Annotated in this window: 56 protein-coding genes, 1 tRNA gene and 3 pseudogenes (1 of these 60 only partly in view); 38 read left to right on the top strand and 22 right to left on the bottom strand. The window is 62.3% G+C overall.

All coding sequences use genetic code 11. The features are described 5' to 3' along the window. The 7 genes in view from AC1D2L_RS00300 to AC1D2L_RS00270 are tightly spaced (at most 15 nt apart) and all read left to right on the top strand, a layout consistent with a single transcriptional unit that may run on beyond the window. On the top strand, positions 1–1,331 hold the 3' portion of the coding sequence (locus AC1D2L_RS00300) for a xanthine dehydrogenase family protein molybdopterin-binding subunit (RefSeq protein WP_476843821.1). Its footprint begins 436 nt before the window's first position; the window shows 1,331 of its 1,767 coding nt (coding positions 437–1,767); its start codon lies off the left edge, out of view; its stop codon occupies positions 1,329–1,331. Position 1,332: 1 nt separating this feature from the next. Beyond that, complete coding sequence (locus tag AC1D2L_RS00295) at positions 1,333–2,376, top strand: xanthine dehydrogenase family protein molybdopterin-binding subunit (RefSeq protein WP_476843820.1); 1,044 nt, start codon at positions 1,333–1,335, stop codon at positions 2,374–2,376. A 4-nt stretch (positions 2,377–2,380) separates the two neighbouring features. Continuing rightward, entirely contained in the window at positions 2,381–3,265 is an 885-nt protein-coding gene (locus AC1D2L_RS00290; protein WP_476843819.1) for an AAA family ATPase, read from the top strand. Continuing rightward, the gene (locus tag AC1D2L_RS00285; protein ID WP_476843818.1) at positions 3,262–4,374 is read left to right on the top strand and encodes a vWA domain-containing protein; all 1,113 of its coding nucleotides are present in this window, start codon (positions 3,262–3,264) and stop codon (positions 4,372–4,374) included. The genes AC1D2L_RS00290 and AC1D2L_RS00285 overlap by 4 nt, the downstream gene beginning before the upstream one ends. Beyond that, positions 4,371–5,255, top strand: a complete 885-nt coding sequence (locus tag AC1D2L_RS00280; RefSeq protein ID WP_476843817.1) for an amidohydrolase family protein — start codon at positions 4,371–4,373, stop codon at positions 5,253–5,255. Before AC1D2L_RS00285 ends, AC1D2L_RS00280 begins: the two co-directional genes overlap by 4 nt. A 15-nt stretch (positions 5,256–5,270) precedes the next feature. Continuing rightward, positions 5,271–6,119, top strand: coding sequence for an MBL fold metallo-hydrolase (locus AC1D2L_RS00275; RefSeq protein ID WP_476843816.1), 849 nt, complete (start codon positions 5,271–5,273; stop codon positions 6,117–6,119). Next, positions 6,116–7,714 carry an isochorismatase family protein gene (locus AC1D2L_RS00270; protein ID WP_476843815.1) on the top strand — a complete coding sequence of 533 codons (1,599 nt, stop codon included), beginning with the start codon at positions 6,116–6,118 and terminating at the stop codon, positions 7,712–7,714. The genes AC1D2L_RS00275 and AC1D2L_RS00270 overlap by 4 nt, the downstream gene beginning before the upstream one ends. A 299-nt stretch (positions 7,715–8,013) precedes the next feature. Here the strand turns inward: AC1D2L_RS00270 and AC1D2L_RS00265 are convergent, their stop codons facing one another. Both AC1D2L_RS00265 and AC1D2L_RS00260 read right to left on the bottom strand, forming a co-directional pair. Beyond that, entirely contained in the window at positions 8,014–8,715 is a 702-nt protein-coding gene (locus AC1D2L_RS00265) for a carbonic anhydrase (RefSeq protein ID WP_476844637.1), read from the bottom strand. A gap of 387 nt (positions 8,716–9,102) precedes the next feature. After that, positions 9,103–9,176: transfer RNA gene (locus tag AC1D2L_RS00260), tRNA-Gln, on the bottom strand. Between the two features lie 438 nt (positions 9,177–9,614). Here AC1D2L_RS00260 and AC1D2L_RS00255 point away from each other — a divergent pair. The 5 genes from AC1D2L_RS00255 (at position 9,615) to AC1D2L_RS00235 (ending at position 16,284) form a co-directional block, all read left to right on the top strand. Further along, complete coding sequence (locus AC1D2L_RS00255) at positions 9,615–11,357, top strand: ABC transporter ATP-binding protein (protein WP_476843814.1); 1,743 nt, start codon at positions 9,615–9,617, stop codon at positions 11,355–11,357. Positions 11,358–11,516: 159 nt separating this feature from the next. Continuing rightward, on the top strand, positions 11,517–12,734 hold the full coding sequence (locus AC1D2L_RS00250; protein ID WP_476844636.1) for an ABC transporter substrate-binding protein: 1,218 nt from the start codon (positions 11,517–11,519) through the stop codon (positions 12,732–12,734). 156 nt (positions 12,735–12,890) lie between these two features. Further along, complete coding sequence (locus tag AC1D2L_RS00245) at positions 12,891–14,771, top strand: ABC transporter permease (protein ID WP_476843813.1); 1,881 nt, start codon at positions 12,891–12,893, stop codon at positions 14,769–14,771. After that, on the top strand, positions 14,768–15,571 hold the full coding sequence (locus AC1D2L_RS00240) for an ABC transporter ATP-binding protein (protein ID WP_476843812.1): 804 nt from the start codon (positions 14,768–14,770) through the stop codon (positions 15,569–15,571). Before AC1D2L_RS00245 ends, AC1D2L_RS00240 begins: the two co-directional genes overlap by 4 nt. Further along, positions 15,571–16,284, top strand: coding sequence for an ABC transporter ATP-binding protein (locus AC1D2L_RS00235; RefSeq protein WP_476843811.1), 714 nt, complete (start codon positions 15,571–15,573; stop codon positions 16,282–16,284). The genes AC1D2L_RS00240 and AC1D2L_RS00235 overlap by 1 nt, the downstream gene beginning before the upstream one ends. Positions 16,285–16,467: 183 nt before the next feature. Here the strand turns inward: AC1D2L_RS00235 and AC1D2L_RS00230 are convergent, their stop codons facing one another. From AC1D2L_RS00230 to AC1D2L_RS00205, 6 genes are all read right to left on the bottom strand, one after another. Further along, a complete protein-coding gene (locus AC1D2L_RS00230) occupies positions 16,468–17,889 on the bottom strand; it encodes a M20 family metallopeptidase (protein ID WP_476843810.1) in 1,422 nt (473 codons plus the stop codon). A 113-nt stretch (positions 17,890–18,002) separates the two neighbouring features. Continuing rightward, positions 18,003–18,392 carry a Cu(I)-responsive transcriptional regulator gene (gene cueR / locus AC1D2L_RS00225; protein ID WP_476843809.1) on the bottom strand — a complete coding sequence of 130 codons (390 nt, stop codon included), beginning with the start codon at positions 18,390–18,392 and terminating at the stop codon, positions 18,003–18,005. Further along, positions 18,389–20,890 carry a heavy metal translocating P-type ATPase gene (locus AC1D2L_RS00220; protein ID WP_476843808.1) on the bottom strand — a complete coding sequence of 834 codons (2,502 nt, stop codon included), beginning with the start codon at positions 20,888–20,890 and terminating at the stop codon, positions 18,389–18,391. Before AC1D2L_RS00220 ends, cueR begins: the two co-directional genes overlap by 4 nt. A gap of 269 nt (positions 20,891–21,159) precedes the next feature. After that, complete coding sequence (locus AC1D2L_RS00215) at positions 21,160–21,684, bottom strand: cupin domain-containing protein (protein WP_476844635.1); 525 nt, start codon at positions 21,682–21,684, stop codon at positions 21,160–21,162. Between the two features lie 8 nt (positions 21,685–21,692). Continuing rightward, on the bottom strand, positions 21,693–22,550 hold the full coding sequence (gene sseA / locus AC1D2L_RS00210; RefSeq protein ID WP_476843807.1) for a 3-mercaptopyruvate sulfurtransferase: 858 nt from the start codon (positions 22,548–22,550) through the stop codon (positions 21,693–21,695). Between the two features lie 50 nt (positions 22,551–22,600). Further along, a complete protein-coding gene (locus tag AC1D2L_RS00205) occupies positions 22,601–23,317 on the bottom strand; it encodes an alanyl-tRNA editing protein (protein WP_476843806.1) in 717 nt (238 codons plus the stop codon). 181 nt (positions 23,318–23,498) lie between these two features. Here AC1D2L_RS00205 and AC1D2L_RS00200 point away from each other — a divergent pair, with 181 nt between their 5' ends. From AC1D2L_RS00200 to AC1D2L_RS00190, 3 genes are all read left to right on the top strand, one after another. After that, a complete protein-coding gene (locus AC1D2L_RS00200) occupies positions 23,499–24,314 on the top strand; it encodes an SDR family NAD(P)-dependent oxidoreductase (protein WP_476843805.1) in 816 nt (271 codons plus the stop codon). 71 nt (positions 24,315–24,385) lie between these two features. Further along, a complete protein-coding gene (locus AC1D2L_RS00195; protein ID WP_476843804.1) occupies positions 24,386–24,643 on the top strand; it encodes a hypothetical protein in 258 nt (85 codons plus the stop codon). Positions 24,644–24,686: 43 nt separating this feature from the next. After that, entirely contained in the window at positions 24,687–26,141 is a 1,455-nt protein-coding gene (locus tag AC1D2L_RS00190; protein ID WP_476843803.1) for a cryptochrome/photolyase family protein, read from the top strand. A 22-nt stretch (positions 26,142–26,163) separates the two neighbouring features. Here the strand turns inward: AC1D2L_RS00190 and AC1D2L_RS00185 are convergent, their stop codons facing one another. From AC1D2L_RS00185 to AC1D2L_RS00170, 4 genes are read right to left on the bottom strand one after another with little or no spacing between them, the layout of a single operon-like run. Then, the gene (locus tag AC1D2L_RS00185; protein WP_476843802.1) at positions 26,164–26,412 is read right to left on the bottom strand and encodes a DUF6894 family protein; all 249 of its coding nucleotides are present in this window, start codon (positions 26,410–26,412) and stop codon (positions 26,164–26,166) included. A 41-nt stretch (positions 26,413–26,453) separates the two neighbouring features. Then, the gene (locus AC1D2L_RS00180) at positions 26,454–26,699 is read right to left on the bottom strand and encodes a BrnA antitoxin family protein (protein WP_476843801.1); all 246 of its coding nucleotides are present in this window, start codon (positions 26,697–26,699) and stop codon (positions 26,454–26,456) included. Then, positions 26,696–27,127, bottom strand: coding sequence for a helix-turn-helix domain-containing protein (locus AC1D2L_RS00175; protein WP_476843800.1), 432 nt, complete (start codon positions 27,125–27,127; stop codon positions 26,696–26,698). Before AC1D2L_RS00175 ends, AC1D2L_RS00180 begins: the two co-directional genes overlap by 4 nt. A 54-nt stretch (positions 27,128–27,181) precedes the next feature. Then, positions 27,182–27,394, bottom strand: coding sequence for a hypothetical protein (locus AC1D2L_RS00170; RefSeq protein ID WP_476843799.1), 213 nt, complete (start codon positions 27,392–27,394; stop codon positions 27,182–27,184). A gap of 283 nt (positions 27,395–27,677) precedes the next feature. Between AC1D2L_RS00170 and AC1D2L_RS00165 the strand changes: the two genes are divergently transcribed. The 5 genes from AC1D2L_RS00165 (at position 27,678) to AC1D2L_RS00145 (ending at position 31,417) form a co-directional block, all read left to right on the top strand. Further along, complete coding sequence (locus tag AC1D2L_RS00165) at positions 27,678–28,856, top strand: tyrosine-type recombinase/integrase (protein ID WP_476843798.1); 1,179 nt, start codon at positions 27,678–27,680, stop codon at positions 28,854–28,856. 153 nt (positions 28,857–29,009) lie between these two features. Then, positions 29,010–29,228, top strand: coding sequence for a helix-turn-helix transcriptional regulator (locus tag AC1D2L_RS00160; RefSeq protein WP_476843797.1), 219 nt, complete (start codon positions 29,010–29,012; stop codon positions 29,226–29,228). Next, complete coding sequence (locus AC1D2L_RS00155; RefSeq protein WP_476843796.1) at positions 29,225–29,440, top strand: hypothetical protein; 216 nt, start codon at positions 29,225–29,227, stop codon at positions 29,438–29,440. Before AC1D2L_RS00160 ends, AC1D2L_RS00155 begins: the two co-directional genes overlap by 4 nt. 118 nt (positions 29,441–29,558) lie before the next feature. Beyond that, positions 29,559–29,792: a hypothetical protein gene (locus tag AC1D2L_RS00150; protein ID WP_476843795.1), complete on the top strand. Its 234-nt coding sequence runs from the start codon at positions 29,559–29,561 to the stop codon at positions 29,790–29,792. Positions 29,793–30,007: 215 nt separating this feature from the next. Next, positions 30,008–31,417: a DUF3987 domain-containing protein gene (locus tag AC1D2L_RS00145; RefSeq protein WP_476843794.1), complete on the top strand. Its 1,410-nt coding sequence runs from the start codon at positions 30,008–30,010 to the stop codon at positions 31,415–31,417. 454 nt (positions 31,418–31,871) lie between these two features. Here AC1D2L_RS00145 and AC1D2L_RS00140 read toward each other — a convergent pair whose 3' ends face one another. Next, positions 31,872–32,744 (bottom strand): hypothetical protein, encoded by an 873-nt coding sequence (locus AC1D2L_RS00140; RefSeq protein WP_476843793.1) that lies wholly within the window; start codon positions 32,742–32,744, stop codon positions 31,872–31,874. 428 nt (positions 32,745–33,172) lie between these two features. Between AC1D2L_RS00140 and AC1D2L_RS00135 the strand changes: the two genes are divergently transcribed. From AC1D2L_RS00135 to AC1D2L_RS00115, 5 genes are read left to right on the top strand one after another with little or no spacing between them, the layout of a single operon-like run. Further along, positions 33,173–33,601, top strand: a complete 429-nt coding sequence (locus AC1D2L_RS00135) for a helix-turn-helix domain-containing protein (RefSeq protein ID WP_476843792.1) — start codon at positions 33,173–33,175, stop codon at positions 33,599–33,601. Continuing rightward, on the top strand, positions 33,601–34,986 hold the full coding sequence (locus tag AC1D2L_RS00130) for a phage portal protein (RefSeq protein ID WP_476843791.1): 1,386 nt from the start codon (positions 33,601–33,603) through the stop codon (positions 34,984–34,986). Before AC1D2L_RS00135 ends, AC1D2L_RS00130 begins: the two co-directional genes overlap by 1 nt. Positions 34,987–35,000: 14 nt before the next feature. Further along, the gene (locus AC1D2L_RS00125) at positions 35,001–36,779 is read left to right on the top strand and encodes a prohead protease/major capsid protein fusion protein (protein WP_476843790.1); all 1,779 of its coding nucleotides are present in this window, start codon (positions 35,001–35,003) and stop codon (positions 36,777–36,779) included. Then, the gene (locus AC1D2L_RS00120) at positions 36,779–36,988 is read left to right on the top strand and encodes a phage head-tail joining protein (RefSeq protein ID WP_476843789.1); all 210 of its coding nucleotides are present in this window, start codon (positions 36,779–36,781) and stop codon (positions 36,986–36,988) included. Before AC1D2L_RS00125 ends, AC1D2L_RS00120 begins: the two co-directional genes overlap by 1 nt. After that, positions 36,989–37,315, top strand: coding sequence for a DUF2190 family protein (locus tag AC1D2L_RS00115; protein WP_476843788.1), 327 nt, complete (start codon positions 36,989–36,991; stop codon positions 37,313–37,315). A gap of 102 nt (positions 37,316–37,417) precedes the next feature. Here the strand turns inward: AC1D2L_RS00115 and AC1D2L_RS00110 are convergent, their stop codons facing one another. From AC1D2L_RS00110 to AC1D2L_RS00100, 3 genes are read right to left on the bottom strand one after another with little or no spacing between them, the layout of a single operon-like run. Continuing rightward, positions 37,418–38,023: a hypothetical protein gene (locus AC1D2L_RS00110; protein ID WP_476843787.1), complete on the bottom strand. Its 606-nt coding sequence runs from the start codon at positions 38,021–38,023 to the stop codon at positions 37,418–37,420. Beyond that, positions 38,010–38,579 carry a papain-like cysteine protease family protein gene (locus AC1D2L_RS00105; RefSeq protein WP_476843786.1) on the bottom strand — a complete coding sequence of 190 codons (570 nt, stop codon included), beginning with the start codon at positions 38,577–38,579 and terminating at the stop codon, positions 38,010–38,012. The genes AC1D2L_RS00110 and AC1D2L_RS00105 overlap by 14 nt, the downstream gene beginning before the upstream one ends. Before the next feature lie 18 nt (positions 38,580–38,597). Then, positions 38,598–38,924, bottom strand: coding sequence for a hypothetical protein (locus AC1D2L_RS00100; RefSeq protein WP_476843785.1), 327 nt, complete (start codon positions 38,922–38,924; stop codon positions 38,598–38,600). A gap of 192 nt (positions 38,925–39,116) precedes the next feature. On the opposite strand from AC1D2L_RS00100, the gene AC1D2L_RS00095 reads away from it, so the two are divergent. The 5 genes from AC1D2L_RS00095 (at position 39,117) to AC1D2L_RS00075 (ending at position 43,406) form a co-directional block, all read left to right on the top strand. Continuing rightward, positions 39,117–39,410, top strand: a complete 294-nt coding sequence (locus tag AC1D2L_RS00095; RefSeq protein ID WP_476843784.1) for a hypothetical protein — start codon at positions 39,117–39,119, stop codon at positions 39,408–39,410. 16 nt (positions 39,411–39,426) lie between these two features. Then, a complete protein-coding gene (locus tag AC1D2L_RS00090; RefSeq protein WP_476843783.1) occupies positions 39,427–39,672 on the top strand; it encodes a hypothetical protein in 246 nt (81 codons plus the stop codon). Positions 39,673–40,184: 512 nt separating this feature from the next. Further along, entirely contained in the window at positions 40,185–40,712 is a 528-nt protein-coding gene (locus AC1D2L_RS00085; protein WP_476843782.1) for a hypothetical protein, read from the top strand. Further along, positions 40,618–42,381: a phage terminase large subunit family protein gene (locus tag AC1D2L_RS00080; RefSeq protein ID WP_476843781.1), complete on the top strand. Its 1,764-nt coding sequence runs from the start codon at positions 40,618–40,620 to the stop codon at positions 42,379–42,381. Before AC1D2L_RS00085 ends, AC1D2L_RS00080 begins: the two co-directional genes overlap by 95 nt. A gap of 53 nt (positions 42,382–42,434) precedes the next feature. Then, a complete protein-coding gene (locus tag AC1D2L_RS00075) occupies positions 42,435–43,406 on the top strand; it encodes a DUF2971 domain-containing protein (RefSeq protein ID WP_476843780.1) in 972 nt (323 codons plus the stop codon). Positions 43,407–43,496: 90 nt separating this feature from the next. Here AC1D2L_RS00075 and AC1D2L_RS00070 read toward each other — a convergent pair whose 3' ends face one another. Further along, the gene (locus AC1D2L_RS00070) at positions 43,497–43,688 is read right to left on the bottom strand and encodes a hypothetical protein (protein ID WP_476843779.1); all 192 of its coding nucleotides are present in this window, start codon (positions 43,686–43,688) and stop codon (positions 43,497–43,499) included. A 305-nt stretch (positions 43,689–43,993) separates the two neighbouring features. After that, positions 43,994–44,455 (bottom strand): hypothetical protein, encoded by a 462-nt coding sequence (locus AC1D2L_RS00065; protein ID WP_476843778.1) that lies wholly within the window; start codon positions 44,453–44,455, stop codon positions 43,994–43,996. Between the two features lie 501 nt (positions 44,456–44,956). On the opposite strand from AC1D2L_RS00065, the gene AC1D2L_RS00060 reads away from it, so the two are divergent. The 8 genes and pseudogenes from AC1D2L_RS00060 to AC1D2L_RS00025 form a co-directional block, all read left to right on the top strand. Next, positions 44,957–45,124 (top strand): hypothetical protein, encoded by a 168-nt coding sequence (locus tag AC1D2L_RS00060; protein ID WP_476843777.1) that lies wholly within the window; start codon positions 44,957–44,959, stop codon positions 45,122–45,124. A gap of 45 nt (positions 45,125–45,169) precedes the next feature. Beyond that, complete coding sequence (locus AC1D2L_RS00055) at positions 45,170–45,487, top strand: hypothetical protein (protein ID WP_476843776.1); 318 nt, start codon at positions 45,170–45,172, stop codon at positions 45,485–45,487. A gap of 598 nt (positions 45,488–46,085) precedes the next feature. Next, the gene (locus AC1D2L_RS00050; protein WP_476843775.1) at positions 46,086–47,345 is read left to right on the top strand and encodes a tyrosine-type recombinase/integrase; all 1,260 of its coding nucleotides are present in this window, start codon (positions 46,086–46,088) and stop codon (positions 47,343–47,345) included. After that, positions 47,342–47,935, top strand: a complete 594-nt coding sequence (locus AC1D2L_RS00045; protein WP_476843774.1) for a hypothetical protein — start codon at positions 47,342–47,344, stop codon at positions 47,933–47,935. The genes AC1D2L_RS00050 and AC1D2L_RS00045 overlap by 4 nt, the downstream gene beginning before the upstream one ends. Before the next feature lie 114 nt (positions 47,936–48,049). Then, positions 48,050–48,241, top strand: a complete 192-nt coding sequence (locus AC1D2L_RS00040; RefSeq protein WP_476843773.1) for a helix-turn-helix transcriptional regulator — start codon at positions 48,050–48,052, stop codon at positions 48,239–48,241. 11 nt (positions 48,242–48,252) lie between these two features. Further along, on the top strand, positions 48,253–50,679 hold the full coding sequence (locus AC1D2L_RS00035) for an AAA family ATPase (protein ID WP_476843772.1): 2,427 nt from the start codon (positions 48,253–48,255) through the stop codon (positions 50,677–50,679). Positions 50,680–51,368: 689 nt separating this feature from the next. Further along, positions 51,369–51,623, top strand: coding sequence for a hypothetical protein (locus AC1D2L_RS00030; RefSeq protein WP_476843771.1), 255 nt, complete (start codon positions 51,369–51,371; stop codon positions 51,621–51,623). A gap of 367 nt (positions 51,624–51,990) precedes the next feature. After that, positions 51,991–52,446, top strand: a pseudogene (locus tag AC1D2L_RS00025) (integrase core domain-containing protein); the annotation flags it as partial. 87 nt (positions 52,447–52,533) lie between these two features. Here AC1D2L_RS00025 and AC1D2L_RS00020 read toward each other — a convergent pair. From AC1D2L_RS00020 to AC1D2L_RS00005, 4 genes and pseudogenes are all read right to left on the bottom strand, one after another. Continuing rightward, positions 52,534–52,797: a hypothetical protein gene (locus AC1D2L_RS00020; protein WP_476843770.1), complete on the bottom strand. Its 264-nt coding sequence runs from the start codon at positions 52,795–52,797 to the stop codon at positions 52,534–52,536. A 331-nt stretch (positions 52,798–53,128) separates the two neighbouring features. Then, positions 53,129–53,349: pseudogene (locus AC1D2L_RS00015) on the bottom strand (hypothetical protein). Between the two features lie 158 nt (positions 53,350–53,507). Continuing rightward, complete coding sequence (gene aspT / locus AC1D2L_RS00010) at positions 53,508–55,205, bottom strand: aspartate-alanine antiporter (RefSeq protein ID WP_476844634.1); 1,698 nt, start codon at positions 55,203–55,205, stop codon at positions 53,508–53,510. A gap of 124 nt (positions 55,206–55,329) precedes the next feature. Beyond that, a pseudogene (locus tag AC1D2L_RS00005) lies at positions 55,330–55,767 on the bottom strand (aspartate 4-decarboxylase); the annotation flags it as partial.

Genomic DNA, 55,767 nt, shown 5'->3' with positions numbered 1-55,767 from the left:
CGGTGTTCGACGTCGAGGAGGCCCTGAAGCCGGGCGCTCCCGTCGTGAACGACACCTATCCCGGGAACTACTTCGAATATCACGAGCGCTTCGACCACCAGAAGCTGCGCTTCGGCGATGCCGACCGGGCCCTATCCGGCGCCGACATCGTGATGGAGCATCGCTACCAGATGTCGCCTATCGAGCATGCGCCGACGGAAACGAATGGCACCATCGCCGCGCCCGAGCAGAATGGCCGTTACGTCGTCCACTCCTGCGCGCAGGGCCTGTTCTTCTCGCTCGGCACCACGGCCAAGATCGTCGACGTCGAATCCAACCGCCTGCATTTCATAGGCGGCACGGTCGGCGGCGGCTTTGGCGGCAAGGTCGACTCGCTGACGGAGCCGCTGGCGGTGCTGGGCGCGATGCTGACCGGCCGGCCTGTCCGCTTCGTGCTCGATCGCGAGGAGGAGATGCTTTATGGCTCGCCGCGCGGCGCCGAGCGGATCTACGTCAAGGACGGGCTGATGCGCGACGGGCGCATCGTCGCCCGCTACATCCGCAGCTATTTCGATGCCGGCGCCTATACGCGGCTGTCGAGCTATGCTGCGATCAAGTGCACGGCGCATGTGCCGGGTCCGTACTGGATCCCCAATGTCGCCTCGGACATCTACGTCGCCTACACCAATCGCTGCCCCTCGACCGCCATGCGCGGCTTTGGCGTCACCGCCGTGGATTTCGCGCTCGAGGTCCAGATGGATCGGCTGGCCGAGGCCGCGAACATGGACCCGATGGAGTTCCGGATCCTCAACGCCTATCGCGACGGGGACATGAAGCCGCATCGGCGCGCCGCCAAGAACACGGCGCTGATCGAATGCGTGCAGGTGGCCGCCGAGAAGGCGAACTGGCCACTGACCGACCAGGCGAAGCGCCAGTCCTCGCTGACGGGCGGAGCAGGCGAGCGCGGCCAGATCCCCGCGACGCCGGTCGACGGCAAGGGCCAGATCGGGCGGCCGGAAACCCGCTCAGGCACCCCGACGCAGACCCTGCCTGCCGGAACGACACGCATCGCCCTCAGCAAGCAGCCGGTAATGGACGGCTCGCGCGATGGGCACGCGGTGCCGACGCAGGTGCCGCGCTATGAGCCGGCGCGTTCGGCTACGCAGCCGCCCATGGCGCCGCCGTCCTATGCGCCGCCTCCGCCAGTCCCTGCCTACGCTCCTACGCCGCCCGCTTACCAGCAAGCGCCCGCCTACCAGCCTGCGCCTCCGGTACCTCCGCCCGCGGCACCGGCTCAAACGCAGCATGGCGCGGTGCGGTTCTCATCCGTCTTCGGCACGAGGAGGCGCTGACATGGCGCGTCACGAGGGCAGGGGCATGGCCTCCGTCAACTACCCCATCGGCATGAATCTCGGCGGCGATCCGAGCCAGGCCCTGATCCATTCGAACCCGGACGGCAAGTTCACCGTTGCGCTTTCGGCCATCGATCTCGGGCAGGGCATGAAGCAGGTTTCGCGGCAGATTGCGGCCGAGACGCTGGGCGTGCCGATCGAGGATGTCTTCGTCGACACCGCCGACAGCGACACCGGCCCGCACGACATGGGCTCCTTCGCCTCGCGCGGCACGCACCGCATGGGCAACGCCATCATCGTCGCGGCGAGGGAGGCGCGCGGCGTGCTGCTGGAAGCGGCGGCCGAGGAACTCGAGGTCAACGCCGCCGACCTTGTCACCGACGGGCGCGGCAACATCCATGTCCGTGGCGCGCCCGCGAAGACGATCACGGTCAAGGCGACCGCGCAGGCGGCGCAGTTCAAGCAGGGCAAGACGATCGCCGGACGCGGCATCTTCCTGATCCCGCTTTCGGGCGTCGATGCCGAGACCGGCGAGATGAACCCCAACACCGCCTTCGCCCATGCCTGCCTCGTCGCGGATGTCGCTGTCGATGACGAGACCGGCGAGGTCGAGGTGCTGCGCATGACCAGCGCCTATGAACTCGGTCGCGTCATCAATCCGCGCATGGTCGAGCAGCAGCTGGTCGGCGGCGCCTGGATGGGCATCAGCCACGCGCTCTACGAGACCCCTGAACCCTATTATCCCAATCCCGAGCATGGCCCGCGGGACTTCAACGAATACTTGATGCCGGGGCCGGGCGAGATCACGCCCTACCACGTCACGGTGCTCGAACGGCCGGCGCCGGACGGGCCTTTCGGCGGCAAGGGGCCGGGCGAAATGTGCGCCAACCCGGTGCTGCCCGCCGTCGCGAACGCCGTCTACAACGCGATTGGCGTCAGGGTGGACGAACTGCCGATCACGCCGGAAAAAATCCTGCGCGGGATCAAGGCCAATGGCGGCGTCAAGCCGGGCCCGCGTCGTGGCGGCCCGGTGAACTGGCGCTGACGCCATGGCACTGCGCACAACCGTAGCCGGCATTTCGAGCCCCGAGGATCTCGCGCAGGCCCTCACGGCGGCGATGTATCTCGCCGATGACGGCATCGCGACCGCCGGCTACCTGTCGCTTGCGCTCGGCAAGCCGCTGCTGCTCGAAGGCGCGCCCGGCGTCGGCAAGACCGAGGCCGCAAAGGCCATCGCCGGCATCCTCGGGCGGCAATTGATCCGGCTGCAGTGCTTCGAGGGCATCGATGCCTCCGCCGCGCTCTATGAGTGGAACTATCCGCGCCAGATGCTGGCGATCCGGCAGGCGCGCGAGGGCGAGACGCTCGACATCTACCGCGACGACTTCCTGATCGAGCGGCCGATGCTGGCGGCTCTCCGCCGGCCGGAATCGACGGTGCTGCTGATCGACGAGATCGACCGGTCCGACCATGAATTCGAGGCCTTTCTGCTCGAATTCCTCTCGGATTTTTCGATCTCGATCCCCGAGCGCGGCACGCTGCGCGCGCCCGAGCGGCCTGTCGTGGTGTTGACCTCGAACCGCACGCGCGAACTGCACGAGGCGCTGCGCCGCCGCTGCGTCTACCATTACATCGCCTATCCCGAGCCGGAGCGCGAAGCGCAGATCATCATGCTGCGCTCGTCCGCCGTTGCGGAGGCGACCGCGCGTGCGGTGGTCCATGCGGTCGGGCTGCTGCGGCAGGAGCCGCTGGCCAAGCCACCCGGCGTGGCTGAGGCGGTCGACTGGGCGGAAGCGGCGACCGCGCTGGCGCAGACCGGCGCGACTTGGCCCGAGGCCTTCCGGCGCTCGCTGGGGACCGCGATCAAGGATGAGGAAGACCTCGCCCATCTGCGTCCGCGCCTCCCATTGTTCATTCCGGGGCTGGCAGCATGATCGCGCCGCTCCCGCCCGCCGCCCGTCTGTTCGTGTCCTTCCCGACGCTATTGCGGCAGCACGGGCTTGCGGTAGCGCCCGAGCAGACCGTCTCGTTCCTCGGCGCCATCGACCTCCTGGGTCCGCGCAGCCTGGAGCATATCCGCAAGGCTGCCTTTGCCACGCTCGCACCCCATCCCGAGCAGCGGGAGCATTTCGATGCGCTGTTCGACGCCCATTTCCTTGGTGCCATCGCCGAGCCCGGCGACGAGGATTTCGCGCCCGACGACGAGATCTCGGTTCAGGAGGATAGCGGCGTCCGCGAAATCCTGCTCGGCGAGGAGATCAACGAGACAGGCCAGGCGGCCACCGGCGCAGAGGCTCTGTCGGTACGAACCCTGAAGCCCCTCGACGACACCGAGACGCTGCGGCGCTTTGGCCGGGCGCTGCCCGCCGCCCTTCCGCGCCGACGCGGCTATCGCCAGCGTGCGGCACGCCGCGGCGCAACGGTCGATCTCGCGCGCAGCCTGCGCGACGCCATCCGGCACGATGGCGAGGTGATGAGCCTGAAGAAGTTGCGGCGGGTCCGGCGACCGCGCCCGATCCTGCTGCTGATCGACGTTTCGGGCTCGATGAAGCAGCGCAGCGACGCCAATCTCGCATTGGCGCATACCGTTGTTCAGTCAGCACCTTATGCCGAGGTCTTCACTTTCGGAACGAGGCTGACCCGCCTGACCAGGGCGCTGCGACGCAAGCGTCGCGAGGTCGCGCTGGAAGAGGCGGCAGGGCTCGTGGCCGACTGGGATGGCGGCACGCGGATCGGTGACGCGCTCCAGGCTTTTCTCGCGGTGCCGCGCTTTGCCGCTTTCCTGCGCGGCGCTGTCGTCGTGGTGCTGTCGGACGGGCTCGAGCGCGGCGACCCTCTGGCGCTCGTCACGGCGGTGACGCGGATCGCCCGTCGTGCGTATCGCATCGACTGGCTCACCCCGCTCGCCGCCGACCCGGATTATCGCCCGGAGACCGAGGCACTGCGGCTGATCGTGCCACAACTCGCCAGCCTCGGTAATGGCGCCAGCACCGCGCGCATCTGCCGGCACATTCTCTCGCTCGGAGGCTCGCAAGCCGCATGACCGGTATCGTCGATTCCCATTTCCACATCTGGCCGCAGGCGGACCTACCCTGGCTGGTGGGCCCGATGCAGCCGCGGATCTTCGGACCCTACGAGCCGATCCGGCGCGACTATCCAGTCAGCGAATATCTCGGCGATTGCCGTGGGCCCGGCGTGGCGGAGGCGGTCTACGTCCAGGCGAACTGGGCTCCGGCGCGCTATCTCGACGAGGTCGCCTACGTTTCGCGCGCCTCGGATGAATCCGGTTTCCCGATCGCGATCGTCGCCCATGCCGACATGCTGGCCGAGGACGTCAGGCCACAGCTCGATGCGCTGGCCGCCAATCCACGCGTTCGCGGCGTGCGCATGCAACTGCATTGGCATGATAACCCGCTCTATCGCTTCGCCAGCGGCCCCGATCTTGCCCGTGATCCGCGCATCCTCGCCAATGTCGCGCGGCTGGCCGGTTACGGCTTCAGCTTCGACCTGCAGGTCTTCGCCGGTCAGATGGCCGGTGCCGCCGACCTCGCCGCAGCCTGTCGGGACGTGACCTTCGTCCTCCAGCACGCCGGCATGCTCGAGGACCGTTCGCCCGCGGGCATCTCGGAGTGGCGCAAGGGCATGGCGCTGCTGGCCGCCCAGCCAAACATTGCAAGCAAGCTGTCGGGGCTGGGCACGTTCCTGCGGCGCAACGACCCCGAGCACATCCGCTTCGTCGTATCGGAGACGCTGGCGCTGTTTGGTCCCGGACGCTGCCTGTTCGGCTCCAATTTCCCGATCGAGAAGCTCTGGACGACCTATCCGGATCTGGTCTCCGCGCATCTTGCGGCCGTGCCCGAGAGCGCCCGCGAGGCCGTGTTCAACGCGACGGCACGGCGGGTCTACCGCCTCCGCCAGAACTGAGGGGGACGCAAAACCATGGCGCTCGAAATCAAGATCCTCGACTACGGCGATATCGAGCTGGAGGCGAGCTTCCTCGTGCTCGGGCGCGATTGCGGCCGGACCCGGCGCGTGCCGACCTATGGCTTCCTGATCCTAGGCGGCCCCTGGCCGGTCGTGGTCGATACCGGCTACCGGCACAACCAGATCATGGAGAGCCTCGGCATGCGCGGCCTCCAGTTCCACGAGAACATGATCGAGAACCAGCTTTCCCGGCACGGGGTGCGGATGGGCGATGTGCGCTACGTCATGCATACCCATCTCCATATCGACCATGCCGGGAAGGACGAGCTCTTCCCGATGAACACGACGGTGCTGATCAACCGCCGCGAGCTCGAGTATTCGGTGTCGGGACTGATGCACCCGCAATATCCGGCGCCGGACATCAAGCACCTGATTGACCGGCTGCATACGCGCGATGCGCTGCGCTTGGAGGACCTGGAGCTGTCGGGGATGATCGAACTCTTTCCCGGCTGCTATCTCGAGGCTGCCGGCGCCCATACCGAAGGCTCGATGAACGTCCATGTCGATACGGCCGAGGGCAGGGCGATCCTGTGCGGCGACGTGATCTACGACTTCAACGATCAGATCGTGACGCCTTTCCACGAGATCCACGCCAACGAGCCGCGCACGACCGGCAATCATGGCAACACGAAGCGCGAGGAGAAGGCGGCGATCAAGAAGTTGCTCGCGAACGGCGCCTTCCTGCTGCCGGTCCACGACAAGCCGGCCAAGATCGCCCATGGCCAGGTCGTCGGGCGGATGGACATGGCGGTGCCGGGGCCGGTGGTGCAATCGCTACCAGCCCGCAACTGGTTTGCAGCATGACGACGCACACCGCCATCAGCCCGTCCTTCGCCGAACTCTTGGACCTCTGGGCGCCGGTGCGCCAGCTCGGCAGCGGTTTCGAGTTCTGCGAGGGCCCGGTCTGGCACCCGCGGGAGCAGCATCTGCTGCTCTCCGACATGCCCGGTGACGTACGCCGGCGCTGGGATCCCAGCGGCGTGCGCGAGGTCAAGCGCCCGGCGAACAAGTGCAACGGCATGACCTACGATGCCGATCTCAACCTGATCGTCTGCGAGCATGCGACCTCGAGCCTGATCCGCGAGCGGCCCGACGGCACGCGCGAGGTGCTGGCCTCGCAATTCGAGGGGCAGGAGCTGAACAGCCCCAACGACGTGGTCGTCAAGTCGGATGGGTCGATCTATTTCTCCGACCCCTGGTATGGCCGGATGCCTGTCTTCGGGGTTGAGCGTCCGCGCCAGCTCGGCTTCCAGGGCGTCTATCGGATTCCGCCTGGAGGCGGCGAGCCGCAGCTCCTCGTCGACCGCTATCTCTTCGACCAGCCCAATGGGCTCTGCTTCTGCCCCACCGAGGACCGGCTCTTCGTCAACGACACGGTCCAGCACAATATCCGCGTCTTCGACATCCTCCCGGACGGTCGACTGGGCCCGCCGCGCATCTTCGCCTCCGGCATCGTCTCGACCACGGAAGCCGGCGTGCCAGACGGCATGAAGTGCGATGCCAAGGGCAATATTTGGGTGACCGCACCGGGCGGCGTCTGGATCTATTCGATCAAGGGCGAGCTGATCGGCAAGCTGCGTGTGCCGGAACTCGTCGGGAATTTGGCTTGGGGCGGGCCGGACTGGCGCACACTGTTCCTGACAGCGACACACTCGCTCTATTCGATCGAAACCAGGGTCGGCCCTCGACTCGAGCCCTTCATGAAAGCGCGTGGCAACACCGCTTCGAGCGGCAGCGATGCTCGCCCTGCTGCAATCATGGGCCGCAAGGGCATCAGCAAGGCTTCGCCCGGGTATAGGCTCGAAGCTTCGCGCTGCGCGCTGCTGATCCAGGACATGCAGAACGACGTGGTGATGGAAGGCGGCGCTTTCGCATCCTCCGGTTCACCCGCCCATTGCCACGAGCAGAACGCGATTTCCAACGCGGGCCGGCTCGCCAAGGCGGCGCGGCAGCGCGGCATCCCGGTGATCCATGTCTGGTTCGTGGTCGAGCCCGGCGCGACCGGCGTGACCATGAATGCCCCGCTTTTCGAGGGGCTTGCGGACGCCAACGCGCTGGTGCGCGGCACATGGGGCGCAGCGCCCGTGCCGGGTCTCGAAGCGGAACGCGGCGACCATGTCGTCGAGAAGCAGCGTATGAGCGCCTGGGAAGGCACGCGGCTGGAGACTGTACTGAAGGCGCTGGGCCGTGACATCGTCATCGTCGCAGGCGCCTGGACCAACATGTCGATCGAGCACACGGCCCGCACTGGCGCCGACAAGGGCTATTTCATGATCGTGCCGGAAGACGCCTGCTCGACGATGAACGCCGAATGGCACATCGCCTCGGTCAACTACGCCCTTCAGAACGTGGCTGTGGTTACGGATGTCGAGGAGGTGATCGAGGCGACCCGGGCGTAACAGGCCGCTATCGAGTTCTCATTGCAGTCCGTGGCTGGAATCATTCATCGGCGCGGAGACGAAGCCGAGGACGGCTATCGGAACGGGGGCGAGGTAGGGGGCTTGGACACCGCTATCGAAACGGCGTGCCGCGAGCAGCCCGAATTCGGAGTGCGGAGTCGCCGCCCATTCGCTGGGGCCAAATGCATCTGAAGCCCAGGGCGCTGTACAAAAAGGGCCCGCCGGTGAACATCGGCGGGCCTTTCCATGCGAGGTCCGGAGCGGCGTCTTTCGCCAGGAAATCCGCCACTAGGGCTCGCTCAAACGAGCGAAATTTTGCCTGTTCCGAGATCGTAGACCGCGCCGACGACACGAAGCGCTTTCTTCTCGACGAGTTCAGCCAGGATTGGCTTCGACTTGATCAGCCGCTGCACGTTGTAACGGACGTTCGCGACAACGGCGCGCTGCTCCAGATCGTCGCCCTTGACCTTGAGCACAGGGGCGATGCCGGGCTTCATGGCACGCGCCAGACCAGCGATGTGGCCGGGCAGCTTGTTGCCTTTCTGAAGCGCAGCCACTGTCGCGTTCACAGCGCCGCAGTTGGTGTGGCCGAGAACCATGATGACCTTTGTGCCGAGAACGGCAGCACCGAATTCCAGGCTTCCCAGGCCATCGGGCGTGACGAAATTGCCGGCGACGCGGACCACGAACAAGTCACCGGGGCTCTGGTCGAATGCAAGCTCTGGAGAGATGCGCGAGTCGGCGCACCCGAGAATTGCTGCGAACGGGGCCTGGCCCTGCGTGCGGCTGACGCGACTGACGGAGAAGTCGCGCTCTTGTGGCTGGTTCGCCACGTAGCGGGCATTGCCCTCGATCAAGAGGTTGAGCGCAGCGTCCGGTGAATTCGCGGCGCTGACCGGCTGGGCGATCGCCTGTCCTGCGAGGGGGGCGGCGAGCATGGCGCCGGCGCCAGCCAGGACAAATCGGCGACTGAGGGCAGTGCTGGAACAGGTATTGCACATCGGCTTGATCATCCCCGTCAGTGAAAACAGCCGCAGGCAGCCGCGCTCATAACCCAAAATGCGGCCTGCAAAGAAAAGCGCGCAGCATGAGGACGTTAGCGGCAATCAAATGAGTTCGGATTAGCTCAGAATCCCACGACTGCACTGCTCGTCCCGATATGGGCTGTTTGCGGTCGTCGATGAGAAGCGGTTAGGGCGACTTACGGCAATCGGCCCGTCGGTGCATCGGCGATCGGGAGGCAGCGGGTCATCGCAATCAATTGGCCGGAGGTCGAGCGCCAACTCACATCCGCGCCTGCCGTAATGACTGGCAGGCACAGCGTGCCGCGTCACTTTCAGGTGACGCTAGGATTTAAGGTTTCGATTTAAATCAGCCACTTAGGAAAATGGCTGGGGGACTAGGATTCGAACCTAGACAACCAGAGTCAGAGTCTGGGGTCCTACCGTTAGACGATCCCCCAACGGGCCGGCGATGCGTTCGCGTTGGTGAGCCGGGGTCTAATCAAAGCGCGCCCGGATGGCAAGTGCTGAATGCGAGCTTTTTGCGAGGTTCGCATTCTATGTCGTTTCGGGTCGCTTTCGCTCTCTCGGGTTGCGCGCAGAAAAAAGGGCCACGCCGAAGCGCAGCCCGAAGTCTAGGGAGGAAACGCCCAAGGAGGGCGACGCAGCATCTCTGCTGCGGTGCACTGGAAGTAGGATGCCGCGGGCTTTTCCGCAAGAGGGAAGGGCAGCATCACTGTCCTAAATTTGAGCAGGCTGCCCGTTGATGCGCCGTTCCCGTGAAAGTCGCCGCTAGAGGTCGCGGCTCGAGCCCGGAAATTAGACCCGATGGCCTCAAAACATGAGGGATAGGCGGCAAAGGCAGGCCCAAAATTGCAGCAAGCTGCTATGAGGGCGCCATGTTGAGAGCTTTCCTCGCTTATTACCGTCCGCACCGCACCCTTTTCCTGGTGGATTTCGGCTGCGCCGTTCTCTCGGGCCTGCTCGAGCTCGGCTTCCCGCTCGCGGTCAAAGCCTTTGTCGATCTGCTGCTGCCGGCAGGCGACTGGCCGCTGATCGCGCTCGCCGGCGCAGGGCTGCTGTTCATCTATGTCGTGAACAGCGGGCTCATGGCCATCGTCACCTATTGGGGGCATCGCCTCGGGATCAATATCGAGACAGAGATGCGTCGCAGGGCTTTCGACCATCTGCAAAAGCTCTCGTTCCGATTCTTCGACGAGCAGAAGACCGGCCATCTCGTGGCGCGGGTGACCAAGGACCTGGAGGAGATCGGCGAGGTCGCGCATCACGGCCCCGAGGATCTCTTCATCGCGATCATGACCTTCCTTGGGGCGTTCGCCCTGATGCTTAGCGTCCATGTCCCTCTGGCACTGATGACGGCGCTGGTGGTGCCGCTGGCAGGCTTCATCGTGGCCCGCTATGGCGGGCGCATGGCGCAGAACTGGCGCTCGCAGTTCGGCCGTGTCGGCGCCTTCAATGCCCGGCTTGAGGAGAATATCGGCGGTATCCGCGTCGTGCAGGCCTTTGGGAACGAGGCCCATGAGCGCAGTCTCTTCGCTGTCGACAATGAGCGCTACCGCACGACCAAGCTCGATGCCTACCGCATCATGGCGGCGAGCCAGGCGCTGAATTATCTCGGCATGCGCCTGGTGCAACTGGCGGTGATGCTGGCGGGGACATGGTACGTCGTCCAGGGCAGCCTCACCATCGGTGGCTTCGTCGGCTTCCTGCTGCTGGTCGGCGTGTTCTATCGCCCGCTCGACAAGATCGCGGCTGTCATCGAGACCTATCCGAAAGGCATCGCGGGCTTCCGGCGCTATCAGGAGCTGCTGGCGATGCAGCCCGACGTGGCCGATGCGCCCGATGCGGTGGATCCTGGCGCGCTGAAAGGCGATATCCGCTTCACGGATGTCTCGTTCGGCTATTCGCGGGGCAGGCGGGTGCTGTCGGATATCGGGCTCTCGATCGCGGCAGGCGAGACGGTCGCATTCGTGGGGCCATCAGGTGCGGGCAAGACGACGCTTCTGTCCCTGCTCCCGCGCTTCTACGAGGTCGACAGCGGCGCCATCGCCATCGATGGCATCGATATCCGCGCGATGACTCTGGCTGGCCTGCGCCGCCAGATCGGCATCGTCCAGCAGGATGTCTTCCTCTTCGCCGGCACGATTCGCGAGAACATCGCCTATGGCCGCCTTGGCGCGAGCGAGGCCGACATCGTCGAAGCTGCGCGCCGCGCGAGGCTTGATGCGATGATCGCGGAGCTGCCGGCCGGGCTCGACACCATCGTCGGAGAACGGGGCGTAAAACTGTCGGGCGGGCAGAAGCAGCGCCTCGCCATCGCCCGCATCTTCCTGAAGAACCCCCCAATCCTGATCCTAGACGAGGCGACCTCGGCTCTGGACACGGAAACCGAAGCCGCCATCCAGGCCTCGCTGGCCGAACTGGCGCGCGGGCGCACGACGCTGGTGATCGCCCACAGGCTCGCCACCATCCGCCATGCCGACCGGATCGTGGTCGTCACTGAGCAGGGCATAGCCGAGCAGGGCGCCCATGCGGAGTTGATCCGCGCCGGAGGGCTCTACAAGGCGTTGCACGAGGCGCAGGTTCCACAGGGCGCAGTCACGCTCGGCGCTGCCGAGTAGGGCATGCGAGACGGGGTGTTCTGGCAGCCCACGCTGCGGTGCATCCCGGCCTTGCCGCGTCGCAAAATGTTTCCGGCTGACCCGGGGCGTGGAGTGTGCGAGATTTTCCAGACTATGCCCGAAGCGTAACGCCAAGTGGCTGGGAGTGGGATCATGACTATGACGCTCGATCGTCGGAGTTTTCTTGTCGCCGCGGGCGCCGGCGCCTGCCTGCTGACCGGGCCGTCATTGCTCCGGGCTCAGGGCACGGGCCCCATCAGGATCGGCGAGATCAACAGCTATACCGCCCAGCCTGCCTTCCTGAAGCCCTATCGCCAGGGCTGGGAGCTCGCGCTCGAGCAGGTCAACGCGGCGGGCGGCGCGCTCGGTCGCAAGATCGAGACGATCTTTCGCGATGATGCAGGCAAGCCGGAGGACGCCGTGCGTCATGCCGGCGACCTCATAAACGCCGAGAAGGTCGATCTCCTGTCGGGCGGCTATCTCTCGAATGTCGGTCTGGCCATTGCGGATTTCGCAAACCAGAACAAGCGGCTCTATGTGGCCTCCGAGCCGCTGTCGGACGCTGTGGTCTGGTCCAAGGGCAACCGCTACACCTTCCGTCTACGCCCCTCGACCTACATGCAGGCGGCGATGCTGGTCGAGGAGGCCGCAAAGCTGCCGGCCAAGCGCTGGGCGGTGGTGGCGCCGAACTACGAATACGGCCAGTCGGCCGTGCGCTGGTTCAAGGAACTGCTGAAGAAGGCCAGGCCTGATGTCGAGTTCGTGGCCGAGCAGTATCCGGCGCTGGGCCGTATCGACGCTGGCGCGACCGTCCAGGCGCTGGAAGCCTCGAAGCCTGACGCGATCTTCAATGTCACCTTCGGCACGGACCTCGCCAATTTCGTTCGCCAGGGCAGCACCCGCGGCCTGTTCGAGGGCAGGGCTGTGGCATCCATGCTGACCGGGGAGCCCGAGTATCTCGATCCGCTGGGCGCAGATTCGCCTGTCGGCTGGATCGTCACCGGCTATCCCCATGCCGACATCCAGACGCCGGAGCATGTGAAGTTCCGGGACGCGTACAAGGCCAAGTTCAACGACTATCCGCGCTTGGGCTCTGTCGTCGGGTTCGACACGATGAACTCGATCGCTGCCGGGCTGATCAAGGCCGGGACGACCGATAACGAGAAGCTCGTCGAAGCCTTCAAGGGGTTGAAATTCCCCTCGGCGTTCGGCTCGGCGAAGTACCGCGCGATCGACCACCAGTCGACGCTGGGTGCCTATGTCGGCAAGACCGCGCTCAAGGACGGCAAGGGCGTGATGGTCGACTGGAGCTATCGCGACGGCGCCAAATATCTTCCTGGTGACGCCGAGGTGAAGTTGCTGCGGCCCGCTGGTTGAGGCACGCCGCATTGCGAGCGCAGCGACGCAATCCAGAGGCGGCTGGGCTTCACGGTCCCACGGGTTGCCTCGTTACTGCGTTCCTAGCAATGAGGGGCTCTGTCCGGCATTGATCTCGGTTCCGAACAGTCTCTGGGCCGCCCGAACGGGGCAAGCATGCTCGACCTGATCCTGACCCAGACGCTCAACGGGCTGGCCTCCGCCTCCTCGCTTTTCCTCGTCGCCTCGGGCCTTTCGATCATTTTCGGCGTCACGCGCATCGTCAATTTTGCGCATGGTTCGCTCTACATGCTCGGCGCCTATATTGCGTGGTCGCTGGTGACCTTCTTCGGCCCGGCCGATGCGCTCGGCTTCTGGGGCGGCGTCGTGCTGGCGGCTGTGATCGTCGGGCTCATCGGCGTGCTCGTCGAAGTCCTGATCCTGCGACGCATCTACCAGGCACCGGAGCTGTTCCAGCTGCTCGCGACCTTTGGCGTGGTGCTGATGGTGCAGGATATCGCGCTCGGCATCTGGGGCGCGGAAGACAGGCTCGGGCCCCGTGCGCCGGGCTTCAAAAGTTTCGTCGTGCTGTTCGGCAACCGCTTCCCGACCTATGAGCTCTTCATCATCGCGGTCGGGCCGCTCGTGCTTCTGGCGCTCTGGCTGCTGTTCCAGAAGACGCGCTGGGGCACGCTGGTCCGCGCAGCGACGCAGGATCGCGAGATGCTGGGCGCGTTGGGGGTCAACCAGCGCCTGCTCTTCACGTCGGTCTTCGGTTTCGGCTCCCTGCTTGCAGGCCTTGGCGGAGCCTTGCAACTGCCGCGCGAGGCGGCCACGCTGCACATGGATCTCTCGACCATCGCCGAGGTCTTCGTCGTCGTCGTGGTTGGCGGGCTCGGCAGCGTCACCGGCGCTTATCTTGCCGCCGTCCTGATCGGCATTCTCCACGCCTTCGGCATCCTGATCTTCCCAAAGATCACTCTCGTGCTGGTCTTCCTCGTGATGGCGGTCGTGCTGGTGGTGAAGCCCCACGGATTGATGGGCAAGGCGCCGGCGGGGCTGGCGCGCAGCCAAGGCCCGGTCGAGCCACTGCTTGTTCCTGCCGATGGTCCGACGAGGCTTCTCGGGCTGCTGGCGCTGGCCGGTCTCGCGCTCACGCCGCTGGTAGCGCCCGATTCCATCCTGCTGATCCTGACCGAACTGATCATCTTCGCGCTATTTGCGGCTTCGTTGCATTTCATGATGGGGCCAGGCGGGATGGCCTCCTTCGGACACGCCGCCTATTTCGGGCTCGGCGCCTATGGCGCGGCGCTCGCCGTCAAATGGCTGGGTGCCTCGATGGAGCCAGCGCTCCTCCTCGCGCCCTTTCTCGCCGGGATCGCCGGCGTCGTCTTCGGCTGGTTCTGCGTCCGGCTGTCGGGCGTGTACCTCGCCATGCTGACACTCGCCTTCGCTCAGATCGCCTGGGCGACGGCGTTCCAGTGGGTCGAACTCACCGGCGGCGACAACGGCATCCTGGGCGTCTGGCCGTCGGCCTGGGCAGCGTCGAAATTCGGCTTCTACTACCTCGCGCTCTGCGTCTGCGTGCTGGCGATCCTGGCTCTTCGCCTGACGATCTTTTCGCCCCTCGGCTACGCGCTGCGCGCCGCGCGCGACAACCCGCTGCGTGCCGAAGCCATCGGCCTCGACGTCATGCGCATCCAGTGGGTCGCCTTCGCGGTTGCCGCATTTGCAGCGGGCATCGCTGGCGCCCTCTTCGCCTTCTCGAAGGGCTCGGTCTTCCCGACCTATATGGCGATTCCGCGCTCTGTCGACGCGCTGCTGATGGTGCTGCTCGGCGGTGTCCAGACGCTCTCGGGGCCGATTGTCGGCGCCTTTGCCTATGCTGGCCTGAGCGATCAGCTTGCCAAGCTGACAATCTATTGGCGCTTCGGCCTGGGCCTCTCGATCGTGCTGCTCGTGGTCCTGTTCCCGCGTGGTCTTGTCGGTGCAACGCTGGGCTTGCGCGCCCGCTTCGCACGGACCGAACAGGACCCGATCCAGGAGCGCGCCCGATGAACCGCGCTGCCGCAAGGGCGGACGGCCCGGCCGGGGCGCGCGACGCCGTGCTCGAGGTTCAGGACCTCGGCAAGTCCTTCGGTGGGGTCAAGGCGCTCGACGGCGTCTCCTTTGCAGTCGAGGCGGGCAAGCTCCTCGCGCTGATCGGGCCCAATGGCGCCGGAAAGACCACCTGCTTCAACGTCCTCAACGGCCAGCTCCGGCCTGACCGGGGCGAGGTCGTGCTGGATGGCAGGTCCATCACGGGCTTGAGGCCCCGGGCGATCTGGCGGCTCGGCGTCGGCCGGACCTTCCAGATCACTGCGACCTTCACCTCGATGACAGTCCGCGAAAACGTCCAGATGGCGCTGATCTCCCACTCCGGTGAAATCTGGCAAACCTTTGCGCGGGCCCGAGAAAAGCACGTCGCGGCGGCCGACGCGCTGCTCGCCCAGGTCGGCATGCTGGAACAGGCGGGGCGCGCCTGTGGCGTGCTCGCCTATGGCGATCTCAAGCGCGTCGAACTGGCTGTCGCGCTGGCCAACCGGCCAAAGCTCTTGCTGATGGACGAGCCGACCGCGGGCATGGCGCCGCGCGAACGCATCGAACTGATGGCGCTCACGGCCGGTATCGCTGCCGCGCAGGGCATCGCCGTGCTGTTTACCGAGCACGACATGGACGTCGTATTCGCCCATGCCGACAGCGTCATCGTGCTCGATCGCGGCCGGTTGATCGCGCAGGGCACGCCCGACGACGTCCGGAGAGACGAGAGGGTGCGCGCCGTCTATCTCGGCTCCGGCCACAGCGCGGGGGGGCATTGATGGCCGACACGATGCTCGAGATCGAAGGGCTCGCCGCGTATTATGGCCGCGCGCATATCCTGCAGGGCGTGGCGTTTTCCATGCGGCGCGGCGAGGTCCTGGCGCTGATGGGCCGCAACGGCGCGGGCAAATCAACGACCATCAAGGCGATCATGGGGCTGGTGCCGCCGGCGGCCGGGAGCATCAGCTTCGAGGGCAGGCGCATCGACCGGCTCGAGCCCTTCGAGATCGCCCGGCTCGGCGTCGGCTATGTCCCGGAGGACCGGCGCGTCTTTCCAGAGCTCAGCGTGCTGGAGAATCTCGCTGTAGCGCAGCGTCCGCCCCGCACCGATGCGCCACACTGGACGCCGGAGCGTCTGTTCGCGTTGTTTCCCAATCTGGGCGGAATGCGCGACCGGCCCGGCGGCGCCATGTCGGGCGGCGAGCAGCAGATGCTGACGATCGCGCGCACGCTGATGGGGAACCCGAAGCTGGTGCTGCTCGACGAGCCCTCCGAGGGGCTGGCGCCGGTGATCGTCGAGGAGATGTCCAAGACCATCCTCGCCCTGAAGGGCGAGGGCCTGACCGTACTGCTCTCGGAGCAGAATCTGCATTTTGCCGGCAACGTCGCCGACCGCGCCGCTATCATCGAGAAGGGCGCGATCCGGTTCCTCGGCACCATGGCGGAGCTTCAGGCGGACGATGCGGTTCGGTCGCAATACCTGTCGGTGTAGCGCGCTGTGCTCCAGCGTCCCGACGCCCGTCATCCTGGACAAGCCGCGAAGCGGCGCAGGTCCGGGATCCATCCCAGGGCAGCAAGGTGCTTTAGGATGGATCCCGGACGAAGCTGTCGCTTCGCCCAGGATGACGCTGTGGGTCGGTTGGGCAAGGCGTTTCGGCCCGGCCCTTCCGAAGCCTCAGCCGCCGAGCGACATCGTCAGCGGCGGCTTGACCTCGGGCGGCAGCGGCGAGGTGTAGCCCTCCTTGCCGAGGCGCTTCTTGTGGTCCGCCTTTGCGGCTTCCATCAGAGCGGGATCGGACAGGACCGCACCGCCCAGCGCCGCCATGGCCTTGGCGACATGGACCATGGCTTTGTGGGCCGCCGGCTGCTTGCCCTGCGACACGACCTGCCAGGTGTGGAACGGCGTGCCGATGGCAACGGTCGGCGCATGTGCCTGCACGGTCGGGACAGCCCAGCTGACATCGCCGACATCGGTGGAGCCGATCGCCGGGTTGCGCTTGGCGTCGAGCGGGACGATGAAGTCGGCCAGCGGGGCGCCGGTGTCCTCCATGCCGATGGTGCGCCAGATCGAGGCGATCTCCTGCGGCGACAGCGTCTTGCGGATGTCCTCGGCGAAGGCGCGGTCGGCCTCGTCGAAATGCGGCGCGCCGAGGTCTTCCATGATGGTGTGGAGGGCCTGCTCCAGCGGGGGATTGGCCAGCAAGTCTGAGACCGCGCTGACGATGCGCATCTCGACCTTGGTTTCGGTCATCAGGGCAGCGCCGTCGGAGATCTTCTTCACGCGCTGCACGAGTTCTAGCATGCCGCGAAGATCACGTGCGCGGATCGAGTAGCGGACGCGGGCATGGGCCTGCACGACGTTGGGCGCGATGCCGCCGGTATCGAGCAGCGCGTAGTGCACGCGCGCGTCGCTCGGCATGTGCTCTCGCATGTAGTTGACGCCGACATTCATCAACTCGACGGCGTCGAGCGCGCTGCGGCCGAGATGCGGGCTCGCGGCGGCGTGCGCGGCGCGGCCGGTGAAGATGAAATCGGCGCGGGTGTTGGCGAGCGCCAGCGGCGGCGCGACTTCCCAGAAGCTGCTCGGGTGCCAGGTGATCGCGACATCGGCGTCGTCGAAGGCTCCGGCGCGGACCATGAAGGCCTTGGCGGCGCCGCCTTCCTCGGCCGGGCAGCCATAATAGCGCACGCGGCCGGGAATCTTGTTCTCCTCGAGCCAGTTCTTCATCGCCACTGCCGCGAGCAGCGCGGCCGAGCCGAGCAGGTTGTGACCGCAGCCATGGCCGTGGCCACCGGCTTCGATCTCGCTGTGCTCGGCGACGCCGGCTTCCTGGCTGAGGCCGGGCAGGGCGTCATACTCGCCGAGGAATGCGATCACCGGATTGCCTTCGCCGGCTTCGCCCATCACGGCGGTGGGGATGTCAGCGATGTTCTCGGTGACGCGAAAGCCCTGGTGCTTCAGCTCGGCGGTGTGCTCGGCGACCGAGCGTTGTTCGGTGTAGCAGACCTCGGGGATGGCCCAGACCCGGTCGCTGAGCTCGATGAGGCGCTGCTTGCTGGCGTCGACGTGGCGCCAGAGGTCGTTTCGATTGTCCATGATGTTCCGCCTTGGTGAGGTGGCGGCATATGAGCAAGTGCAGGCCGCATCGTCCAGTTGCTGCGGGCATGGCCGCTGCCAGCCTGAGGCGCGACGCGAGGGTGCCGGGACGGCTAGCTCGCCGCGAGATCCTCCAGGATCGGGCAGTCGGGCCGGTGGTCGCCCTGGCAGCAATGGGCGAGGTGGCGCAAAGTCTGCGCCATGCCCTGCAATTCTGCGATGCGGGTTTCGAGATCGCGGATGTGGCCTTCGGCAAAGCGCTTCACATCGGCGCTGGCCCGGCTCTTGTCGCGCCAGAGCGCGAGCAACTCGCGCGTCTCCTCCACCGAAAAGCCCAACGTTCGCGCCCGTTTGACGAAGCGCAGCGTGTGGACCTCGTCGCCCGAATAGACGCGGTAGCCCGCTTCGGTCCGCGCCGGCGCCTCAATCAGGCCGATGCTCTCATAGTAGCGGATCATCTTGGCGCTGACGCCGGACCGGGTGGCTGCCTCTCCAATATTCATGATGCAACCCCTACTGCCGTCGCCAGCCTCTGTGGCTGGAACCGCCTGAGCCGCAACGCATTGGCGAGAACGCTGACGCTCGACAGCGCCATGGCGAGGCCTGCGAACATCGGCGACATCTGGATGCCGAAGCCGGGATAGAGCGCGCCCGCCGCGACGGGGATGAGCACGACATTGTAGCCGAAGGCCCAGACGAGGTTCTGGCGGATATTGGCCATCGTCGCCTGCGACAGGGCGATCGCACGCGGCACGCCCATGAGGTCGCCGGCCATCAGCACGACATCGGCGCTTTCGATCGCGATATCGGTCCCCGTGCCGATGGCGATGCCGATATCGGCCTGGGCGAGTGCCGGCGCGTCATTGATGCCGTCGCCGACAAAGGCGACCTTGGCGCCGCCGGCTTGCAGCGATTTCACGGCGTCCGCCTTGGCGATAGGCAGTACCTCCGCGAGCACCTCGTCGATCCCGAGCCGGGATGCGACCGCCTGCGCCGTCAGGCGATTGTCGCCGGTGATCATCACGACGCGCAGGCCGAGCCTGTGCAACGCCGCGATGGCCTCCGGGGTGGTCTCCTTGATCGGATCGGAGACCGCAAGCAGCGCGGCCAGTCTGCCATCGACACTGACATAGAGCGGCGAGCGGCCGGCCTGGGCATGGGCGCGGGCTGCGCCCTCGAACTTCGAGAGATCGAGTCCCAACTGCTCCATCAGCCGGGCAGCGCCGATAGCCACCTTGCGGCCCTCGGCGAAACCGCGGACGCCGATGCCTGGCTCGGCGGTGAAGTCGCGGGGGTCGGCAAGAACCAGCCCGCGCGCCTCCGCTTCACTCACGATCGCCTTGGCCGAGGGATGCTCCGAACGTCGTTCGACCGAAGCGGCCAGACGCAGTGCCTCGTCTGCTGAGAAGCCCTGCGCGGCGGTGATATGGGTGAGGGCGGGCTTGCCCTGGGTCAGCGTGCCGGTCTTGTCGATCGCGACAATCCCGGCCTCCTTCAGGGCCTGCAAGGCATCGCCTTGCCGGAACAGGATGCCGAGTTCGGCGGCGCGGCCGGTGCCCACCATGATCGAGGTCGGCGTCGCCAGCCCCATGGCACAGGGGCAGGCGATGATCAGCACCGCGACCGCGTTGACCAGCGCATGCGCGAGCGCCGGGCTCGGCGCGAAGGCGAGCCAGATGAGGAAGGTCGCCAGCGCCAGCGCCATCACGGCGGGAACGAACCAGAGCGTGATCCTGTCGACCACCGCCTGGATGGGCAACTTGGCGCCCTGCGCGGCCTCGACGGTCCGCACGATGCCCGCCAGCACCGTGTCCGCTCCAACCTTGCGGGCGGTGAAGACCAGCGCGCCGGCGCCGTTGACCGTGCCACCGGTGACCGTCGCTCCGATCTCCTTGCGCATCGGCGCGGGCTCGCCCGTCATCATGGATTCGTCGACGAAGGAGGTGCCATCCGTGACCTCGCCATCGACCGGAATCCGTTCGCCCGGCCGGACCATGACAACATCCCCCACACGCACCTCGCCGATCGCAATGTCGCGTTCGGTCCCGTCCCGCAGCACCCGGGCGGTCTTCGGCTGCAATGCGATCAGAGCCCGAATCGCTGCGCTGGTGCGTCCCTTGGCACCGGCCTCGAACCAGCGACCGGCCAGGATCAGGGTCACAATCACTGCGCCGGATTCGAAATAGGTCGCGTCCGCGCCTGCCGGCAGCATCTGGGGCAAAAAGCTCGCGACCGTGGAGAACAGCCAGGCCGCGCCGGCGCCAAGCATCACAAGCGAATTCATGTCGGGCACACCGCGCAACAGCGCCGCCCAGCCCTTGCCCAGGAAGCGCCGTCCGGGGCCGAACAGCACGAGGCTCGCCAGCGCGAAGGCGATGATCTTCAACGGCCGGTCGCCGAACAGTTCGGCCAGCCAATGGTGGAGCGGCGGATGGAGATGCCCGCTCATCTCGATGGCGAGCAGCGGTGCAGTGGCGACAGCGGCGATGATCACCGCGCGCTTCAGCCCGGCCTGCTCGGCATCGCGTGCCGCCTGCTCGCGGTCGCGCGACTGGCCCGCGTCCTCGACCGGCGTGGCGTCGTAACCCGCGGCAGTCACGGCTGCGATCAACTGGGGCAGGATCTCGCCACCGAGCGCGCTGACGCTGGCACGCTCGCTGACGAGGTTGACGCTGGCCGCCATGACGCCCGGAACCGCGGCCAGGGCCTTCTCGACACGGCCGACGCAGGACGCGCAACTCATGCCTGTGATGGAGAGTTCGATCGATGTCGCCGTCGGTTCGTAGCCGGCATCGCGGATGGCCGCGTCGATCCGGGCAGTCTCGACGGGTGAGCCGTCGAACCTGACTTGGGCGCGTTCGGTCGCGAGGTTGGCGGAGACCGAAGCGACGCCCGGTACGGAAGCGATCGCCCGCTCGACGCGCCCGACGCAGGACGCGCAGCTCATGCCGCCGACGGGGATGTCGAGGGCTGCTGCCGGCGCTGCCTTCAAAGCTGTCATGATCATCTCCGTCATCGCCAGCGGTGACGGATCATATGAACCTTCCCATCATGGGAAGGTCAAGGGGCGGGGGTGATGGTCTGCTGTCGGTCCGACTGCGTACCAAGCGCGCCGTCATCCCGGGCGACCGGAGGGAGACCCGGGATCATTCCCGAACCCTACAGGCAGGCGCACTGGAATGGATCCCGGGTCTCCGCTGCGCTGCGTCCGGGATGACAGGCCTATATGTCGCTAGACCGCAAAATGATGTCTCGCGACGCCAGCTCAGCTCACGGATGCTTATGCGTGGGGTCGACCCAATAGACGGATTCCGGCGGCTCGACCGGATCGACGTCGGTGATGTTCACCACCACCGCTTCGTTGTCCGAGCGCACCAGCACGCATTCCAGCGTCTCTTCCGGATTGGCGTTGATTTCCTGATGCGGCACGTAGGGCGGCACATAGATGAAATCGCCCGGACCGGCCTCGGCCACGTATTCGAGCCGGTCCCCCCAGCGCAGCCGGGCGCGTCCGCGTACGACATAGATCACGCTTTCCAGCGCGCCATGGTGATGCACGCCGGTTTTGGCGTTGGGCTCGATCGAGACCGTGCCGGCCCAGATCTTCTGGGCGCCGACACGGGCATGGTTGATCGCGGCCTGCCGGAACATGCCGGGCGTCTGCGCCGTGTTGGGATCGAGCTTGTCGCCGCCGATGACCCGGACGCCGTCATGCTTCCAGCGCGGCTCGTGGTCGTGGTCATGCGAGTGATCGTGGGGATGATCGTGTTCGTGAGAGTGGTCGTGGGTTGTCATCATGCGCCTCACTTCTTCTCGGCGGGGCCGGTCGCGAGCGGGCGGTCGCTCGAACCCCACTCGGCCCATGAGCCATCATAGAGCGCGCGGCCGGGCTTGCCGATGGTTTCGAGTGCCGCAGACAGGATCGCGGCGGTGACGCCCGAGCCGCAGCTCGTGATCAGCGGCTTGTCGAGGTCGACGCCGGCCTCGGCGAAGGCTGCGGCGATTGCCTCGGGCGATTTCAGCTCGCCCTTCTCCATGATCGCAGTGACCGGCACGTTGAGCGCGCCTGGCATGTGGCCGGAGCGCACGCCGGCGCGCGGCTCGGCCGCTTCGCCGCGGAAGCGGTCGCCGGGGCGGGCGTCGACGATCTGGATCGTTCCGTTGGACAAGGCGCGCGAAACATCCTCGGCATCGGCTACAGCCGAATGGTCGAGCCGGGCGGTGAAGGGGCGTGCAGCACGGCTGCGCGGCGGGCCTTCCTCGATGGCGCGCCCTTCAGCCTGCCATTTCGGGAAGCCGCCTTCCAGGATCACCACGTCTTTTGCCCCAAAAGTCTTGAAGGTCCAGCGCACGCGCGGCGCCGAGAACATGCCGAGCCCGTCATAGACGACGATGCGCATGCCATCGCCGATTCCCATGCCGCCGACCGTCGCGGCAAAAGCCTCCGGGCGAGGCAGCATGTGCGGCAGCGGCGAGGCCGTGTCCTTGACCGCGTCGATGTCGAAGCGCAGCGCGCCGGGAATGCGTCCGGCGGCGTATTCGGCATGAGGGTCGCGGGCATGGGCGGGCAGGTACCAGGAGCCGTCGACCACGACGACATCGGGCGCGTTCAGATGGTCGGCGAGCCACTGCGTCGAGACGAAGACGTTATCGCGGGGCATGATTGGCATTTCCTCGAAAGCTTTTGGCCGCTGCTGCGACGGTCGACTCGTCAGGCCAGCGCGATCCGCACGCGCCGGTTCTGCTTGCCCTTTTTCTCGATATCCGTGACGGCGACAAGGCCGATCTCGGCGGTGTTGCGGACATGGGTGCCGCCGCAGGGCTGCAAATCTATGTCGCCGATCGCCACCAGCCGCACACGACCGGACCCACGCGGCGGCTTCACAGACATGGTCTTCACGAGGCCCGGATTCGCATCGAGTTCCTCGTCCGTGATCCAGCGCGTCGTCACATCCGCATTGCGTGCGATCAGGGCGTTCAGCGTCTCGGCGATCTCCGTCTTATCCAGCCCGCCCTCGGGAATATCGAAATCGAGCCGGCCATCGCCATCGCCGATCGAGTCGCCTGTGACGGGATAGGAGAGGACGACGCTCAGCAGATGCAGCGCGGTGTGGATGCGCATGCGCTTCAGCCGCTTCTCCCAGTCGAGCAGCACTGTCACGGTCTCGCCTGGCTGCGGCGCGGCCTGGCCTTCGAGTGGGACATGCAGGATGCGGCTCCTGTCCTCGGGATCGTAGATCGCGGTCCCGATTGTAATCTCGGAGCCGTCGCTGCGCCTGATCCTGCCGCTGTCGCCCGGCTGCCCACCACCCGTCGCATAAAGCACAGTGCGGTCGATAACGATTCCGCCACGCTCGTTGACGGCCTCTACCGTCGCCTGCGTCTCGGTCAGGTAGGCGTCATCGCGGAAAAGCAGCTCGGTCGGCATCGGATCGAAACTTTCGACTATCGTTCTGGGACACCGAAGGTGCGGATCGGACGACGAGGTTTGCACGGATCGGGACCATCGCGCCACCGTGCCGGCATTGCGTGGCGCGCAAGGCACTTCCGCCGCCGGGCGTCAGCGCCTAGATTGCCGCGGGGCTCTCGCGCCCGGTCGGGGAGCCTTCATGTCATTGCCGCGCATGCAGCCGCAGGATGGCGTTGCCTGGATTACTGGCGCCAGCTCCGGCATCGGCGAGGCCGTCGCGTTGGAGATGGCCCGTCGGGGCTGGACTGTCGCGATCACGGCGCGACGTCTCGAACAGCTCGAGGATATCGCGCGCCGCAGCGAGCCGCTTGCGGGCCGCATCGTCGCCCATGCGGGAGACGTGACCGGGCCCAACGCGATGAGGGCTGTCGTAGAGGGTATCGAAAGCGTTCATGGGCCGATCGCGCTGGCATTCCTCAATGCCGGAGTCGCGCCACGGACCGACCCGGATCAGTTGGTCGATATCGGGGCGCTCGAGCAGGCTATGTCGGTCAACACGCTGGGCGTCGCCCGGGGAATAGCCGCCGTGGCCGAGGGCATGCGTCGCCGCAAGCGCGGGCAGATCGTCGTCAACGCCTCGGCTGCGGGCTTTGGCGGTCTGCCGGGGGCAGGGGTCTACGGTGCCTCGAAGGCCGCCATCATCCGCCTCTGCGAATCCCTGAAATTCGACTGTGACGCGCTTGGCATCCGCCTCCAGATGCTGAACCCCGGCTTCATCGATACGCCGATGACCCAGGCAAAGCGTTTCGCAAAGCCCTTCCTGCTGTCGAGTGAGGACGCGGCAAGGCGCATCGTCGATGGCTTCGAGGGGGGCGGCTTCGAGATCACCCTGCCGCGCCGCCTGGCCTGGTCGCTGAAGCTCGCGAACATGCTGCCCTATCCGGCCTATTTCTGGCTGATCGCGCGGGCTGCCGGAGAAAGCCGGCGACGCGGCGGGGATACTCCCCAAGGCTGATGACGCTCGGGGAACATGCCGGTTTGCCGCGGGTTCGTCTTTCGCAAGGAAAATGCGCGAGGGAGAACGCCATGTCCGACCCGACCAAGGCCAAGGGCCAGCCTGAAGCGCTGGCGACGTTTGCCGCAAGCGCCCGCAACGACGGCAAGAAGCCGGATTCGATCGGGCTCGGCGCCACCCCGGAGACAAAACCGGTTCCCACGTCACCGGCTGCCAAGGCCGATGCCGCGACGCGCGTGCTGCAGGAGGGGGGGACCGGGCGAGATCGTGGCGCCGACGAGGCGGTCGACGCGCTGCCTGACCGCGCAATGAAGCCGGGCAAACGCTAGCATGATGCTGGTCAGGCGCGGTCGGCCGTACTAGCTCGGGCGCATGACATCAGCATCGCTTCACTGGTTTCGAGACGACCTGCGTCTCGCCGACAATCCGGGCCTAGCCGCTGCGGTGTCGCACGGCCCGACCATGTGCCTCTACATCCTTGACGAGGGCGAGGAGCGGCGCCCGCTGGGCGGCGCCGCTCGGTGGTGGCTGTCACGTTCGCTTGCAGCGCTCGGCGCGAACATCGAGGGCAGGGGCGGCCAGCTCGTCCTGATGCGGGGCAACCCCGCCGAAATCCTGCCGAAGGTCGTGGCAGAGGCACGGATCGATCTGGTGACGTGGAACAGGCGCTATGACGCGCCCGCCGTCGCGCTCGACAAGGACCTTAAGGCGGCGCTCGGTGAAACCGGTGTGTCCGTATCGAGTTTCAACAGCCATCTGCTGAACGAGCCCTGGCAGGTCACCAGCAAGCTTGGCGAGCCCATGAAGGTGTTCACGCCCTATTGGCGCGCCGCGCGTGCCAGGGGCGAGCCCGCAGCGCCGACGCCTGCGCCTTCACACATCGGGAAGGTCGCGATTCCGGCTTCTCTCAAGCGCCTTGTCGTGCCCCGTGGCGATCTGGCTCTCGAGCCGCGGAAGCCTGACTGGGCCGGCGGCCTGCGCGAGGAATGGACTCCGGGCGAAGCCGGTGCGGTGGCGCGGCTGGGAGATTTCCTCGACGGCCAGCTCGAAGGCTATGCCGAGGGCCGCGATCGCCCGGATTACATTTCGACGTCGCGGCTTTCACCGCATCTCCGCTTCGGCGAGGTCGGCCCGCGCCAGCTCTGGCATGCAACGCAGACCGCCTTGCAAGCGGGCGAGGCGGCCGGCACCCCGGCCGACGCAGACAAATTCCTGTCGGAGATCGGCTGGCGCGAGTTCTCCTATCACCTGCTCTTCTACAATCCGGTGCTGGCGACGCAGAACTACAACCGGCGCTTCGACGCCTTTCCCTGGCGCAGTGACCCCCACGCGCTGCAAGCCTGGCAACGGGGCCTGACGGGATATCCGATCGTCGATGCCGGCATGCGCGAGCTCTGGACGACAGGCTGGATGCACAACCGCGTCCGGATGATCGTGGCCTCCTTCCTGATCAAGCACCTGCTGGTCGACTGGCGGGAGGGCGAGGCCTGGTTCTGGGACACGCTCGTCGACGCCGATCCCGCCAGCAATCCCGCCAGCTGGCAATGGGTGGCGGGCTCCGGAGCAGATGCGTCGCCCTATTACCGGATCTTCAACCCGGTGACCCAAGGCCGAAAATTCGACGCGCGCGGCGACTATGTTCGCAAGTGGGTGCCGGAACTGGCAGCGTTGGGCGACGCCGCTATCCATGATCCCGCGGCGTGTTCGGCGCAGGAACTCGCGGCGGCCGGGGTCGAACTCGGAGAGACCTACCCGAAGCCGCTCGTGCCGCTGGACAGGGGCAGGGAGCGCGCGTTGGCCGCACTGGCGTCGATCCGGTCCGGTTGACCGGGCGGGCGGTGTCGCAGGTTCAGTGGTGTCCGCTGCCTGACCAGCCGCCGCTCAATCGCAGGGTCGCGACGTAGATGATCCGATCGCCCGCGTCGCGCACAACCACCTTGAACAGCCTGTCATCGCCATTGGGCATTTTCTCGCGGGCCATGTCCGGCAGCGCATCGAGTGCGGCGTTGCGCGCTGCGGCGTCGTCGGGCCACTCCCAACCGTCGAGATCGACGGTACAGCCGTCGCCGTCGTCAGTGTCGATGTAGTACCGTGCCATGGCTGGTAAATCGGCCAGGAGCCCGGTGGTTCCCACAAACGTCAGAGATCGGCTGTGAGATCGGCCGCCTGCCTGAGCGCATCGTTGATGCGTTCCTGCCAGCCTGGCCCTGCATCCTGGAAGTGGTCCAGCACGTCGCGGTCGATCCGCAGCGAGACCAGTTCCTTGGCGGCGGGAATGGCAGGGCGCTTGGATACGGCGAGCTCGACCTTGGGGGCGGCAGGCTCGAACAGCGCGTGGGCCTTCTTCCAGGGGTCCACGGGCCGGCGTGGGCGGTCGGAACTCATCGGGCTGCCTCCTTGGTCTTTCGACGCGCTTTCTTGACGACCTCCGGCACGGCGGTCAGCTGGTCGACCCGATCGGCCTTCTGCTGCCCTGTCGCCTCCATGTCGCCCATGGCGCGGTCGAGCACGCCTGTTGCGTGAACCCGCGCGGATTCGGCGCCAGCCTTGATCTCGGCAGGCGAGGCGGCCGTGAACGGCTCCGGGACCATGCCCTTGCGCAAGCGCACGCCCGGGCCCTCGCCATTCTCGGCGATGAACACCACGCCGGCGGCTTCGAGAGCCGCGCGCATCTTTTCGACGCTGCTGATGCGGGCATCCTGCCCGGCCTCGAACCGATTGACGGTGTTGGAGCCCACCCCGGCCCGCATTGCGAGTTCCGAGGTGCTCCAGGACAGGCCCGCCCGGCCCATTCGACATTGAACTGGTTTCATTTGGTGAAAATATCACCGATTACGATAAAAATCAAACTTTTTCCAGCCGCCGGCTCACTGAAGCGGCTGATGCTTGGCCTGTTCCAGGCTGGCCTGCGCCAGCATCGCCTCGAGATTGGCGAGCGTTTCCGGCGTCAGGCGCAGTTGCAGGTTCGCCTGTCCCTCGATCTCGAAGGCGATCAGCGCCTCGGCGATCCCGTCGGCTGCGACGGTCACGTGAATGACCTTTTTCACGACCGCATCGATGATCGGTTTCTTGTCCGCCATATCCGAGAACTCCGCTGCCGGGTTGCGAGGCCGCGCCGTATCCGCCGCGCGGCATAGATATCAGCGACGGGGCGGAAAATCTCTGACGCCCTGCTGAAATCGGCTAACAAAAAGGGCTCAGGCGCTAAGCACCTAAGCCCTTGAAATGTATTGGCTCCCGGAGCAGGGGCCAAACTATTGATATTAGTGGCAAAAATTGACATTCTGGCCCGGTTTTCCTAGGGTTTCTTGTCATTCCGCCTATTAGTGACAGGAATGCCGTAGGGAAAGCCGTAGGAAACGAATGGCACGTCACCAGCTCTCGGCAGCCGCAATCAAGGACGCCACCAAGGACAGATTGTGCGATGGGGCGGGGCTTTGGCTGCGCCGCGCAAAGTCCGGCGCATGGTACTGGGCGTTCGTTTATACCCGTGAACTGAAGCGGCGGGAGTTGGGGCTGGGACGGTACGGCAGCCTGCCGGGGGAGGTGGGAATCACCCTAGCTCGCCGTAAAGCTGATGCGGCCAGGGCGTTGCTCGCAGCCGACAAAGACCCTTACGCAGAGATGGCTAAGCGGAAAGCGGCGGCTGACCGTCCGACCTTCGGCGCTGTCATCGACGATTATATAGACACGATGCAACCGAGGTGGCGCGGACGTCAGACGTCGCCGCGATGGAAACGCTTTGCCGAGGTGCACGCTATTCCGATTCGGGAAATTCCAATCGCAGACGTGAGCACGGATGATGTCGTAGGGATGCTCAAGCCTATTTGGTCGACGAAGGCCGAGACAGCTTCGAAGTGTCGCGAGATGTGCAAGATGGTCCTGGACCACGCCAAGGCGCGCGGTCTGCGCACAGGTGACAATCCGGCCCAATGGAAGGGCCACTTGGACCAGATACTGCCCAAGCGCGACATGCTTGCCATCGAGAACCATCCGGCTCTTCCATATCCCGAGTTGCCTCCGTTTTTCGTCAAGCTGATGAAGGAGACGAGCGTTTCCGCGAAGGCGCTGGTTTTCACAATCCTATGCGCGGCACGTTCAGGCGAAACGCGCGGCGCTGTCTGGGGCGAGATAGACCTGAAGGCCGCGCTGTGGGTCATACCGGCGAACCGGATGAAAGAGGGTCGCGAGCATCGCGTGCCGCTTTCTGACGCTGCTGTTGCCATTGTTAAGGAGATGAAATCGCGCCGCATCAGCGATTTCGTCTTTCCCGGGGGACGGAAAGCATCCCCGCTGTCGGACGTCGCCTTGTCCAAGCCCCTGACAAAGTTGCAGGCAAAGGAATTCACCGTCCACGGATTCCGGAGCACTTTCCGCGATTGGGTGGGCGAGGCAACCGAATTCCAGCGCGAGGTCGCAGAGGCGGCCTTATCACACGCTGTAGGTGATGCCGCCGAAAGGGCCTATAGGCGCGGCGACGCGTTACTGAAAAGACGCACTATGATGGAAGCGTGGGCGAGTTACTGCCGCAGCCTGCTCTAGCGCCAATGTCAGCATTGACAACGGATGCTAGACAGACCTAGACACTCTATTGCTTCGGCGGAAACGCATCGCCAACGGCACCTTACGAAGATGTCTATGCCCTTTTCCTGGCTTGAGGCCGTTTCGTCAAGCAAAAACCCTGGAGTGCGACACTTGACCGCAGACAATGATAACTTGCCCATTTTGATCTCAATCAAAGATGCGTCGGCGATGACGTCGCTATCTCGTCCGCAGATCAACGTCTTGCGGGGTGATGGGCGCTTTCCCGCCGCTGTTACGCTTGGCGAGCGGCGCATCGCTTTCGTCAGATCCGAGGTTATCGGCTGGGCCAATGCGCGCATCGCCGCACGTCCAGCCCAGGCCGCAGCATGAACCCCGCCGAAAGCATCCTGGCGGAAATTGCGGCGCACGATGCCAGCATGACGTCTCATCTCGGACTGCAGCCAGGCGACGATTGGTACCTTGCTGCCGCAGACGCGTTCGCACAGGAACGCCGAAAATATGACCGCCTCGTTCGCGACCTGTCCGTCGCCCAATCGAAGGCTCAGGTCGTCTCACCATCCACCCGCGGTCGGCCCGACTGACCAGACAGTTTTTGCGTGAGGTTGACGCGAAATTCCACCCGCAGGCTGCCGGCAAAAAGATGCCGGCAGGAGTTGGCGCTCCAGCCGGCAGGTATTCTCGAAACTAAGGCCCATTTAGATGAGTACAGATACAATGTCAACTCCGGAATCGGAGATTGACGCTCAAGCTTGTCGTATTCGTGCGATGCAGGAAGAGATTAAGTCGCGATGGCGCGAATGTCGCCGGGCGCGAAAGCAACTTGCCGTAGATTTCGATGCCGAAATTGGTTTCCCGAACGCGGCGAGTATTTTGAAAGATATTGGTTTTAAGATTGCGAGGGGCGCAGGTGCGAATAATTTCGTTATTTCCTGAGTGCGATGCAGGCAACGGCAGCGTCAAAACATTGGCGCGCTTCAGCGTAGACATCGGTCCGCTGACCCTCCATCACATGTCGCTCAAGCAAAAGCCGGACGGCGCCTTTCGCGTCACGTCCCCGAACCTCCGCGGCACCAACGTCGTAACCATCTCCCCTGATTTGGCCGAGCAGATATCTGCCGCCGCACTTACTGCTTGGAGGGCGCGTGCCCATGCCTGTCGCGTTTGATATTCCGACCGACGACTGGTCGCAGCGCATTATCGAGACAATCGCGGCAAAGCGCATGTTGCGTGCCGCCAACGACAACGCCGAGGCATCGCCCAGGGATGGCGACGGCCTGCCAGAGCACCTTTGCTACCCGCCCGGTGCAGTCGGCGATTTCTGCAAGTTCATCGTTGGATGCGCTAGATTCCCCTCGGCCCCTTTGGCGTTGGCTGGTGCCTTATCCATCGTCGCAGCGCTAGCCGGCAGGCGGTACCGCGGACCGACCGGCTCGCGTACCAACGTATACATGGTTGGGCTCGCCGACAGCGGCCACGGCAAAGACCTCACCCTACGTGCGCCGCTAGCAATTGTGGATAGCACCACCGCTCGCGGTGCGCTTGCCAGCAGGTTCTTCATCAGCGACCTCGCTTCCGTACAGGGGCTCCAGGCCAAGCTTCGTCGCGACCCATCTGGTTGTCTTCAGAAAGATGAGTTTGGCAAATGGCTCGCGACCATCTCGGGCAAGCGCGCCCAGGGTTTCGAGGCAGCTATCGCCACGGCCATGCTCCAACTGACAGGTGCCGTGACCGGGACATGGGGCGGCGTTGAAAAAGCAGCCGGCCAGTTGGCAAGCGTCGTGAACCCGTGCTTCAGCATTCATGGCGTGTCGACGCCGTCGACCTTCTGGCACGCCCTCAGTGACGGCAGTATATCGGAGGGCCTGCTCGGCCGGCTTATCCTGTTCGATGCCGGAACCAAGATGCCCGCCAAGGTCAGGGCGCCCGACTTTAGCTTGGACGATATTCCAGCGGAGTTGACCGAGTACGTAAAGCGGTTGGTCGGCGACGGGCTTCCTGGGACAGGCGACGCGCCGCAGCGCGAGATCGTGTCAGTTCCATACGCGCCGGGGGTGCAGGACGCTTACGAGGATTTTGACGATCGGATGAGGGCAGAGGCGCCGTCGACGAACGCCACTTTCAAGCCCATGCTCATGCGCGTGGCCGAAAACTCTAGTCGGTTGGCTTTGATGGTCGCTATCGGGTGCGACCCCGCGGCGCCGGTCATCACTATGGAAATTCAGCGGTGGGCCAACACGGTCGCCGAGCACAGCTACAGGACGATGGCCCGTGGCGCTGCCGACAACATCGCGGACAACGCCCGCCAGGCCGACTACCTGCGGATACGCGGCATGATCGTCCGGAAGAAGACTGACGGCGTCACGCACCGAGACCTCATCAAGCAACTCAAGGGCAGCATGGAAACGCGCATCTATGACGACATTCTGAAGCAACTCATCCGAGGGGAAGAAGCTGCGTACGGGGCGACGACCGCAGGCAGCGGTCAAAGGCGAACCCGATGGTGGGGCGTGGACTTCTTGCCAGAGGGTTTCCAGCCCGAGCAGCGACCTGCGGCCTAGTCGAAGGGTGGGGGTGAAGGCCGGGTAAAGCCCGGGGGAAAGGGGGGGGTAAAGACCGGGTAGAACAACCCAGTCTTCGCCCGCCCGGGGAAATTTCGACCCCTCCCTTCTACCCCCTCTTCTTCCCGCCCTTCTACCCCCTCTTCAACCCTACCTTCTTCTATTATTATATATATATATCATATAGTTAGAAGAAGAGAGGGTATTCAACTATAGGGGGTGGGTGCCCTCGATGGGATTTGAGGGGGTGTTTTCGCTATCTCCCCCCTATACGCGCGGACGCACCCCTCCCTTCACCGACCGGCAGGCTTTTGGAGCAGCACATGACCGTAAAAACGAAGCGGACATCCACGGGCCGAGCGCACATGTCCGCTGGCGGCCGGCATATACGACCAGATGGCCTTGCTGACATCGGAATGGGGCGGGCACTAAACGCGGATACCTAAACCGACCTTCAGATGCCCTTTGTCTTTTTCGCCATCAGCCTCTGAACAGAGGCGGCGAGCTCCGCGTCATCCTTTTTCAAGGCGGCCATACGTTCGACTAGTTCGCCTAATACGATCCTGATGTCCTGAGCTGCTTGTAAGCATTCGTCATCTGATTCGTTGTGAAGGCCAATGCTCAGCGCGCTATGAAGAAGGGACAGCGGGTTTTGCCCATTGATAAGAAGCCCTTCTGGTAGGGCTGGCTTGATGGCATCTATGCCTTTCGTAAATGAAATCTCCGAACGAGCTCTCTGAATTTCTTTGACCATCTCAGGTGGCGCCTGAACGACATGGCAAACGGACAAGATTCCATCAAAAATATCGTTCTTGTGGCTTTCGACTACTCTGCGATAGTACGCGAAAGCACCTATCCCGAGAGCTTGGTTCTCGCACTGGCGACCTTTCAAGAAAGTTGCGCTGTCCTTCCCGAATAACCGCAGCAGCTTGCTTGGAGCTGGAGTGCCGAACGGGGGTAACTCACCAAATTTGAAGATTTTTCCGCTGCCGTCGTCGGGATTTATGACAACACTTAACGAATATGTTTTTTTCCTGCTACGGCAGTCGCTGCATCTATAGATTATATAAGCTAATCGATTTGTTGAAGGGCTGACTACGGGCGAGTCTGTCTCGCATCTAAACGTCCTTATCCCATCACAATTCTCGTGCGAGCAATGAAGTCTAATATCAGGGGTAAGTAATTCTTTAGATTTACCGCCCGACCCGGGCGAAATTTTCCACGCTTGATTGACTTCTACGGTCACGCCGGGGTGTGTAACTTCAAGGAATTTTCCGAGGCTCAGTGAAGGCGGCTGAATCGGGGCCGGTGGTTCATACGCATCCATGCCTTCTAGTTCCTCTTAGCTGAGAGTCGAGAACTGTAACTACTGATCCGCCAACGCACAAACATCTCTCACGACACACCGACCGTTGCTGACCCGACCTGATAGTCCGAATTATCTCGGCAACATTTGCAGGCTCGAGGCTACTCGAACCCACCTGCTATGATGCAATTAGTAGGGGAATTTGAGCCCGCCCATGCAGACCGTGGGTAATCGTGGTCTGTGTGATACAATTCTCCTGCAGTCAGATTTGCGCCGCCCACAGGCGCCACCAGTTTCAGATTGTCGACGCTGCTCGAGGCGGCATCGACACGGGCGGGCGTCTTGTTCCAACCAGGCCGCCCGCCGCCCTTTCCCAGTCGCCCGGCAACGGGCGGCTTTTTTAATGGCCCGCACCTTTTGCGGCCGCACCATTTTCAGGATCATCTAACATGACGCACGTCCCGCCGCTCTGGCAGGCGCCGATTTTCGCCGCGGCGGAGTTTGCGCAATATCTCCAGGCACCCCGCGACACGATGTACAGGTGGCAAGCTCTGGCCCACGCTGCCCGCCTGCGGTTCGCCACCAAGCTTGGCGGGCAATGGCGCTATTCGCCTCACGACAAGTACATGTTCTCGATCCTCGCCGCGATGTACCGCCTCGGGCACGGCATTGGCATCGCGCAGATACGCGCGGTCTTTGCCTTCGCGAACACCCCAACAGGCCCGTGCGAGCCGATCGGACCATTCGTGATGCCGACTAACGACGGTGCTGCGCATATTAGTGTCGACGCCGTCCGCATCTGGAATGACATCGCGGGCATCACCACCGAGGTCGCCGCGAACAATCCCGAATGCGCCGCCGCTTGGGACGTCGTTTGATGGGTATCTGGAGCACGATTTCATCGCCGTTCCGCACCCGGTCCTACGACGGCGCTGCAGGCGGTCGACGCTGGCGCGGCCAGCCATCTATGCCAGCGCCCCAAGTGGCCGCGCAGATCGCGCGCAGGACGCTTGCTGACCGCGCTCGGTATGCCGTCAGCAACAATCCGTTAGGCGCCGCCGGCGTTAACGCCTGGGTCGCTCAGGCAATCGGGGCAGGTATTTTAGCCTCGTCGCTTCACCCCGACATCTCGACGCGGGACGCGCTTACGGCGTCCTTTGCCGAGTGGGTTGACGATGCCGACGCGGACGCCCGGACGGATTGGTTCGGCATTCAACAGGCGCTCTTCCGCTCCTGCTTCATCGCAGGCGAAGGCCTGGCCGTGATGATTAGCAATGAGGACCGGCTTCGCATTCGAGTGCTCGACCCCGAGCAGCTAGACGCATCGCATACGACGGTGCTCGACGGCGGTCATATTATGCAGGGGGTCGAGTTCGACGCCTCCGGAGCACGGGTCGCCTATCACGTTCTCGACCACGCCCCCGGGCTCGATCTGGGTATTCAACGTCATCGCCGACGCATAGACGCCCGCGACGTCTTGCATGTCTTTCGAGCCGATTGGCCGGGGCAGGTGCGCGGCGTGTCACATCTCAGCGCATCGCTCCTTCGCATGTCTGACCTCGACTCCTGGCGTGACGCCATGCTGACCAAATTGCGGGTCGCAGCGATGATGGCCGGTTTCGTGACGCCAGGCGACGGAAGCGGCGGTCCGCTCGACGGTGAGCGGCAGGGCGATTCATTGGTCGGTGGACTAACCCCGGGCCAGTTGACCTTTCTAGACCCTGGGCAGTCGGTGACATTCACCAGCCCGCCCGGGATTGGCACGGAGGTCATTAGCTTCGCTGCAATTGCCGAGCGCGAGGTCGCCATCGGAATGGGCCTTCCCGCCCATGCCCTCGGCGACGTTGGGGCCGCGAACTACAGTAGCCTCAAATCGGCAAATACAGCGTGGAAGGCGCGCGTCGAGGCGATGCAGTGGTCCACGTTCATTCCGCAAGTATGCGTGCCGGTGTGGCGTCGTTTCGCTACGCTGCAGGTCCTCGGTGGTCGTGTTCAGTCCACAGTGGAAGCGGCGATGGCCGTCAAGCACATCTGTCCAACATGGCCATCATTGGAGCCGGTCAAGGACATTACTGCCGAGACGATGCAGCTTGAGTCGGGCCTGACGTCGCGCCGCGCGCTCATTTCGTCGCGCGGCGAAGACTACGACCACGTCATGCGGGAAATAGCGGCCGACACCGCGTTCGAAAAATCTCTCGGCCTGGCGTTCGCGACCCCACAGCCAGCCAATTCCAACGAGCCGCCTGCCTCTGCTGCGGCATAAATCAGGACATCCCCATGCCCAAAACAACCGGCCCGCTAACCCGGGCCGCACCCTTGCGCGCGTCGACTTGGAATCCCGATAACTGGACGGTCCAGGCTGTCCTATCAACGGGCGCGCCGGTGGCCCGCGCAGATAGCCGCGGCGCCTACGTCGAGGTGCTCGACCTAAACCAGCCCTGGCCGTCGTCCATCCCTTTGCTCGACAGCCATTCCCGCGGCAGCGTTGACGACCGTCTTGGCGAGGTCATCGACATCAAGACTGTCGGTGCGGAGGTCGTCGGCACAGTCAAGCTGTCGCGACACAACGAGCGCGCCAAACGCGTTGCAGCCGAACTGACAGACGGCGCAACCTACGCGGTTTCGATTGGCTACTCGGTCCTGAAATGGGCCGAGACCAAGCCTGCGGGCAAGCGGACACTGACCGCGGCCACGTTCCAACTTTTGGAAGCCTCACTCACCACTGTGCCCGCCGATCACGGCGCCGGCCTTCGGAGTACTGAATCCTTGACCACCCCCGCCATCACCACCAACGAACCCGCCGTACCGACCCGTGCGCAGCTTTCTGCCGAGGTTCGCAGCATCGCCACCACGACCGGCCTGGACGCCGCCTGGACGGCAACGCAGCTTGACGCCGAGATCATCGACCTCAACGCCGTTAGGGCAGCTGCGCTCGACGCCCTCAGCGCGCGTAGCGCCACCACGGGCACGGTCCGGGCTAGCGTCGGCAACGACAACAACGACCCGATTGCCATCCGGACCGCGATGGCGGATGCCCTCGCACATCGTATCGCCCCAGGCGTGGTCAAGGTCGAGGGTCGCGCATCTGAATATGCCGGTTATCGCGTCCTCGACATGGTTGGGGAACTTGCCACCGCGCGCGGCGATCGGGTCAACCTGCGCGACCAGGGCGCTTTGCTTGAACGTGCAGTCGGCGCGCACAGCACGTCGGATTTCCCGCTGCTCTTGGCCGAGGCAACCAACAAGGCGCTCATGGCGAACTACACCGCCGCCGCGCCGACCTATCGCAAGTGGGCTGCCAAGCGCCCGTTCGCCGATTTCCGCGACCATAGCTTCCTGCGCATCGGCGACTTTCCTGAGTTCAAGGACATCGCTGAATCCGGCGAGGTGAAGTTCGGCACCATCTCGGAGAATCGCGAGAAAATCCGCGCCAAAGAACTTGGCACCGGCATTGCGGTCGGCCGGCAGCTTCTCATCAATGACGATCTGTCGGCCCTGTCCGACTTCTCGGGCATGATTTCCATCCGGGCTGCTAGCGACGAAAACAAGCGGGCCTATGCAGTGCTGACGGCCAACGCGGCGTTGTCGGACGGCGTCGCGTTATTCCATGCGACTCACGGCAATAAGGCCGGTAGCGGCACGGCCATCGACGCCGCCAACGTCGGCGCGGCTGTCGCCGGGATGCGTAAGCAGAAGTCGCTCGACGGCCTCCTCCTCAATCTGGCGCCGGCTTACCTTGTGTGTGGCCCGGACCGCGAAATGGCTGCCCGTCAGCTGCTCGCCTCGATCAACGCCACCAAATCCAGCGAAGTTAACCCTTGGGCCGGCCTGGCTGAGTTGGTCATCGACGCGAACATCGTCGGCAACCAGTGGTATCTGTTTGCGTCGCCCGCGATGGCCCCGACGATCGTCTTCGGCTACGTCAATGGCGCAGAGGGTCCGATCGTCCGGACCGAGCGCGATTTCGATACGCAAGCGATTAAGGTCGCAGCGTCGCTCGATTTCGCAGTTGGCGCGATCGACTTCCGCGGCGCCTACAGCAACTCAGGCGCCTGATGGACGTTGAAAACCTGAGGCAGCGCCGCGAGGCGCTGCTCCTCCTTCGTGCGGACGGCATTCTGCGTGCCCGTTTTGGCGAGGATGAGGTTCATTATAAATCCGACCGCGACATGGCGGCTGCAATCGCAGCGCTCGAAACCGAGATTGCGTCGCAGTCCGGCACACGCGTCCGCACCTTTCTCCCTCATTTTTCGAAAGGCCTCTAAATGGCTAAGAATTTCATTCAGACCGGCGATTTCCTGACGCTGGTCGCTCCCGCCGACGTGCTCTCGGGCGGCATTGTGCAGGTAGGCAAACTGGCCGGCGTGGCACAGGGTTCGGCCCTAACCGGCGAAGACGTCGTAGTCGCAACCAGCGGCGTTTATGAGGTCGCGAAAACTAGCGCGCAAGCCTGGACAGTCGGCGCCATCATCTATTCAGACGGCGCGAGGGCCACGACAGCCGACGCATCGGGCGCCAACCCGCGCCTCGGGCACGCTGTCGCCGTCGCGGCCAACCCGTCCGCCACAGGCACGGTTCGTTTGGCTCCGTAATGTGCTGGCGCGCGTCGATCTAACGATGGCGCGCGCTTCCGGGGGACCAAATAGGTCCAAGCTTCACGCAAAACCAAGGCCGACACAATACGAACGTTGAGACTATCGACTTAAAGAACCGGAATCCAAATCCGGCATACCCGCAATGGGATCACTATATGTTAAGATTCTTACAAAATCAGAAGTTTCATAATAATGTGAATTCAACTTAAACTGGAATTCGTTGGGGCTACTGCAGACTACAATTAGTTCGTTTTTCGGAAAGGCCTCACTCGATAGCCAGAGAGCTTTCACAAAGTAATGCGGCAGTATAAGATACCTTGCGAGCATCTCATCGGACGGCTGATTATTCCTTATAAATTCAATCGCGTGAAGAGTGTCGTAAGCATCTCCAGGGGATTTAGTAACCGAAACCGTCTTTAGGAGGTGAGTATCGGTATCTTTCGCTGAAGTTGCTGTTCCAAGCAAATCGTCAGAAGTCGACGCCTTAATAAAATGGAGCCATCGCCCAGTAAATTCCGCCATTTCAGAAATAGTTTTATCTTGATCGCGATTAGAGACGCTGCGCATTGACCAAATAGCAATCGCATGCCCAATCTGCAAATTGTTTACCGCGCCCAACGAATCGGCGTTAATCGATAGTAGCTTGTTAGCGCTAGGGACAAGCTCTTTAACTTCAGCGTCATCGAGAGTGTCAAACCGTGCCATTTTGCCCGATCCCAATCCAAGACCACTTCCAACTGCCCCTGCCGAAAGCCGCGACCATCTCAGAGTAGGTCAACGTTTTTTCATTCTCCCACGGATCTAGCACATTAACAAATTCCCCGTCATCGTCCGAAAATCCCACGATCAAGACGGCGTGTCCACCACCTGTCGACCATTTCAATCCGCATTCAATGGGCCGATTGTATTCGAGGATCTGCGATTTTAGCTCTGAGAACGGCGCCGGCCCGTCGTGGTAAGGGGCTGAGTAGCCATATTTTTTCCACTCGGGCCCAATTAGTACTACCGCCAAGGGCTTGTTACAAAGAGGGCTCGAAGGGTGCTTGCAACATTCTGATTGACCGTGCGCTGCGCTTGCTAGATCGCATTGCGATTGCGCGTTGTTGGTGAATTTTTGTACCATTTCCATACAGGCAGCCCAGCACCATTCGGTCTGCTCCTGCTTAATATGGGAAATATTCAATTTCTTTTCTTTATTAGAACCGAGGAATGCGGAAGCGGACGATCCTTGAGCCAGTGAAAAAAAGGTTCGGTCTAGCATCGTCCTATTCCTATCCTCTCAGAACGTCCACTTAACGCCAACCGTAACTTCTCCGCCGCCGAGCGCCGCGCCCGTCCCGGCAAACGTTATCAAAGTAGTAGGCATAGTCCCTGGCGGAACGCTCCACTGCATGTCACAAACTAGACCCGTGATGTAATTTGCCCAGTCAGGTTTTGCAGCACCGCCCACCGCCTCGCCAACAGCGGCCACAACGGCATCGCGAAGCACTTGAGCCATCCCAGCAGATGCTGCGGCTAGAAATGCCTTAGCTGCCTCTTCAGGCGTTCCCCCAAGGGAAGCACCAAGTGTAGCCGGTAACGCAATGCCATCAATCTTGGTTGTCATGAGCGCATCCTCATCTGAACAGCGAAAAACAAGGAGATAGGCAAGCACAGCATCAACATTAATCGACGCCTTTCGCAAGTGGAAAGATAGACAGCTATGCTGACCTAATGTTCCAACCGCGGCTCATATATACATGTTGACTCAACATGCATTATTCTGCTGGAGTAGAGCTTGCTTCCAAGGTGCGCGACGATGACACAGCAAATTGCCTTTTGGGCGTTAACGTTTTCGCAAATATGCTTTGTTTTATACGTCATTGATACTCTTGTTGTTTACGTGATGTCATTCTCATCGAAAAAGAAATTGGCGGATAAGGCGGGAGACTCAGATACTTTGGGCGCAACGCCAAATATAGAGATTTTGACTAAACTTCTGCCCGAGTTAACAAAACTGATAAGTGCCTTGTCGAAAAGTGGGCCAGGCTTTATTGCTTTGATGGCTTCGATCGTGTTCATCGCAATATCCGCCTGGGCATCCAGCGGTTAATTATGAGGGCATCAAGATGACCAACAGCGACAATAGAGAAGATGTGTCTAGCACTTTTATATTCAAAGTGGACGTTAAACTTTCTGATATTGAAGCAGACGCAATTAAACAAATCATAAAATACGCTACGTTGACGGAGATAGCTCGCCTTGATCCTAGTCGAGACCTAATTGCTCGACCACTGAAGGATGCCGACACTGGATTGGGCGGAGTTGGTGGAAGAGGTACGGATGGCTTTTTCATTTCCAGCGTAAGCGCCTAATCGTGGACGAAAATAGAGGAAAACGATGCCCTAGCTCGCGCGGCGAGATTGGCAATGACCTCATTGGGATCGTCTCCTCGACAGGTTTAGTAATTTTCCTAGATAGCCCAGTTAAGGTCGATAATGAATTTCAAGCGGCGGCGACCGAAGGCCGACCGGCTGAAAAGCGATTTAGATTTTCCGGGCCCTGTCACGGCGCGGCGTGCCAGCACTGGTCAAACGCCAAATGCATCCTTGGGGCCAGAATTGCAGCCCTCAAGGTTGATGTTCCATTGCAGCGTTACGAAAAATGCACCATCCGATCAAAGTGCAGGTGGTATTTCCAAGATGGAATTAACGCATGCGGCGCATGCGCGCTCGTAGTGACGGATCCTATTGATAAGTAGATTTGTGAGTTGAAAGTTCATTGCGGCGGGTCCTTTCGGCGACGGCAATGACCGCGGGCGGGAGACCCCGATTCCTGCCGCTCAACGAAAATTGTAATACGATTTCCTTCCTCCACGAGACCCACCATGGAAATGAAAACCGCCGCCCTGGCAGGCCTTCTCGGCTTGACCCCGCGGCGTTTGAACCAGCTCGCGCTGGAAGGAATCGCCGTGCGTATCAGCCCTGGCTCGTTCGATGCAGCTAAGACCGTCCAGGCCGTTATCGCGCATGCTGGTGGCAAGACCGCGGGCAGGGCAGCCGACCTTGACCTCAACCGCGAGAACGCACGCCTCGCTAGCGAGCGGGCCGACGCTCAGGCGATGAAAAATGCTGTGACCAAGGGCGATTTGTTGCCGCGGGAGGACGTTGAACGCACCTGGCAGGACGTCCTGCGTCGAGTGCGCTCGGGCGTCCTAGCCGTCACCAGCCGGGTGCGGCATCGCATCAGCACGATGGACGCGGCACAGGCCGCCATCCTCGATCGTGAACTCCGGGACGCCTTATCGGCGCTATCTGAAAATGCAGACCACCTTACTGCGGGCGATGGCGAGCTTACGCCCGCCGCCGCGCCTGCGCTTGTCGACATGGCTGGAGCAGATATTTCGGCTGCCTGACGTCGTCGCGGCACTGCCAGGGCCGATCCGGCTCTATCCGTTCCAACGTGAAATCGCAGATGCTTTCGGCGACCCGGTCCTAGAACGGGTAACCGTCATGAAAGCCATCCGGGTCGGCTATTCGACGCTCGCGGTCGGGGCTCTCGCCAACTATATCGCCAACGATCCGACCCAGGTCTTGGCAGTGCTCCCCCGCGAGCAGGACTGCCGGACCATGGTCGTTGACGTAATGGAGCCGATCTTTAGGTCATCGCCGGAGCTGGCCGGTAAGCTGTCGGGCGACACCCTCGACATAAACAGAAACACGATGCTCTCGCGCCGGTTCGCCGGCGGCAGCTTGAACGTCATCGCAGCCAAGAGCCCTGCAAACCTCCGCGGCAGGAATGCCAGGGTGCTGTTCTGCGACGAGGTCGACGCGATGACGACCACGACGGAGGGCGACCCGTTGCTCCTCGCGGAGGGCCGCACGACGTCATTCCCGGACAGGAAAATCATCATCGGATCGACGCCGGTTGACGCATCAACGTCCCGGGTTGCCGACGCTTATTCCAAATCTGACATGCGAGTATACGAAACGCCTTGCCCGCACTGCCGCGAATTCAGCGAGATCGTGTGGGCCGACATCCGCTGGCCGGACGGCGAGCCCAGCAAGGCTGCTTGGTTCTGCCCCAAGTGTGGTTCTGAGGTAATGGAGACGCACAAGACGGCAATCGTCGAGGCGGGCCGCTGGCGTGCCACCAGACCCGAGGTTAAAGGTCACGCAGGGTTTCACCTGTCCAGTTTGGTCTCGCCCTTGGCAAGCGTCGCCTGGCCGCTGCTTGCGGCCAAATTCGAGGAAATCAAACGCGACCCCGATCGGCACCGCATTTTCAAGAACCAGGTTCTCGGTCTGCCGTGGCAGGACACCGAGAACGATATAGACGAGGCTGAGATTGCCAGCCGTGGTGAGGACTTCAGCATCGGCGCCATTCCCGAAAGCGTGCTGTATCTGACCATCGGCGTGGACGTGCAGGACGACCGGCTCGAATGCACTACGGCCGGATGGGACCGGACCGGCTGCATGTTCATCCTCGGGCACGATGTCGTCTACGGCTCGCCCGATGACAATCAGACGTGGCGGGAACTGGATGCGCTGATTTCGGCACGGCACCGCCATCCGCTTGGCGGCACGATCGGTATTGACGCCGTCGCTGTCGACTCAGGCGACGGCGACTGGACGCAGGCTGTCTACGACTTCTGCCGTCCGCGAGGCCGTCGCCGTGTTATGTCGATCAAGGGCATGGGCGGCAATCGGCCGATCATAGTCGGGACCAAGAGCAAGGACCTGCGCGGCCTGTTCATCGTCGGGTCGGACGTCGTCAAAACCACGCTGATGAACCGCGTCGTGCGCAATACCGGCATCCGGTTTTCAGAACAGCTTGAGCCTGTGTGGTTCGAGCAGTTTCTAAGCGAACGCAAGACGCTGCGGTTCGTTGGCCACCGGCCCGTGTCGAAATGGGAGCGTCTGCCTGGGCGCGAAGCCGAGGCGCTTGACGCGACCGTATACGCCTACGCCGCCCGGCAGGTCGTCGTCAGCAGTTTCGACGCACGTGAGGCCGAGCTAAGGCTTGAGCCGAGGGCGGTGGAAAAGCCCCGATCGATTCCAAGCGCGTATATGCAATCCCACTAAGCGCGATACATATTCGTCTACGTCGGTTGTGCGGCGATGCTGGCGAGGGCGCTATGGACGACGCGAAACATGCTGCTGTATGGACGGCTCTTCTACCACTCTGGAAAGATTTGGAAAAGTTGGCCGATGCCAAAAAGCCTCTGCTCGCTCACTATACGACGGTTTCATCAATAGAAAAAATACTTAGCTCGAAATCGTTCCTTTTCTCGCATCCACTATTGATGAATGATCTTGAAGAACTGAGATATGGAATTGATTTAGCCGTTGATCAGGTAAATCTGTTTGACCCACACATGAAGAAATCGAATAAAGATGTGATCGTCGGCAATTTCCGCCGCCTCTTTATCGAGCAAGCGAACTTATTTTTTAATAATGCGCACGCGTTCAATACTTTTATTCTCTGTTTTAGCGAACACGAACAAGATGACAGGGATGGTGTGCTGTCGATGTGGCGAGCCTATGGAGAAAATGGGGATGGCGCAGCTATCGTATTCGACACATCAAAAATAGAGCCAATCGAAAATTCTCCGCTCATATTGTCCGAAGTTGTATACGGCACGGCAGATGAACGGCGAAATTTTGTAGTTGATACGTTGGATGTCCTCTACAAGATAGTAGATAAAAATAATTTTGACGATGCGGATATATCGACGGTGGCAATAATTGCATTTGAAAGACTAAAGCTATTTGCATTATTTTCAAAGCATAAGGCGTTTGCAGAGGAAAGGGAATGGAGAGCGGTCGTAATGCCGAACCGCGATTATGCCAACAAACTTCCTCAATTTCACACGTATATGATTGGCAGCACAGGTATCGAGCCCAAATTTCGCTTTCCGATCACGCCGGTAGAAGAAGTTTCAAATTTCGACATAGGAAACAGCGCGATTGTGAGTCGCATCATTTTAGGACCTACTTCGAAATCTCCCTTCGCTGTCGCCGCCACTAAGCGCATGATGAATCTTATCGGGATGCCGCATCTTGCGGATAAGGTTGTGTTATCGACTATCCCGTATCGGAAATTCTAGCATCCTAGCTAGAACGAACCGGCCCGTGCGCGCGGATGTACCGCCACGGGCCGGTGTTTGATCCAGCGGTCGGGATGGCGGTTTAACCGCTCATCCGTGCTTGGCCTCCCACGCCTCTACGGCCTTCAAAAGAGCGATTAATTCCTGCGCCGCCGCGTGATCCTTCGAGTAACTCCTAAGCGCAGCCACCCTTCGGGTCGCAAGCACGTAATCCTCCGCCGATTCGATAACGAATGTTAGCTTCCGAGCTTTATCTTCGTTTTGGCGGATTTCCGTTTTCATAACCCACCTCCAAGAACCCTAATCAATAAGAGCGGAATTCGTTCCGTTGGCAGGGAGACCACCTGACAAACCACTGAAACTGCCCCGCCGTGGTGTTCGCCGTGTCCGTCACAAAGGAAGCATCGCTAATGTTTGGCGATGCTACATTCTCACCTGCCGCGACTGCGCGCGCGATACCCCAACCGCCTTCACCGGCCCGTGTTTGTACTCCCGCAGCACCCTCCTGCGGTGCGTCTGGGCAATACGGTCCGAGGTCTCAAGGTCGGCGCGGTGGGGATCGGATGTAAATCACACCGGGCCGGGGTTTATTGATCGGTCTCTAGGTTGTCGAATATGGTCGCGACCCGGCCCCCTTCGCCAGGGCTCAGCAGCTTCCAATCGTTAGTCCAAAAGAAAAAACCCTCTAGCGGCTGGATTCTCCCAGTTCCTACGGTAACGTGGTGGAGCTGATTATTAAAATGCAGTGCAACGGACGGCTGGTCTCCGTCTATAATCAGGGATCCATACAGGTCTTCAGTCTTATCGTACCCGCTGGCCAAATTTCTGGTGTTGAACCATAGGTATGCATCGGGAAATTCAATCCTCATCGTGATTGGTGCTTGCTCGATTATAGGATTTTTTCCGAGTCCCTGGATTTGGATTAGACTTGGAGTGTGGCCGGCGTGTGCATAAGATAGGGCGATCGCTTTGTCTCTTGCAGAGGTCTTCGCAAAAATACCCGCCTGTATCAGCTGGCTCGTAATCGTGTACTTAGGCACAGTCTTCATATCAATTCCCCCATTCCCAAACGTCACCAATGCACGCGGTGGCGGGGTTGGCTAGTGGTGGAGCGGCACACCACTTCACACGATGGAAGCGAGCGCTCTGACTTATGCATCACCGGTTTCGATACACAAACAGGTTCGCAAGCAGATGAGCGGGGCTCGGGCCCCTCGTTTAAGTAGTGCAAACCAATGGTTGTCAACCATTGCAGTATTCTTCCCCTGGCTCCCGCGACAGCAATGGTTGTCAACCATTATAGTTCTCGTCCGGCGCAGGCTGGGCGGGCTCGAAACCGGATTCCTCGCGAAATAAAGTTTCCCTACGTCATAATACCCACTCGACTATTCGTGGGTATTGGGACGTAATGATTCTGCGGCATTGAGCCGGAACGGAATCAGGGGAATAACGGGATGTCTAACGGGTCGGGGCCAGATATGGCCGGGCGGAACTATGCCAATTTCACAGAACTGAACGGCGATACTGCAATATCGCCTGGATTTACGCCGATGGAACCCGGCGACTACACGCTTGTCATGATCGAAAGTGACTTCGTCGCCAACGCCAGTGGCAACGGCATGGTCGCCAAGCTGCAGTGCCAGGTCGTCGGCGGCGAATACGACGGGCGCCCCTACTACATCAACCTCAACCTGGAACACGAAAACCAGCAGGCGTAGGATATCGCGCAACGTGACTTCGCAGCCCTTCGCCGCGCGGTCGGCGTGCTGTCGCCGCAGAACACCGTCGAACTCCATAACCGCGCGTTCAACGTCAAGATGGGCGTCAAGCCGCGCAAGGATACCGGCGACTTGGAGAACGTCATCAAGGAGTACATTTTCGCTGACGGCGGCGCCCCTGCCAACGACAACGCGCGCCCCACACCTGCCGCCGCTGCTGCGGAAACCGCCAAGTCGCGACCGTGGGCTAAAAAGCATAGCGAAGCCAGGCGGTCGCCCCAAGCCGGCAAGCATACGGCGACCGCCCTCTACCCCCTCAATCAAGGATTGCTACATGCGCGAACCCACAGCGTGGGCCGCTGACCGGCTTCGTGCCGCCCCGGCACGCTTACCAGCAGCCAAGCCCGTCGACCGCGTCACAGCCCTACGCAAGCCGCGCGACGTGCGGGCGATGGAGACCAAAGCGAGACAGCAGAAAGGCCAGCGCGGGTTTGCCCGGCATGGCTACGCGCTCTGACCCGATTCACGGCCACGCGACGCGCGCAAACCTAGCAGCAGCAGCCGTGAGAGCCCGTCGTCCTTCGGGGCGGCGGGTTACAATTCGAGGTGAGGGTAGGGCGGGTGCTCGCCGTGCCAGAGGCGACATTATCGACATTGACGGCGTAGGAAAACAGATAGGGTAGGCGAAGGCGCCAAATCAGATCTGATAACGATGTCAACTCGTTAGGCGAATGTATTGGCTCCCGGAGCAGGATTCGAACCTGCGACCAATCGATTAACAGTCGATTGTCTAATGACGCATCTGGATAACGAGCGACAACCTGCGATAGCGAAAGATATACGATAACAGTATCTTGATTGATAATCTTCCATCGCCCCGTATCTGCGTGTTGCGCTCAAGCTCATGCAGGCGTACCTAATAGGTACGCTATAGGTACGAAAATAGGGCAGAGACCAATCAATGCCGAGAGTCAGACTGACAGACCGTTTCACGGCCGGGCTGAAGCCCAGCGTCGGTCAGGTCGACTATTTTGACGAAGCGACGGCGGGACTGTTCCTCCGCGTCTCCGCCACTCAGAAATCATGGGGTTTGCTGTTCACGCGGCCTGCGGACGGGAAGCGTGCCCGAACGACCTTCGGGCGATACCCTGATATGACGCTCGCGAGCGCGCGCGCGCGCGCTATAGAACTGAGAGGCGGCCTGTCAGATGGCAAGGATGCGTCGGTTGCGGTGCGTGAGATCAAGACCGGCATCTGCGCTGGCGACATGACGTTGCGGGAACTGGCGCGGCTTTTCGTCATCGACCGCCGCGAGCGTGGTCGCCGCACCGTGGACGAGATGGAGCGGGCTTTGACAGCAGATGTCCTACCAGTGATCGGCAACGTTGCAGTGCAGAAGCTTCGACGGCTGGACTTGAGCCGTGTGACTGATCGGATCAGAGCGCGAGGCTCATTGATTCAAGCCAATCGCGTCGCTGCCTCGCTCAAGGCCATGACCGCATGGGCCGTCGACAAGGGAATTATTGAAACCGATCCCGGTCACCGTTGGAAACCGCCAAGTGAGGCCCGCGCTCCGCGCGAGCGGTCACTTTCCGCCGCTGAGATCAAAAAGCTGTGGTCCAGCCTCGAAACGGCTGGCATGTCCCGGTGGACGATTGAACTGCTCCGCTTCTGCCTCGCGACCGGATGCCGCCAAGGTGAAGCTGCCGGGATGGTGCGAAACGAGGTTGATCTTGATGGCCAGTCTTGGACGATTCCGGCCAGCCGCTCGAAAAATAAACGGGAGCACGTCGTACCTCTATCGGCACAAGCGGTGACAATTCTCAAGGGCGTGCTCGACGCGCATGAACTCAGTTCCGTTTTTCCGGGGCCGAAGGGTACTCCGCTGACTAATTCCGGCGTGGCGCGTGCAGTGCAGCGGTCGCAAGAGGCGATTGGGCTCGAGCGCTGGACGGCACATGATTTGCGGCGGACGGCCGCGACATTTATGGCGGAGCTTGGCGTCTCGCCATACGATATTGGCCTCGTTCTAAATCACATCACGACGACTAAGGGGACTGTGACGACGAGCGTTTATGTTCGGCATGATTTTCTCCCGCAGAAGCGCGCGGCTCTTGAGGTATGGGGCTCGCGATTGCAGGAAATCATCGCGACAGCCACAGTCGTGGCTCCGAACCAAAGTCGGAAGCGCTACGGCGTTCTGCGAGCGAATGCCGCATGACATTTAGGTCCGAGTTTCCCGGCCTTTCCGAGGGACATTATAAAGCCGTCGAAAGCGTGTTTGGCAATGACGACTGGATGTTCATGCGCGATCTGCAGTTTTATGCCATGTTCGATAAAGAATTTAAGCATCCGTGGCTCGAGAATGACCATACGGTAGCGATCGATGAACATAGAGAACGCTTAAGGAAACTAGCCTTTCATGCGCTGGCGACTTGCCAGACGATGCGACATCCAGCGGATGCCATATTGTTGTCCGGTTCGGAGGAACGACTAGGCGCCATTATGACCGAACTCGCGGCTTTATCGGCTGCTGCAGGCCGGCTCGCCAAGAGCACGCAATTACTTCGGGCAGCCCGCGGAGAGCATATTGATCGGCGAAGACAGCGTCCTCGCGGGCCGGCTCGTGACCTTTGGCCTGCGCTAGCCCGCTCCTATGCCGCAACGGGCCGGACCCCGTCGGCTTCCGATCGGGCGCTATTCGTGAAGGTGGTGAGGGCCGCCCATGATGCTCTCGACCTCGATCCGCCGGCTTTGACCTCTCTGGGCCGCGTCGTTCGTGAGCACCGTAAGGCATCCGCATTGCCCTGAGTTGTTCGGCAATGCGGGCTCCCAGAGGCCGATACATGCGGACTATTGAAGATGTCGTCCAAAAAATCGGACGACCTCCAGATAGGTCGTCCGACAACATCGGAGACCTCGATTATGACCACGACTACGAAATCCGACCTGCTCAGCGTCAGTGAAATTTCGGACAAATACCCGATCAGTGTGCCGACCATCTGGCGCCAGTTGAAGGCGGCGCGCTTCCCCGAACCTGTCCGCGTCGGCCGTCGCTGTTACTGGCTCCGCGAGGACGTGATGACATACTTCACGCCGCAGTCGAAGCGCGCGTGAGGGCCGGCATCATGGAAGCTCGTTCACACCCGCCTGATAGCGGAGACAACAACGCCGATCGGGTCGTGACCCCGATCGGCGTCTTTGGTGGCTCGCTTAACACCAACGATAATAACGCAGAATCTGCCGAAGCCCAACGTGAGAATGCCGACGAGATCGCGAATCCGGTCTCATCGGCGGGCTTCGTCAAGCCGGAGAAGCGCGTAAACCTAGCCTACACCTTCAATGGTATCGCGTCGCACCTTAAGGTTTTCGAACAGCTCAGCTCCGAGGGCTGGCTCGGATGGCGCTACAGCAAGGACGGCGACGTTTACAGAAAGCCACCGCTCGATCCGAAGAGTGATCCGCGCCGTCCACGCCGGGCCAGCACGAAGAAACCCGAAGATCACGGCACGTTGGAACGCTCGGCTGCCTTCGCTCAGCAGATAGGGCCAGGTGGTGGCTGGGGTAAAGTCCCGAAACCCGGTGAGATCTTTTTCGACTTTGATAACTGCTATAACCCCGAAACGCAGGAGTTTTCGCCTTTTGCGAAGAAGGTCCTCGCGAGCGGTGTCTACTGCGAGTTCTCGCCGGGCGGAACGGGGATTCGTGCAATTACGTCGATCGCGCTTGGCACAATTAACAAGAACATTTCTGAGGCAGATGCAGGCGTAGAGATATTTGCAGCTTCGCTTTACGCCACATTGACGGCCAAACACATCGAAGGCACTCCGACTACGCTCAATGATGGCGCAGGGCTACTTGCGCTGAGTTTGGAGCATATCGAGGAGTATAAGGCAGCTAAGCTAGCTGCGGAACCCGATAAGGGGGCGGAGACCCTTGAGGCCGGGGACAAGGACACAGACGACAGGGCAGCCGAGTCGAAGGTGCTGTCGCCCTTTGGTCGCTTGAATAACGCGCTGATGTCCTCGATCCCAGAATGGTGGTTCGATGTCTTCGAACACGGCTACTGGTCTGGCGAAACGCTGCGGGCTCCTCACGACGTTGTGCGTTGGGCACGCCCGGGCGTTCCGACCCGCTTGGAAGAAGGCATCTCAGCGACATTGCCAGGGGGTTCCGCTTCGCCGGGCATCACAGATCACGGCATGAAGGGCGTGAACGCCAAGCGGCTAGACGGCAAGCCGGACGAAGGCGGTCGTCGACCGCTGGACCTTTTCGCTGAATACGTTGTCGAAGGATCGACGTTTGAAAACCAGAAGTCCAAGGCGATGGCGGCGGTGCGTGCCGCGTGCGCTGCGATCGGTGCCAAGCCTGAACACTTCGGCTTCAACGAAGGTCGGGACGACCGGTCTCCGCACTTCGACCGCGCTGATGACATTGCAGATGAGGACGAAGAGGCGGAGGAGTTCTATCCGGTTCTGCGCTCGCGCGACATTCTCCGCCTTCCGCGGCCCCGCTTCCTGATAGAAGGCTGGTTTCAGGCGGGGAGCGAGAACATCATCTCTGGGCCCCCGGGGTCGTTCAAAAGCTTTCTGATAGAGGACGCCGTCGCGTCGGTCGGCTTCGCTCTGCCGACCTGGCAGGGATGCGAGATCGATTGCCCGCCGGGCCTCGCAGCAGTCTATATTGGCTCCGAACCAGAGTCCGGCGCACGACTTCGCCACGCTGCGTGGCGAAAGGCGCGAGGTATCGCGGATGACGATGAAGGCAATTACGCCTTCATTCCGCGAAGCCCGAACTTTCTCGATCCGAAGCAGATCGATAAGCTCATCGCTTCAATCCGACGAGCATTTCCTCAGGGTGTGGCGCTGATGGCCGTTGACACCCTGAGCCGATCGATCGCGGGCGCCGACGAGAATTCGTCGAAAGATGCGTCTCTATTCAATCAAGCTGTTCGGCGGCTACGTAAAGCCTTCAACTGCACCATTGTCCTCGTTCACCACGTCGCCAAGGGCAGCGGCGAGTCGCGCGGTCACGGCGGCTTCACCGGCGATCCGCAGGGCGACTTCAGGGTAAAGCCGGGGCAGGCCCTACACACGGTTGTGCACTGCCGCAAACAACGCAACGGTAAGGCCCATTGGGACAAAACGTTCCGAATGGACGAGGTCGAAATTGAGATCGAAGGGCACCACGACACATCCCTGGTGCCTACACTTGTCCCTCAGGCCGAGCGGGTGATGCGGACTGACAAGGCGGCGCAAGGGAAGCCGCCGAACCGGCTAACGCCTGACGAACAAGCCGTGTTCGCGATCTTCCTGGGTCTCTTGGGCGCTTCGGCTGACTGCAAGGTATTAGAGGGCGACCTGAAGGCCGCTTTCGTAGCGGCCAAGCCTGGCGCCAAACAGGCATCTTTGAATCGGCGCTTTAGGGAGATCGTCAAGAACCTTGATAAGAAGGGTGTTCTCACATTCACAACGCGTGGCGTTCAGACCGCTTTCCAGCGCCCCGATGGCGCTGGCGGTGCAAGTGACTCGCCGAACGGTGAAGGTCAAGCCTGATCTTGCCAGGGTTTTGGGTCGGTAAACTCGAAAGCCCCCTCGGACAATCTCCCCACCCCTCCGGGGTGTGGGAGAGAATTATCCGAGTAGTGTGGCTCGGCGAACATCCGGAATTATCCGAGATTATCCGGCAAGTATCCGCGTTCCGAGTTGCCCAAAATGCTCGATCTAATCGAGGTTTAGTGACTACACCTCCGCACCACCAAAGCCACCCCTGGCTAGATCGGTATCCGTAATTATCCGCGGGGCTACCGATAAATCTAATATCCGGGGATAGTCGAGAATATCCGGTTTTGCGGAGGGGCGGGGGGCACTTCAGAGCTTGTGCCGCATGCGGGGTTCGCACCGCATCGGGGGGCAAATTTTAGACGCGCCGAATTAATCAACAGATAAAATCTGTTAATTGAGCCATAATGTAATACGTTTCCCGTGACGACGCCGGCCGCACCAGTCGCCAACCCGCCCTTACTATAGAACCTTCGATCAGGTCCGGCGAATACTGTGGTCGACTCAGCCTCGGATGCGAGCGGCCTGACCTCGATTGCAAACCTAAAGCCGTCTGTCGCAGATCACGGCGCGAGTGCAGCCGTAAGGTTCGTGTCAGCGGGAGCGACCTATCGTCTCTTCATCAGGAAGCGGACGGGGTGTTCCGAGATCGGCTTCCTGGGCATCGAATGAAGGATATTGTCATGAACAACGGCTTCGAAATCACCACCTCCCTCGGCACGTCGCTGAGCGACGACGTTCTTGAGGCTGTCAGCGGCGGCGGGCTAATCACAGGTGCTGTGGATCTGGTAGCGTCCGGTGTAAAGACGGGCATCCACTACGCTGCGAAAGGTTTCGGAATGTTCATGGATGCCGATCAGGTCGGTGGCCGCTCGATGCATAACTTTCAAGACAGCGTCCCCGCTTTCGTCGACAAGATCGTCGACAAAATCATCTGAGGCAGTCATCGAGGGCCTCTCTCCAAGCCTCCGGACGACACATGGCCCTCGGCGGAGCCAGCGGGGCCATTCGCAGCGATGCGCTCGACTGGCTACAGCGCCCCGTCGTAACTGAACGGGGAGGCGGCCCTTTCGCATCAGATTGTTCCCAGCGCATCAAGGGCTAGAGGAAGTTGACACTCGAGCTGTGACGCTCGCCCTAGGCTACTAGCGCGCGGCCGGCAAACGAGATGGGCCCCGGCTGTCCGCCGTCAGCGCTCTTGAGACAGTTTTGGACGTTTCGGGAAGGGAGGATTTCTGGATCATCGCAGCCATTCAGGAGCGCAGATGAGACAGAAATCGGGGCCGGCAGAGCAGGTCGTGAAGGACGATGCGGGCCGACGACGTCGCCGCCACGCTCGATCTGGCTCTGGCGGCATCGGGGCTCGACCAGATCACGTCGCCCACCGGCCGAGGCTATTGAGCGACAACGGCGCCTCCTACATCTCAGCCGACCTCGCTACTTGGCTGGACGGCAAGGGCATGAAGCATGTCCGCGGCGCGCCATACCATCCCCAGACGCAGGGCAAGATCGAGCGCTGGCACCAGACCCTCAAGAACCGCATACTTGCTTGAAAATTACTATCTGCCCGGCGATCTCGAACGGCAGGTCGCGGCTTTCATCGAGCACTACAACCACGCCCACTACCACGAGAGCCTCGGAAACCTCACGCCCGCCGATGTCTACTTCGGCCGCGGGCAGGCCATCCTCACCGAACGCGAAAGGATCAAGCGTCAGACCATCCAGCAAAGACGCTTGCAGCATCACCTGCAGGCCGCATAGCCTCAAACCCGGATGAGCCAGAACCTCCGTTCCTGAGAGACGAAAACAGTGCTGGCGTTGGCAGTTAGAAATTGGACGAAACGGGTGTTATTTCGGAAGGCAATCGACTTTGTAGGCGATTATGATCTCGCCGGGGCCGCCCTTGCCGATGGCTCTGAGGTCTTCCAGGCCACTCTTCAGTTTGACACCTGCCTCCTTTAAGCTCTCCTCCAGCTTGGATTTCGCTGCCTTGCATCGGTCTTCGTTCGAGAATTCCTGAAATACTACGGTCGGCATCAGTCGCCATTCAGCCCTGTCGCTCGAGGCCGCAGGATTGACCGAGTAAGAGAAGACATACATCAGAATCCACATCTGCTTGCTCCCATTTTTATGGGCTGACCGACACCGCGGTCGCCTCGACAATCAACCTTCATCGCAGGCCGCCGCCACGTGTGCCTGCAGCGATCTTTTCGTCCCCGGTGCTGGAGGGGGCACCCTGCTCCAGAAAGCACGACGTTTCGAAACAGGAGCGAACGGGATCGAGACAGAAGCTGAGCGCTCATAGAGCGCCTGCAAGTGAGCGCGGGGCCGGCGCGGCGATCTTAAGCCGGCGCAATCGATCGCCAGCGTCAGAAATTGGGGCGTCGGCCGAAACTTTCCGACCCTCACATTTCGGCTCTTTTGCAGGGGTGCAATTGGCTGCTCAGGCAGTGAATTCGCCGCGACAGCGGCCAAGCCCTAAGCGCCTGCCCGCCCGATTGACCGGGCCTCCGCGGTTCATCGGCGTGCCTGCCCGTACGCCAGGGGTGACAGCGGCCCGCGCGACCGGGCGTGGCCGCAGCATGCCCCCGCTCTGGTAATGCAGCCGGCGGGATAGCTGACATACTGGCAGTGAACCACGGCTCGGGCGTCTCCGCTTTCCATGGAGACGAATGCGGCGACCAGTGCCGATAATCGATCGGGAGCTTCATTGTGACCTCCATCCATCATTCTTTAGGGTAGGCCCTAAGAGACGGCGCGGGTGGAGTGCTTAGGGGCATCAAGATCGAGCGGGACCCGGGAGGCATCACCAGCATGCCTGATCAAATCGTCATCAGCGCGATCAGGACGGGCCCCCAGGCCGTCAGAAGGATGTTGCCGATGGCGTAGGGAACTGTGTAGCCGAGGGCAGGGATGCTGCTCTGGGCTTCATCCTGGATGGCCCGCAGCGCGGCCGTAATCGTGCCGGCGCCGGCACAGGCTCCCAGGACAATGAGTGGGTTCATCCTGAGGACATAGCGGCCGAAAAGAATCCCGACAGTGTGCGGGAGTAGTGCCGAAACCAATCCGACGGCGACGAGCGTGAGGCCGGTCGCTCTCAGGCCCGCGACGAAACTCGGACCGGCACTGAGCCCGACGATCCCGATGAACATGCAGAGGCCCACGGTGTCGAAGATCCAGATGGCCGGCTCCGGGATGCGGCCGAAGAAGGGATAGACCGAGCGCAACCAGCCAAAGAGCAGGCCCATGAACAGGGCTCCGCCGCTGGCCGTCAGCGTCAGTGGGACGCCCCAGACTGCGACGGAGAGCAGGCCGAAAAGGCCGCCCAGGAAGATGCCCAATCCAACGAAGACCATATCGGTCGCAGGCGTCCGCCGGTCGGAATAGCCGATCGCCGCCGCAACGCGTTCGACCTCCGTCATGGGGCCGACCAGGGACATCACGTCGCCGCGGTTGAGATGTGTCGTCGGGATCACCGGCATCGCGATGCCCGACCGGGTCAGTTTGGCGAGAAAGACGCCGCGCGCAAATTGATCTCTCGCGAGTTCGGCGAGCGAACGGTCCTCGAACTTGCGGTTCGTAACGATCACGTCGAGCGCTTCCAGCGGAATGTCCAGCAGTTCGGGATCGCTGACCTCGGGACCGATGACGTCGCCGCGCGCGGCGTGAACTTCAAAGCGCGCCATGACGGCTATGACGTCGCCGGCCTGAATCATGTAATCGGGGGCGTAACCGAAGAGTTGGTCGACACGGCGAGCACGAAGGACGAAGACACGCGTCGCCTTAGGCAACGCTTCAAGTTCGGAAATGGTCTTGCCGAACAGGGCTGCGTTCTCGACGCGATAGGCGCGCACGTCGAACGAGCGGGCGGCCGTGGTGATGCCATCGGCTTCGCGGGTCGAACCGGCCTGGTCCGAGCCTGAATTCTTGGCAGCGTCGCGGGCGGCCTCCTTCAGGTTGATTCCCATGAGCTTTGGGCCCATTTTCGGCAGGAACCAGACGAGCGCAGTCGTCCCCACCAGATAGGTAACGGCGTAGGCGACCGGTATGTTGTTGATCAGCGCCCGGCGCTCGTCCTCCGGCAGGCTCAACCGCTGAATGGCCTCGCCGGCCGTCCCGATGACGGTCGATTCCGAAAAGGCGCCAGCGAGCAGGCCCGCGGCGGTTCCCATGTCGTAGTTCAGAATTTTCGCGAAGAACAGCGCGCTCAAAAGGCATGTGACGCAAAGGACGACCGTGAGAGCCACCTGCGGAAGCGCGTCTTTCTTCAAGGCACGGAAAAATTGCGGGCCGACCTTGTAGCCGGTCGTAAACAGAAAAAGGTCGAAGAACACCGATTTGACGGTGGAAGAAATCTTGATGTCGAGTTGCCCGATCAAGACTCCCGCCAGCAGGCAGCCGACGACGACGCCCAGGCTGAAACCGCCGAATGTCAGCTTGCCGATCAGAAACCCGAGCGCAATCGTCAGAAAAATGGCGAGCTCAGGGTTGTTCTGCAGGGCTTGGACGACGAAACGCATAATTGATCTCTCTGCAGAAGGATCAGACGTTCGGCAGCCCAAATAGGCGGTCAAATGTCTGGCGGCGTTGCCGTGAACGGCGCGGCGTCGATTTAGGGTCTTGGACCGGCGCCACGCCGCTCGGCTATTTCGATTTGGCGAGAGCGAGATTGTAGGCGTCGAAGGCCTGCCTGTAGCCTCGGGCGACTGCGCGCGTTGCTCGTCCGATCTGGCTGTAGACCTCGTCATCGAGATTGGCGAAGGACACGCGCACCGACCAGTTGGGCGCATGGAACCCGCCACCATTCAACAGCACGATGCCGTGGTCTTCGGCGAGCCGGAACACGATATCGAGCGGGTGGATGTGCTCCTTCATGTAGGCGACGACCTCCGGGCCGACGTATTTGTTGGCCCAGAACTCGAAATCGACCAGGCCGTAATAGCGGTCATGCAGCAGGTTCTCCGGCACCTCGATGCCGAGCCCCTCGATCAGGCGGTCGGCCCTGTTCCTGACGATGTCCATGCAGGTCTTCTGGTAGAGCTTCGCCTCGTCCATCATCTCCTCGCCTCGTCCATCATCTCC

It is taken from the genome of Allobosea sp. P1_B10, from assembly GCF_056406735.1.
This window is presented reverse-complemented; position numbering and strand designations above follow the sequence as displayed.

Coding starts and splice junctions, on each gene's coding strand:
- AC1D2L_RS00295 (WP_476843820.1), top strand. CDS start 1,333: ATGGCGCGTCACGAGGGCAGGGGCATGGCCTCCGTCAACTACCCCATC.
- AC1D2L_RS00290 (WP_476843819.1), top strand. CDS start 2,381: ATGGCACTGCGCACAACCGTAGCCGGCATTTCGAGCCCCGAGGATCTC.
- AC1D2L_RS00285 (WP_476843818.1), top strand. CDS start 3,262: ATGATCGCGCCGCTCCCGCCCGCCGCCCGTCTGTTCGTGTCCTTCCCG.
- AC1D2L_RS00280 (WP_476843817.1), top strand. CDS start 4,371: ATGACCGGTATCGTCGATTCCCATTTCCACATCTGGCCGCAGGCGGAC.
- AC1D2L_RS00275 (WP_476843816.1), top strand. CDS start 5,271: ATGGCGCTCGAAATCAAGATCCTCGACTACGGCGATATCGAGCTGGAG.
- AC1D2L_RS00270 (WP_476843815.1), top strand. CDS start 6,116: ATGACGACGCACACCGCCATCAGCCCGTCCTTCGCCGAACTCTTGGAC.
- AC1D2L_RS00265 (WP_476844637.1), bottom strand. CDS start 8,715: ATGTGCAATACCTGTTCCAGCACTGCCCTCAGTCGCCGATTTGTCCTG.
- AC1D2L_RS00255 (WP_476843814.1), top strand. CDS start 9,615: ATGTTGAGAGCTTTCCTCGCTTATTACCGTCCGCACCGCACCCTTTTC.
- AC1D2L_RS00250 (WP_476844636.1), top strand. CDS start 11,517: ATGACGCTCGATCGTCGGAGTTTTCTTGTCGCCGCGGGCGCCGGCGCC.
- AC1D2L_RS00245 (WP_476843813.1), top strand. CDS start 12,891: ATGCTCGACCTGATCCTGACCCAGACGCTCAACGGGCTGGCCTCCGCC.
- AC1D2L_RS00240 (WP_476843812.1), top strand. CDS start 14,768: ATGAACCGCGCTGCCGCAAGGGCGGACGGCCCGGCCGGGGCGCGCGAC.
- AC1D2L_RS00235 (WP_476843811.1), top strand. CDS start 15,571: ATGGCCGACACGATGCTCGAGATCGAAGGGCTCGCCGCGTATTATGGC.
- AC1D2L_RS00230 (WP_476843810.1), bottom strand. CDS start 17,889: ATGGACAATCGAAACGACCTCTGGCGCCACGTCGACGCCAGCAAGCAG.
- cueR (WP_476843809.1), bottom strand. CDS start 18,392: ATGAATATTGGAGAGGCAGCCACCCGGTCCGGCGTCAGCGCCAAGATG.
- AC1D2L_RS00220 (WP_476843808.1), bottom strand. CDS start 20,890: ATGACAGCTTTGAAGGCAGCGCCGGCAGCAGCCCTCGACATCCCCGTC.
- AC1D2L_RS00215 (WP_476844635.1), bottom strand. CDS start 21,684: ATGACAACCCACGACCACTCTCACGAACACGATCATCCCCACGATCAC.
- sseA (WP_476843807.1), bottom strand. CDS start 22,550: ATGCCCCGCGATAACGTCTTCGTCTCGACGCAGTGGCTCGCCGACCAT.
- AC1D2L_RS00205 (WP_476843806.1), bottom strand. CDS start 23,317: ATGCCGACCGAGCTGCTTTTCCGCGATGACGCCTACCTGACCGAGACG.
- AC1D2L_RS00200 (WP_476843805.1), top strand. CDS start 23,499: ATGTCATTGCCGCGCATGCAGCCGCAGGATGGCGTTGCCTGGATTACT.
- AC1D2L_RS00195 (WP_476843804.1), top strand. CDS start 24,386: ATGTCCGACCCGACCAAGGCCAAGGGCCAGCCTGAAGCGCTGGCGACG.
- AC1D2L_RS00190 (WP_476843803.1), top strand. CDS start 24,687: ATGACATCAGCATCGCTTCACTGGTTTCGAGACGACCTGCGTCTCGCC.
- AC1D2L_RS00185 (WP_476843802.1), bottom strand. CDS start 26,412: ATGGCACGGTACTACATCGACACTGACGACGGCGACGGCTGTACCGTC.
- AC1D2L_RS00180 (WP_476843801.1), bottom strand. CDS start 26,699: ATGAGTTCCGACCGCCCACGCCGGCCCGTGGACCCCTGGAAGAAGGCC.
- AC1D2L_RS00175 (WP_476843800.1), bottom strand. CDS start 27,127: ATGAAACCAGTTCAATGTCGAATGGGCCGGGCGGGCCTGTCCTGGAGC.
- AC1D2L_RS00170 (WP_476843799.1), bottom strand. CDS start 27,394: ATGGCGGACAAGAAACCGATCATCGATGCGGTCGTGAAAAAGGTCATT.
- AC1D2L_RS00165 (WP_476843798.1), top strand. CDS start 27,678: ATGGCACGTCACCAGCTCTCGGCAGCCGCAATCAAGGACGCCACCAAG.
- AC1D2L_RS00155 (WP_476843796.1), top strand. CDS start 29,225: ATGAACCCCGCCGAAAGCATCCTGGCGGAAATTGCGGCGCACGATGCC.
- AC1D2L_RS00150 (WP_476843795.1), top strand. CDS start 29,559: ATGAGTACAGATACAATGTCAACTCCGGAATCGGAGATTGACGCTCAA.
- AC1D2L_RS00145 (WP_476843794.1), top strand. CDS start 30,008: ATGCCTGTCGCGTTTGATATTCCGACCGACGACTGGTCGCAGCGCATT.
- AC1D2L_RS00140 (WP_476843793.1), bottom strand. CDS start 32,744: ATGGATGCGTATGAACCACCGGCCCCGATTCAGCCGCCTTCACTGAGC.
- AC1D2L_RS00135 (WP_476843792.1), top strand. CDS start 33,173: ATGACGCACGTCCCGCCGCTCTGGCAGGCGCCGATTTTCGCCGCGGCG.
- AC1D2L_RS00130 (WP_476843791.1), top strand. CDS start 33,601: ATGGGTATCTGGAGCACGATTTCATCGCCGTTCCGCACCCGGTCCTAC.
- AC1D2L_RS00125 (WP_476843790.1), top strand. CDS start 35,001: ATGCCCAAAACAACCGGCCCGCTAACCCGGGCCGCACCCTTGCGCGCG.
- AC1D2L_RS00120 (WP_476843789.1), top strand. CDS start 36,779: ATGGACGTTGAAAACCTGAGGCAGCGCCGCGAGGCGCTGCTCCTCCTT.
- AC1D2L_RS00115 (WP_476843788.1), top strand. CDS start 36,989: ATGGCTAAGAATTTCATTCAGACCGGCGATTTCCTGACGCTGGTCGCT.
- AC1D2L_RS00110 (WP_476843787.1), bottom strand. CDS start 38,023: ATGGCACGGTTTGACACTCTCGATGACGCTGAAGTTAAAGAGCTTGTC.
- AC1D2L_RS00105 (WP_476843786.1), bottom strand. CDS start 38,579: ATGCTAGACCGAACCTTTTTTTCACTGGCTCAAGGATCGTCCGCTTCC.
- AC1D2L_RS00100 (WP_476843785.1), bottom strand. CDS start 38,924: ATGACAACCAAGATTGATGGCATTGCGTTACCGGCTACACTTGGTGCT.
- AC1D2L_RS00095 (WP_476843784.1), top strand. CDS start 39,117: ATGACACAGCAAATTGCCTTTTGGGCGTTAACGTTTTCGCAAATATGC.
- AC1D2L_RS00090 (WP_476843783.1), top strand. CDS start 39,427: ATGACCAACAGCGACAATAGAGAAGATGTGTCTAGCACTTTTATATTC.
- AC1D2L_RS00085 (WP_476843782.1), top strand. CDS start 40,185: ATGGAAATGAAAACCGCCGCCCTGGCAGGCCTTCTCGGCTTGACCCCG.
- AC1D2L_RS00080 (WP_476843781.1), top strand. CDS start 40,618: ATGCAGACCACCTTACTGCGGGCGATGGCGAGCTTACGCCCGCCGCCG.
- AC1D2L_RS00075 (WP_476843780.1), top strand. CDS start 42,435: ATGGACGACGCGAAACATGCTGCTGTATGGACGGCTCTTCTACCACTC.
- AC1D2L_RS00070 (WP_476843779.1), bottom strand. CDS start 43,688: ATGAAAACGGAAATCCGCCAAAACGAAGATAAAGCTCGGAAGCTAACA.
- AC1D2L_RS00065 (WP_476843778.1), bottom strand. CDS start 44,455: ATGAAGACTGTGCCTAAGTACACGATTACGAGCCAGCTGATACAGGCG.
- AC1D2L_RS00060 (WP_476843777.1), top strand. CDS start 44,957: ATGGAACCCGGCGACTACACGCTTGTCATGATCGAAAGTGACTTCGTC.
- AC1D2L_RS00050 (WP_476843775.1), top strand. CDS start 46,086: ATGCCGAGAGTCAGACTGACAGACCGTTTCACGGCCGGGCTGAAGCCC.
- AC1D2L_RS00045 (WP_476843774.1), top strand. CDS start 47,342: ATGACATTTAGGTCCGAGTTTCCCGGCCTTTCCGAGGGACATTATAAA.
- AC1D2L_RS00040 (WP_476843773.1), top strand. CDS start 48,050: ATGACCACGACTACGAAATCCGACCTGCTCAGCGTCAGTGAAATTTCG.
- AC1D2L_RS00035 (WP_476843772.1), top strand. CDS start 48,253: ATGGAAGCTCGTTCACACCCGCCTGATAGCGGAGACAACAACGCCGAT.
- AC1D2L_RS00030 (WP_476843771.1), top strand. CDS start 51,369: ATGAACAACGGCTTCGAAATCACCACCTCCCTCGGCACGTCGCTGAGC.
- AC1D2L_RS00020 (WP_476843770.1), bottom strand. CDS start 52,797: ATGTGGATTCTGATGTATGTCTTCTCTTACTCGGTCAATCCTGCGGCC.
- aspT (WP_476844634.1), bottom strand. CDS start 55,205: ATGCGTTTCGTCGTCCAAGCCCTGCAGAACAACCCTGAGCTCGCCATT.